The sequence below is a fragment of the Rhodobacter xanthinilyticus genome, assembly GCF_001856665.1.
Taxonomy (GTDB): Bacteria; Pseudomonadota; Alphaproteobacteria; order Rhodobacterales; family Rhodobacteraceae; genus Rhodobacter; species Rhodobacter xanthinilyticus.
This window is the reverse complement of sequence record NZ_CP017781.1, coordinates 1332111-1388189: the sequence shown is the minus strand read 5'-3', so window position 1 is coordinate 1388189 and position 56079 is coordinate 1332111. Positions and strand designations below refer to the sequence as shown.

At 68.6% G+C, this 56079-nt stretch carries 50 protein-coding genes and 1 tRNA gene (1 of these 51 cut by a window edge); 25 read left to right on the top strand and 26 right to left on the bottom strand.

Annotated elements, in window-relative coordinates:
* Positions 1-94: 94 nt before the first annotated feature.
* The 6 genes from LPB142_RS06855 to purC all read right to left on the bottom strand — a co-directional run bounded on the left by LPB142_RS06855 (position 95) and on the right by purC (position 8411).
* Positions 95-2869 (bottom strand): Rne/Rng family ribonuclease, encoded by a 2775-nt coding sequence (locus LPB142_RS06855; protein WP_071165909.1) that lies wholly within the window; start codon positions 2867-2869, stop codon positions 95-97.
* Between the two features lie 586 nt (positions 2870-3455).
* Positions 3456-4787, bottom strand: coding sequence for a sigma-54-dependent transcriptional regulator (locus LPB142_RS06850; RefSeq protein WP_068767277.1), 1332 nt, complete (start codon positions 4785-4787; stop codon positions 3456-3458).
* Positions 4788-4790: 3 nt separating this feature from the next.
* Positions 4791-6587, bottom strand: coding sequence for a sensor histidine kinase (locus LPB142_RS06845; RefSeq protein ID WP_071165908.1), 1797 nt, complete (start codon positions 6585-6587; stop codon positions 4791-4793).
* Between the two features lie 45 nt (positions 6588-6632).
* On the bottom strand, positions 6633-7301 hold the full coding sequence (gene purQ / locus LPB142_RS06840; protein WP_068767279.1) for a phosphoribosylformylglycinamidine synthase subunit PurQ: 669 nt from the start codon (positions 7299-7301) through the stop codon (positions 6633-6635).
* 83 nt (positions 7302-7384) lie between these two features.
* The gene (gene purS, locus LPB142_RS06835; protein ID WP_068767280.1) at positions 7385-7624 is read right to left on the bottom strand and encodes a phosphoribosylformylglycinamidine synthase subunit PurS; all 240 of its coding nucleotides are present in this window, start codon (positions 7622-7624) and stop codon (positions 7385-7387) included.
* A gap of 25 nt (positions 7625-7649) precedes the next feature.
* Positions 7650-8411, bottom strand: coding sequence for a phosphoribosylaminoimidazolesuccinocarboxamide synthase (gene purC, locus LPB142_RS06830; protein ID WP_068767281.1), 762 nt, complete (start codon positions 8409-8411; stop codon positions 7650-7652).
* A gap of 211 nt (positions 8412-8622) precedes the next feature.
* Between purC and LPB142_RS06825 the strand changes: the two genes are divergently transcribed.
* The 3 genes from LPB142_RS06825 (at position 8623) to bmt (ending at position 12361) form a co-directional block, all read left to right on the top strand.
* Complete coding sequence (locus tag LPB142_RS06825; RefSeq protein WP_068767282.1) at positions 8623-8925, top strand: DUF1476 domain-containing protein; 303 nt, start codon at positions 8623-8625, stop codon at positions 8923-8925.
* Positions 8926-9078: 153 nt separating this feature from the next.
* Positions 9079-11244 carry a phosphatidylglycerol lysyltransferase domain-containing protein gene (locus LPB142_RS06820; RefSeq protein WP_156506912.1) on the top strand — a complete coding sequence of 722 codons (2166 nt, stop codon included), beginning with the start codon at positions 9079-9081 and terminating at the stop codon, positions 11242-11244.
* Positions 11245-11350: 106 nt separating this feature from the next.
* Positions 11351-12361, top strand: a complete 1011-nt coding sequence (gene bmt / locus LPB142_RS06815) for a betaine--homocysteine S-methyltransferase (protein ID WP_071165907.1) — start codon at positions 11351-11353, stop codon at positions 12359-12361.
* Positions 12362-12467: 106 nt separating this feature from the next.
* Here the strand turns inward: bmt and LPB142_RS06810 are convergent, their stop codons facing one another.
* Positions 12468-13565, bottom strand: coding sequence for a PA0069 family radical SAM protein (locus LPB142_RS06810; RefSeq protein ID WP_232230988.1), 1098 nt, complete (start codon positions 13563-13565; stop codon positions 12468-12470).
* Between the two features lie 172 nt (positions 13566-13737).
* Between LPB142_RS06810 and LPB142_RS06805 the strand changes: the two genes are divergently transcribed.
* The 4 genes from LPB142_RS06805 (at position 13738) to LPB142_RS06795 (ending at position 16626) form a co-directional block, all read left to right on the top strand.
* Positions 13738-14433, top strand: coding sequence for a corrinoid protein (locus LPB142_RS06805; protein ID WP_071165905.1), 696 nt, complete (start codon positions 13738-13740; stop codon positions 14431-14433).
* A 107-nt stretch (positions 14434-14540) separates the two neighbouring features.
* Positions 14541-14699, top strand: a complete 159-nt coding sequence (locus LPB142_RS19355; RefSeq protein ID WP_197474260.1) for a hypothetical protein — start codon at positions 14541-14543, stop codon at positions 14697-14699.
* Positions 14696-15325: a DUF1638 domain-containing protein gene (locus LPB142_RS06800; protein ID WP_068767287.1), complete on the top strand. Its 630-nt coding sequence runs from the start codon at positions 14696-14698 to the stop codon at positions 15323-15325. The genes LPB142_RS19355 and LPB142_RS06800 overlap by 4 nt, the downstream gene beginning before the upstream one ends.
* Positions 15326-15327: 2 nt before the next feature.
* Positions 15328-16626, top strand: a complete 1299-nt coding sequence (locus LPB142_RS06795; RefSeq protein ID WP_197474261.1) for a DUF2254 domain-containing protein — start codon at positions 15328-15330, stop codon at positions 16624-16626.
* Here the strand turns inward: LPB142_RS06795 and LPB142_RS06790 are convergent.
* The 3 genes from LPB142_RS06790 to LPB142_RS06780 all read right to left on the bottom strand — a co-directional run bounded on the left by LPB142_RS06790 (position 16599) and on the right by LPB142_RS06780 (position 18657).
* Positions 16599-17198 (bottom strand): HNH endonuclease, encoded by a 600-nt coding sequence (locus LPB142_RS06790; protein ID WP_068767288.1) that lies wholly within the window; start codon positions 17196-17198, stop codon positions 16599-16601. The genes LPB142_RS06795 and LPB142_RS06790 overlap by 28 nt on opposite strands.
* 167 nt (positions 17199-17365) lie before the next feature.
* Positions 17366-18028, bottom strand: a complete 663-nt coding sequence (locus LPB142_RS06785; RefSeq protein ID WP_068767289.1) for an alpha/beta hydrolase — start codon at positions 18026-18028, stop codon at positions 17366-17368.
* Positions 18025-18657: a DNA-3-methyladenine glycosylase family protein gene (locus LPB142_RS06780; protein ID WP_068767290.1), complete on the bottom strand. Its 633-nt coding sequence runs from the start codon at positions 18655-18657 to the stop codon at positions 18025-18027. The genes LPB142_RS06785 and LPB142_RS06780 overlap by 4 nt, the downstream gene beginning before the upstream one ends.
* A gap of 64 nt (positions 18658-18721) precedes the next feature.
* Here LPB142_RS06780 and LPB142_RS06775 point away from each other — a divergent pair, with 64 nt between their 5' ends.
* A complete protein-coding gene (locus LPB142_RS06775; RefSeq protein ID WP_068767291.1) occupies positions 18722-19942 on the top strand; it encodes an MFS transporter in 1221 nt (406 codons plus the stop codon).
* Between the two features lie 46 nt (positions 19943-19988).
* Here LPB142_RS06775 and pgi read toward each other — a convergent pair whose 3' ends face one another.
* From pgi to LPB142_RS06740, 7 genes are all read right to left on the bottom strand, one after another.
* A complete protein-coding gene (pgi, locus tag LPB142_RS06770; RefSeq protein ID WP_068767292.1) occupies positions 19989-21599 on the bottom strand; it encodes a glucose-6-phosphate isomerase in 1611 nt (536 codons plus the stop codon).
* Positions 21599-22270 (bottom strand): 6-phosphogluconolactonase, encoded by a 672-nt coding sequence (pgl, locus tag LPB142_RS06765; protein WP_068767293.1) that lies wholly within the window; start codon positions 22268-22270, stop codon positions 21599-21601. Before pgl ends, pgi begins: the two co-directional genes overlap by 1 nt.
* Positions 22267-23745: a glucose-6-phosphate dehydrogenase gene (gene zwf / locus LPB142_RS06760; RefSeq protein ID WP_071165904.1), complete on the bottom strand. Its 1479-nt coding sequence runs from the start codon at positions 23743-23745 to the stop codon at positions 22267-22269. The genes pgl and zwf overlap by 4 nt, the downstream gene beginning before the upstream one ends.
* Before the next feature lie 160 nt (positions 23746-23905).
* On the bottom strand, positions 23906-24409 hold the full coding sequence (locus LPB142_RS06755; RefSeq protein WP_071165903.1) for a DUF2478 domain-containing protein: 504 nt from the start codon (positions 24407-24409) through the stop codon (positions 23906-23908).
* Positions 24406-24948 carry an RSP_2648 family PIN domain-containing protein gene (locus tag LPB142_RS06750; protein ID WP_071165902.1) on the bottom strand — a complete coding sequence of 181 codons (543 nt, stop codon included), beginning with the start codon at positions 24946-24948 and terminating at the stop codon, positions 24406-24408. The genes LPB142_RS06755 and LPB142_RS06750 overlap by 4 nt, the downstream gene beginning before the upstream one ends.
* A complete protein-coding gene (locus LPB142_RS06745; protein ID WP_071165901.1) occupies positions 24948-26147 on the bottom strand; it encodes an RSP_2647 family RNA methyltransferase in 1200 nt (399 codons plus the stop codon). Before LPB142_RS06745 ends, LPB142_RS06750 begins: the two co-directional genes overlap by 1 nt.
* Positions 26148-26216: 69 nt before the next feature.
* Positions 26217-26858 (bottom strand): DUF6778 family protein, encoded by a 642-nt coding sequence (locus LPB142_RS06740; protein WP_068767298.1) that lies wholly within the window; start codon positions 26856-26858, stop codon positions 26217-26219.
* Positions 26859-27088: 230 nt separating this feature from the next.
* On the opposite strand from LPB142_RS06740, the gene edd reads away from it, so the two are divergent.
* Together edd and eda are read left to right on the top strand one after the other, a co-directional pair.
* Complete coding sequence (gene edd / locus LPB142_RS06735) at positions 27089-28906, top strand: phosphogluconate dehydratase (protein WP_071165900.1); 1818 nt, start codon at positions 27089-27091, stop codon at positions 28904-28906.
* A 109-nt stretch (positions 28907-29015) separates the two neighbouring features.
* On the top strand, positions 29016-29657 hold the full coding sequence (gene eda, locus LPB142_RS06730) for a bifunctional 4-hydroxy-2-oxoglutarate aldolase/2-dehydro-3-deoxy-phosphogluconate aldolase (RefSeq protein ID WP_071165899.1): 642 nt from the start codon (positions 29016-29018) through the stop codon (positions 29655-29657).
* Here the strand turns inward: eda and LPB142_RS06725 are convergent.
* Entirely contained in the window at positions 29647-29916 is a 270-nt protein-coding gene (locus tag LPB142_RS06725; protein WP_083392752.1) for a hypothetical protein, read from the bottom strand. The two genes, eda and LPB142_RS06725, sit on opposite strands and share 11 nt — an antisense overlap.
* A 15-nt stretch (positions 29917-29931) precedes the next feature.
* Positions 29932-32703, bottom strand: a complete 2772-nt coding sequence (locus LPB142_RS06720; protein ID WP_071165897.1) for a [protein-PII] uridylyltransferase family protein — start codon at positions 32701-32703, stop codon at positions 29932-29934.
* Between the two features lie 89 nt (positions 32704-32792).
* Between LPB142_RS06720 and LPB142_RS06715 the strand changes: the two genes are divergently transcribed.
* From LPB142_RS06715 to LPB142_RS06690, 6 genes are all read left to right on the top strand, one after another.
* Complete coding sequence (locus LPB142_RS06715; protein WP_071165896.1) at positions 32793-33260, top strand: YbaK/EbsC family protein; 468 nt, start codon at positions 32793-32795, stop codon at positions 33258-33260.
* A 108-nt stretch (positions 33261-33368) separates the two neighbouring features.
* Complete coding sequence (locus LPB142_RS06710; protein WP_071165895.1) at positions 33369-33827, top strand: DUF2852 domain-containing protein; 459 nt, start codon at positions 33369-33371, stop codon at positions 33825-33827.
* Positions 33828-34040: 213 nt separating this feature from the next.
* Positions 34041-34868, top strand: a complete 828-nt coding sequence (locus LPB142_RS06705) for an arginyltransferase (protein ID WP_071165894.1) — start codon at positions 34041-34043, stop codon at positions 34866-34868.
* A gap of 190 nt (positions 34869-35058) precedes the next feature.
* Complete coding sequence (locus LPB142_RS06700) at positions 35059-36156, top strand: TRAP transporter substrate-binding protein (protein WP_068767306.1); 1098 nt, start codon at positions 35059-35061, stop codon at positions 36154-36156.
* Positions 36157-36347: 191 nt separating this feature from the next.
* Entirely contained in the window at positions 36348-37451 is a 1104-nt protein-coding gene (locus tag LPB142_RS06695; RefSeq protein ID WP_068767307.1) for a TRAP transporter substrate-binding protein, read from the top strand.
* A gap of 89 nt (positions 37452-37540) precedes the next feature.
* A complete protein-coding gene (locus LPB142_RS06690) occupies positions 37541-39499 on the top strand; it encodes a methyl-accepting chemotaxis protein (protein WP_071165893.1) in 1959 nt (652 codons plus the stop codon).
* Positions 39500-39700: 201 nt separating this feature from the next.
* On the opposite strand, the gene LPB142_RS06685 is transcribed toward LPB142_RS06690, so the two are convergent.
* From LPB142_RS06685 to pdxH, 6 genes are all read right to left on the bottom strand, one after another.
* Entirely contained in the window at positions 39701-39949 is a 249-nt protein-coding gene (locus tag LPB142_RS06685) for a hypothetical protein (protein ID WP_068767309.1), read from the bottom strand.
* Positions 39950-40022: 73 nt separating this feature from the next.
* Positions 40023-43706 (bottom strand): vitamin B12-dependent ribonucleotide reductase, encoded by a 3684-nt coding sequence (locus tag LPB142_RS06680; protein ID WP_071165891.1) that lies wholly within the window; start codon positions 43704-43706, stop codon positions 40023-40025.
* 683 nt (positions 43707-44389) lie between these two features.
* Positions 44390-44466: transfer RNA gene (locus tag LPB142_RS06675), tRNA-Pro, on the bottom strand.
* 52 nt (positions 44467-44518) lie between these two features.
* On the bottom strand, positions 44519-45010 hold the full coding sequence (locus LPB142_RS06670) for a DUF192 domain-containing protein (RefSeq protein WP_068767311.1): 492 nt from the start codon (positions 45008-45010) through the stop codon (positions 44519-44521).
* Entirely contained in the window at positions 44980-45516 is a 537-nt protein-coding gene (locus tag LPB142_RS06665; protein WP_068767312.1) for a cold-shock protein, read from the bottom strand. The genes LPB142_RS06670 and LPB142_RS06665 overlap by 31 nt, the downstream gene beginning before the upstream one ends.
* 140 nt (positions 45517-45656) lie before the next feature.
* Entirely contained in the window at positions 45657-46280 is a 624-nt protein-coding gene (gene pdxH, locus LPB142_RS06660; protein ID WP_071165890.1) for a pyridoxamine 5'-phosphate oxidase, read from the bottom strand.
* A 132-nt stretch (positions 46281-46412) separates the two neighbouring features.
* Between pdxH and fabI the strand changes: the two genes are divergently transcribed.
* From fabI to trpE, 7 genes are all read left to right on the top strand, one after another.
* Positions 46413-47234 (top strand): enoyl-ACP reductase FabI, encoded by an 822-nt coding sequence (gene fabI / locus LPB142_RS06655; protein WP_071165889.1) that lies wholly within the window; start codon positions 46413-46415, stop codon positions 47232-47234.
* Between the two features lie 2 nt (positions 47235-47236).
* Positions 47237-47854, top strand: coding sequence for a LysE family translocator (locus LPB142_RS06650; RefSeq protein ID WP_071165888.1), 618 nt, complete (start codon positions 47237-47239; stop codon positions 47852-47854).
* Between the two features lie 15 nt (positions 47855-47869).
* Positions 47870-48373 carry a xanthine phosphoribosyltransferase gene (gene gpt / locus LPB142_RS06645; protein WP_068767316.1) on the top strand — a complete coding sequence of 168 codons (504 nt, stop codon included), beginning with the start codon at positions 47870-47872 and terminating at the stop codon, positions 48371-48373.
* Positions 48345-48848, top strand: a complete 504-nt coding sequence (locus tag LPB142_RS06640) for a DUF2127 domain-containing protein (RefSeq protein WP_082873017.1) — start codon at positions 48345-48347, stop codon at positions 48846-48848. Before gpt ends, LPB142_RS06640 begins: the two co-directional genes overlap by 29 nt.
* Before the next feature lie 94 nt (positions 48849-48942).
* Positions 48943-50130 carry an aminotransferase gene (locus tag LPB142_RS06635; protein ID WP_071165887.1) on the top strand — a complete coding sequence of 396 codons (1188 nt, stop codon included), beginning with the start codon at positions 48943-48945 and terminating at the stop codon, positions 50128-50130.
* A 36-nt stretch (positions 50131-50166) separates the two neighbouring features.
* Positions 50167-52014 (top strand): peptidylprolyl isomerase, encoded by a 1848-nt coding sequence (locus LPB142_RS06630; protein ID WP_071165886.1) that lies wholly within the window; start codon positions 50167-50169, stop codon positions 52012-52014.
* A gap of 10 nt (positions 52015-52024) precedes the next feature.
* Positions 52025-53533, top strand: a complete 1509-nt coding sequence (trpE, locus tag LPB142_RS06625; RefSeq protein WP_071165885.1) for an anthranilate synthase component I — start codon at positions 52025-52027, stop codon at positions 53531-53533.
* A gap of 31 nt (positions 53534-53564) precedes the next feature.
* On the opposite strand, the gene LPB142_RS19780 is transcribed toward trpE, so the two are convergent.
* The gene (locus LPB142_RS19780) at positions 53565-55061 is read right to left on the bottom strand and encodes a divergent polysaccharide deacetylase family protein (RefSeq protein WP_071165884.1); all 1497 of its coding nucleotides are present in this window, start codon (positions 55059-55061) and stop codon (positions 53565-53567) included.
* A gap of 157 nt (positions 55062-55218) precedes the next feature.
* Here LPB142_RS19780 and LPB142_RS06615 point away from each other — a divergent pair, with 157 nt between their 5' ends.
* Both LPB142_RS06615 and trpD read left to right on the top strand, forming a co-directional pair.
* Positions 55219-55806 (top strand): anthranilate synthase component II, encoded by a 588-nt coding sequence (locus LPB142_RS06615; RefSeq protein ID WP_068767322.1) that lies wholly within the window; start codon positions 55219-55221, stop codon positions 55804-55806.
* A protein-coding gene (trpD, locus tag LPB142_RS06610) for an anthranilate phosphoribosyltransferase (RefSeq protein ID WP_071165883.1) crosses the window boundary here: on the top strand, positions 55803-56079 show its beginning. Its footprint extends 743 nt past the window's final position; only the first 277 of its 1020 coding nucleotides appear in the window; the start codon lies at positions 55803-55805; the stop codon falls past the right edge of the window. Before LPB142_RS06615 ends, trpD begins: the two co-directional genes overlap by 4 nt.

The following is a 56079-nucleotide window of genomic DNA, read 5'->3' as shown; positions in this document are numbered from 1 at the left end:
CTTCAACGATGCCCGAAATATCCCGGGGTCCGGGGCGGCGCCCCGGGGTGCCCAAATGAAAACCGCCGGGCACAAGGCCCGGCGGGTTCAACTCTCAGCGCGACCACCAACCGGTGCGCTTGGGCTTCGGCGGGCCATCCTCGCCCACCGGCTCCGGCGCGGGTTGCGGCGCGGGCTCGGCAACCGGCTCGGCGACAGGCTCGGCCACAGGCTCGGGGGCCACCTCGCTCACCGGCGCGGGCGCGACCTCAGGCTCGGGCGCAGGCGCCGCTTCCACAACCGGCTCCGCCGCAGGCAGATCCGCAGGCGCGGCCGCATCCGCCTCGGCCTTCTTGCGCGAGCGGCTCGGCTTCTTCACCGGCGCCTCGCCCTCGACCGCCTCGGCGGGCGCGGCTTTCTTGCGCGAACGGCTCGGCTTCTTCACCGGCTCCTCGCCCTCGGCCGCCGCAACCGGCGCCTCGGCGCCCTCCGCGGGTTCGGCCTTCTTGCGCGAGCGCGAGCGCGTGGGTTTCTTCGGCGCAGGCGCCTCTTCCGGGGCCGCCTCGGCCGCGGGTTCCGCCGCCGCCGCGCCCTCATCCGGGCTCATCGCCGCAAGCTCGGCCGCCGCCGCCGCGCGCGCCGCATCCTCGGCCGCCTCGTCGTCATCGCCCTCACCCTCGGCGCCCTCGTCCGCACCGTCCTCGTCGTCCGACGCCTCCTCGGCGCCCTCGGCATCGAGCGCCCCCGGGCCTTTCTTCTTGCGACGCCGCCGACGACGCTTCTTCTTCGGCTGCTCATCGCCCGAAGCCGCCGCCTCAGCCACCGCCTCGACCGCCTCGGCGACCTCTTCGGCCTCCGCCTCCTCGACGATCTCCTCCTCCTCGAGCAGATCCGCCTCGTCGATCTCCGCCATCAGCTCGGCCGTGGCATGCACCGCCGCCGACATCGGATCGGGCACGATCCGGGTCGCGGTCTTGAACTTCTCGATCGAGAAATCCGGGCTCACGAGGCTCGGATCGGCCTCGAGCCGCACCGACATGCCATAGCGCGCCTCGATCGAGGCGATATGCTCGCGCTTGGCGTTCATCAGATAGTTCGCAACCGCCACGGGGCAGCGCACCAGAACCTCGCGGCTGCGCTTGCGCGTGCCCTCTTCCTCGATCGCGCGCAGCACCTGCAGCGCGAGGCTGTCGTCGGAGCGGATCAGCCCGGTGCCATGGCAATGCGGGCAGGGCTGGGTGGTGCTCTCGAGCATCCCCGGACGCAGCCGCTGACGGCTCATTTCCAACAGACCGAAGCCCGAGATCCGCCCGACCTGGATCCGCGCACGGTCGGTCTTGAGCTTCTCTTTCAGGCGTTTCTCGACGGCGGAGTTGTTCTTGCGCTCCTCCATGTCGATGAAGTCGATCACGATCAGCCCGGCGAGGTCGCGCAGCCGCAGCTGACGCGCCACCTCATCGGCGGCCTCGAGGTTGGTCTTGAGCGCGGTTTCCTCGATCGAGCCCTCTTTCGTGGCCCGGCCCGAGTTCACGTCGATCGCGACCAGCGCCTCGGTCACCCCGATGACGATATAGCCGCCCGATTTGAGCTGCACGACCGGGTTGAACATCGAGGAGAGATAGCTCTCGACCTGATAGCGCGCGAAGAGCGGCAGTTGTTCCTGATAATGCACGACCTGCTTGGCATGGGTCGGCATGATCATCTTCATGAAATCCTTGGCGACGCGGTAGCCGCGATCGCCCTCGACCAGAACCTCGTCGATCTCCTTGGAGTAGAGGTCGCGGATCGAGCGCTTGATCAGATCGCCCTCTTCATAGATCGGCGCGGGAGCGATCGATTTGAGCGTGAGCTCGCGGATCTGCTCCCACAGCCGCATCAGATATTCATAATCGCGGCGGATCTCGGTCTTGGTGCGCTGCGCGCCCGCGGTGCGGATGATCAGCCCGGCGCCCTGCGGCACCTCCATCTCGCCCGCGATCTCCTTGAGCTTCTTGCGGTCGGCGGCGTTGGTGATCTTGCGCGAGATGCCGCCGCCCCGGGCGGTGTTCGGCATCAAGACGCAGTACCGGCCGGCGAGCGAGAGATAGGTGGTCAGCGCCGCGCCCTTGTTGCCACGCTCTTCCTTGACGACCTGCACCAGCATGATCTGGCGCACCTTGATCACTTCCTGGATCTTGTAGCGGCGCGCGCGCGGCTTGCGGGGCGCGCGGATCTCTTCCTGCACGTCCTCGTCGGCGACCGATTCGATCTCGTCATCGACCGGGTGGTCGTGGTGGTCGTGATCGTGCTCGGCCTCCTCGGCCTCGCCCTCGGCTTCCGCCGCGAGCTCCTCGGCGCCGGCCTGCGCGGCCTCGGCCATCTCTTCGGCCACGGCCTCGGTGGCGACCGCCTCGGCGATCACCTCGGCCACCGCCTCGATATCGTCGCCCGGCTCATCGGCCTCGAGATCGACCACGGCCATGCCGGGGATCTCCTCGGAGCGGATCACCGCATCCTCTTGCTGCGCCTTCTCGGCGCGCGCGTCCCCGCCCTTGCCACCGCGCGAACGCGAGCGCGACCGGCGCGAGCGCGACCGGCTCTCCTCGGCCTCCTCGGCCTCCGCCGCGAGCCGCTCTTCCTCGAGCAGCGCCTGACGGTCGGCCACCGGGATCTGGTAATAATCCGGGTGGATCTCGGCGAAAGCCAGGAACCCGTGGCGGTTGCCACCGTAATCGACAAAAGCGGCCTGGAGCGAAGGCTCCACCCGCGTCACTTTTGCCAGATAGATGTTCCCGGCGAGCTGCCGTTTGTTGATGGTCTCAAAGTCGAACTCTTCGACCTTGTTGCCGTCCACCACCACAACGCGGGTTTCCTCCGCGTGGGTGGCATCGATAAGCATTTTCTTTGCCATTAATCCATGTTCCCCATGCCGATCGGCGCCTTCCCCTCTCGGGCAAGACGCGCGCGACATGGTTTTTCGTTGAGGCGGGCGCCTCGGGAGACATGCCGGGGGAGCCGGCGAAACCGCCGCTCCTCCTCACCTGACTTGCCTCTCCACGCGCCATCGCGGTTCGTCCCAAGCGCCGGAATATCCGGCGCCCATCTGAAAACCTGAGACTTTTCAAAGCCTTCAGGCATAACTACGGCCTTCCGGCCAATCGGATGACCCAGACCTGCCCCGCCATCGCGAGGCAACAAAGTCCGGAAATCAGCGAATTCCGTGGGCGCGCTGCGGGGATTTGACCGCAGGCCGCCGACATCAGAGCAACAATAGCAACGCCGCCCCGGCAAAGACAATCGCTTTTTCGTCAGGATTTGGTTAACGCGCCCGATCCCCTGGCCCGGCCGCGCAGGGGGCGCCGCCCCCTCTGCCTTCGGCATTCACCCCCGGGATATTTGGACATCGTTGAAAAGCAGCCCCCGCCCTCCCCTTCAACGATGCGGAAATATCCTGGGGGGAGGCGAAGCCGGGGGGCAGCGCCCCCCTCGCCGGCCGATCAGATATAATCCGACCGGCTCAGGCCGTATTTCGCCATCTTCTCGTTGAGGGTGCGGCGCGGCAGGCAAAGCTCTTCCATCACCGCCGAGATCGAGCCCTTGTGGCGCTTCATCGTATTGTCGATCAGCATCTTCTCGAAGCTCTCGACATATTCCTTCAGCGGCTTGCCCTCGGTGGTCATCGCCGGGCCCGCGTCTTCGCTTTCGGCCATCAAGAGCGAGGTGATCGAGCCCGAGCCGCGGCGGTTTTGCAAGACCGCGCGTTCGGCGACGTTGATCAGCTGGCGCACATTGCCGGGCCAGGGCGCCTGCAGCAGCTGGGCGGCCTCCTGCGCGGCGATCTCGGGCGCCTCGCAGCCATATTCCTCGGCGAATTGCTCCGACATCCGGGTGAAGAGCGTCAGGATATCCTCGCCGCGCGCGCGCAAGGGCGGCAGGGTGATCTTCAGCGCCGCGAGCCGGAAGAAGAGATCGGGGCGCAGCGCGTCTTCGAGGGTGCGGCCCTCGCCATGGGCGTTGCAGATCGCGATGATCCGGGTTTCGGCCGGAGTGCCCTGATCGTTGATGAACTGCAAGAGCCGCGCCTGCAGCGCCGAGGACAGCGCCTCGACATCCTCGAGCACCAGCGTGCCGCCGCGCGCCTCCTCGACGAGCGGCAGCGAGCCGCCCTCCTCGACCGGCCCGAAGAGCCGCGCCGCGAGCGCCTCGTCGGTGAAGGCCGCGCAGCTCACCACCACGAATTTCTTGCCCGCCCGCGGCCCGGTGGCATGGAGCGCATGCGCCACCAGCGTCTTGCCGGTGCCGGTTTCGCCGTCGATCAGCACATGGCCGTCGGCCTGGCCGAGATCGAGAATATCCTCGCGCAGCCGCTCCATCGGCGCCGAGGTGCCGATCAGCTTGCCCATCACCTGCTCGCCCTCGGCAAGGTCGCGGCGCAGCGCGCGGCTGTCGAGCGTCATCCGCCGCGCTTGCGTCGCGCGTTTGGCCAGCTCGGTCATCCGGTCCGGGTCGAACGGCTTTTCCATGAAATCCATCGCGCCGAGGCGCATCGCCTCGACCGCCATCGGCACATCGCCATGGCCGGTGATCATGATCACCGGCAGCCCGCTGTCGATCCCCATCAGCCGCTTGAGAAAGGCCATCCCGTCCATCCCCGGCATCCGGATATCGGAGATCACCACGCCCGGCCAATCCGCGCCGATCACCTTCAGCGCCTCCTCGGCGCTCGGATAGGTCTCGGTGTCAAAGCCCGAGAGCGCAAGCCATTGGCTCACCGACTGGCGCATATCCTCTTCGTCATCGACGATCGCCACTTTCATCATCCGGCTCATCGCTTACTCCGCTGCTCTGCCGCTTGGCGCGGCCTTGTTGCCTTGCTCCGACATCAGCGGCAGCTGCATCTCGAAGACCGCCCCGCCTGCTTCGGCATTATGCGCGGTCAGCCGACCGCCCAGATCGCTCACGATCGAGGAGGAGATCGCGAGGCCCAGGCCCGTCCCCTCCCCCGGTTTCTTGGTGGTCCAGAACGGCTCGAAGAGCTTCTCGAGATCGGTGATCCCGGGGCCGTTGTCGCGCACCGCGAGCACCGCCGTCTCGCCCTGCGCCAGAATCAGCTCGATCTGCGGATCGGCCACGCCCTTGGTCGCGTCGAGCGCGTTGCGCAACAGGTTGATGATCACCTGCTCGAGGCGGATCCGGTCGGCCATCACCATCACCGGCTCGCGCGTCATCGCGCGGGTGATGCGCACCGTGCGCGCCTTGAGCTGCGGCTCCATCATGGCGAGCGCCGAGCTCACCGCGGCGCGCAGATCGACCGGCTCGAACGCCTCGCCGCCCTTGCGCGCATAGCTCTTGAGCTGGCGGGTGATCGCGCCCATCCGCTCGATCAGATCGTCGATGCGCTGGAAGGAGGACAGCGCCTCCTCGGGCCGGGCGCGCTGCAACAAGAGCCGCGCGCCGGCGAGATAGGTCTTCATCGCCGCGAGCGGCTGGTTCAGCTCATGGCTGACCGCCGCCGACATCTCGCCCAGCGCGGCGAGCTTCGAGCTCTGCGCGAGCGTCTGCTCGGCCACCGCGAGATCCTTCTGCACCCGTTCGCGCTCGGCGATCTCGCGGGTGAGCCGCGCGTTGAGCGCGCGCAGCTCGGCCGATTCGCGCCGGTAGAGCGCCGATTGCACCCGCGCGCGCCGCGAGAGCACATAAAACGCCGCCGCCAGCAGGATCGCAAAACCCATGATCTCGAGCGCGAGCACGGCGTTCACCTTCTCGCGCACCGAATCATAGCTCGTGAAGGCGATCATCCGCCAGCCGCGGAACGGGATCCGCGTCTCGGTGCGCATCACCGCCTGCCCCTTGAGATAGGCGTCGGGCGGGTCATTGGCCCAATCGGCCGTGGCCTGCAGCGCGCGCTGGATCGCGGTCGGCGCGTCGCGCGCGGCCAAAGCCTCCGCCATCGTCAGCCCGCGCCATTTCGGCTCGGTGGTCAGAATGATCCGCCCCTCGCTGTCGGTCACCGCCACCGCATCCGAGATCCCCGCCCAGGCGCGCTCGAATTTCGACAGCTCCGCCTCGACGACGATCACCCCCATCACCCGTCCGTCAACCACCACCGCGCGGGAATAGTTGAACTCCGTCCCGGCGCTCTCGCGCGGGGTGGCGGTGAAGATCGTCTCGCGCGAGCGCTGCGCCTCGACGAAATAGGGCGCGGTGGCGTAGGAGGTGCCGATCAGATTGCGGTTGGTGGCCGCCACCGTCCGCCCGGTCATGTCGAGAAGCCGGATCGAAGCCGCGGCGATATCTTCCTTGGCGGTGATCAGCGTCGCCGAGGTCTTCGAGAAATCCCCGCTGTCGAGCGCATTGGCAAGCTGCGGGTCGCGCACCAGCAACAGAGGCACCACCGAGGTGCGCTGCAACTCGGACATGATATTGCCCGAGTAGAGCGCCAGCCGCAGCTCGGTGCGCACCCGGGTGGTTTCGGAAAACCGGTCGGAGAGCCAGGCGTTCGTGCCCCAGAACGCCGCGAGCCCGAGCCCGAAGATCAGCGCCACCGCGATCCGCGTGATCAGCCGCCCGCGACGGCGGGCGGGCTCGCTTCGGGAGCCGGAATCGGGGGGGCGCACAGGCTGTCGCATGGCGGGAATTTAGGCGCCCGCCCCCGCCCCGGCAAGCGCCGAGGGTCAGGCCGTGGCCAGAACCCCGTTCAACGCGCGGAAAAGCGCCGCCCCGTCGGCGCCGCCCTGCACGCCCTCGACCACCCGCTCGGGGTGCGGCATCATGCCGAGCACCCGCCGATTGGCCGACAACACGCCCGCGATATCATCGACCGAGCCATTCGGGTTCTCGGCATAGCGGAACGCCACCCGGTCCTCCGCCAAAAGCGCCTTCAGCCCCTCGGCGTCGATCGTGTAATTGCCGTCATGATGCGCCACCGGCACCACGATCTCCGCCTCGCGGCCATAGCCCGCGGTGAAGGCGCTGTCCTCGGTCGCCACCTTCAGCGTGACCGGCCGGCACACGAACTTGAGCGAGGCATTGCGCATCAGCGCCCCCGGCAGAAGCCCCATCTCGGTCAGCACCTGAAAGCCGTTGCAAATGCCGAGCACATAGCCGCCCTTGGCCGCAAATTCCGCCACCGCCTGCCCGATCGGCGAACGCGAGGCGATCGCACCGCAACGCAGGTAATCGCCATAGGAAAACCCGCCCGGCACACCGATCACATCGACCCCGGCCGGCAGCGCGGTATCCTTGTGCCAGACCCGCACCACCTCGGCGCCCGCCTTGGCAAAGGCATCGGCAAGGTCACGGTCGCAATTCGACCCGGGGAAAGTGATGATCGCGGCTTTCATCGCATGCGCTCCTGCTTCATCTTGCCAAAAATATCCCGGGGGTCCGGGGGCGGCGCCCCCGGGCTCTGCCCCGGGCGACCCCCTCAGGCGATCTCGATCGTGTATTTCTCGATCACGGTATTGGCGAGCAGCTTCTCGCACATCTGCTTGACCTCGGCCTCGGCCGCGGCAGCATCGGTCGCGGCCAGATCGAGCTCGATCACCTTGCCCATCCGCACGCCGCCCACCCCGGCAAAGCCGAGATGCCCGAGCGCGTGACGCACCGCCTCGCCCTGCGGGTCGAGAACCCCATCCTTCAGCATCACATGAACGCGCGCTTTCATCGCAAAGGTCCTTTCGTCGATCGTGTCAGTTGATCAGCGTGGGCTTGATCGGTTCAGGGTTGGTGGGCATGACACCCAGACGCTTGGCCACCTCGGTATAGGCATCGGTCAGCGAGCCCAGATCGCGGCGGAACACGTCCTTGTCGAGATGCGCCCCGGTCTTCACATCCCACAGCCGGCAGCTGTCGGGCGAGATCTCGTCGGCGACGATCAGGCGCATGTAATCGCCGTCCCAGACCCGGCCGATCTCGATCTTGAAATCGACGAGCTTGATGCCGACGCCATAGAAGATCCCCGAGAGGAAATCGTTCACCCGCAGCGCGAGGCTGACGATATCGTCGAGATCTTGCTGATTGGCCCAGCCGAAGGCGATGATATATTCCTCGGGCACGAGCGGGTCGCCGAGCGCATCGTTCTTGTAGCTGTATTCCACGATCGGGCGCGGCAGCGCGGTGCCTTCCTCGAGCCCGAGACGCTTCGAGATCGAGCCGGCGGCGAAATTGCGCACGATCACCTCGAGCGGCACGATCTCGACCTGACGGATCAGCTGCTCACGCATGTTCAGCCGGCGGATGAAATGGTTCGGGATGCCGACATTGGTCAGCCCCTGCATGAAGAACTCGCTCAGGCGGTTGTTGAGAACCCCCTTGCCCTCGATCGTCGCCTTCTTCTGGGCGTTGAACGCGGTCGCGTCATCCTTGAAATACTGCACAAGCGTCCCCGGCTCCGGGCCTTCATAGAGGATCTTCGCCTTGCCTTCGTAAATCTTCTTGCGACGCGGTGCCATGGGCTCTCCGTTCCGATCTGGCCTGCGGGCTTGCCGCGCGGGCTCGTGGGCGGGCCGAAGGCCCTTTGGGCCCCTATAGGACAAGGCCGCGCGCCCCGCAAGACAAAGGGCCGCGGGCGCGCAAGTTAAACTTCCGTGAATGGGCCCTTGAAGCCGCGCCGTTCCGGCTGCATATGTTAAATACGGAATACCTTGTAACGAGGGGGGAAAAATGACCACGTTCGACGATCGCGAACATGCCTATGAGAACAAGTTCGCCCACGACGCGAACACCCAATTCAAGGCCGAGGCCCGCTGCAACAAGCTGCTGGCCAAATGGGCCGGCGCCCTTCTCGAAAAGGATGTCGAAGCCTATGCCGCGGAGCTGATCGCGGCCGATTTCGAGGAGGCGGGGCGCGAAGACGTCCTGCGCAAGCTCGTCGCAGATCTCGCCGGCAAAGCCGATGAAGCGACGATCCGGGCCAAAATGGCCGAATGCATGGCGGAAGCCAAGCGCCAGCTCGAACTCGGCTGAGCGCACCGCCCGGCCCGAAAAGACCCCCGCAACCCCGGTTGTGGGGGTTTTCATTTACCCAGATCACAGTCTTCCCCGCCCCGCGGGCGGCTGTAAACCGGATGTGAACGCATCTCCTCTAAACCGGGCCGCGGTGGTTATGGGGAGGATGAGATGTCTCGAGGCGCAGCTTCTGCCGGGGGGGCGCGCGCAGCGGTGCGGCGGCTCTACCATCCGCAACCGCGCAGCGCGCAGGCCCGGATCGCCGCCGAGCTCAGCCTCGCGCAAGCCGCGCTGGCCGAGGCGGGCCCGCAGCTCGACCCCGATCCCACGCCCGCCGAGATCCGCGCCGCGCAAGTGAGCGCGCGCGCCGCCGCGCAGGGCGATGCGCGGCCGAGCTGGCTGCGCGTGGCCAAACGTCAGGCGATCGCGCTCGGGCTCGTGGTGCTCTTCGCGGGGCTCCTGCACAAGAAACTCGCCGCCCTCGACACCGAGGCGATTCTCACCGCCCTCGGCGCGGTCAGCCTCGGGCAATGGGCGCTGGCGGGGCTGGCCACGCTCGGCTCCTTCCTCGCGCTCGCGCAATATGATGCGCTGATCCATCGCGCGCTGGCCACCCGCGTTGCGCCCGAGCGCGCGCGCCGCGCCGGCTGGACCGCGATTGCGATCTCGCAGACGGTGGGCTTCGGGCTCGTCTCCGGGGCGCTGGTGCGCTGGCGGATGCTGCCGGGGCTGAGCCTCGTCGAGGCCTCGAAACTCGCCGCGACGGTGGCCGCGACCTTCCTCGCCGGCTGGGCGGTGCTCAGCGCCGGCGCGCTGATCGTGCTGCCCCAAGCGGTGCCCGCGCTCGCGCCCGCGCAGGTGCAGGGGCTCGCGCTCGCCGCGCTTGGCGGGCTCGGCGCGCTTGCGCTCGCGGGGCTCTGGGCGCCGGGGCTGCGGCTCGGGCGCGTCGTGCTGCGCCTACCCTCGCTGCCGGTGATGGCGAGGATCCTGTGGCTGACCGTGCTCGACACCGCTTTTGCCGCCGCCGCGCTCTGGGTGCTCTTGCCGGCGGGCGATGCGATGCCCTTCACCACCCTCTTCCCGGCCTTCCTGCTCGCGCTCGGGGCGGGGTTCGTCTCCGGCACGCCGGGCGGCGTCGGGCCGTTCGAGGTGGCGCTGCTCACGCTGCTGCCCGGCACCGAGGGGCCGTCGGTGCTCGCCGCGATCCTGGCCTGGCGGGCGGTCTATTACGGCGCCCCCGCGGCGCTCGCGATCGCGGTCGTGGCCTTCGCCCGCCCGGGCACCGACGCGCCGGCCGAGCGCCGCCTCGTCGCCCCCGCGCCGCGCCTCACACCGCGCCTGACGGCGCTGATCGTGGCCGACCGGCAGGCGGAACTCGGCCTGATGTGGCAAGGCGAACATGGCGCGCTGCTCTCGAGCGACCTGCACGGCGGCTGGATGATCGGGCGCACGCCGCAAGCGCTCGTCGGGCTGCTCGACCCGTTCGGCACGGCCGAGGCCGCCACGCTCCTGCCCGATCTGCGCCGCGCGGCGCGGGCCGAGGGGCGGATCGGCTGCCTTTACAAGATCGACGCGCGCACGGCGGTGGCGGCGCGGCGCGCGGGCTGGGTGGTGGCGCCCGTCGCGCTGGAATGTCAGATCGACCCGCGCGCCTTCTCGCTCGAGACCCCGGCGCGGGCGGGGCTGCGGCGGAAATTGCGCAAGGCCGCCAAGACCGGGCTCGTGACCGAGCTCGCCTGCGGCCCGCTGCCGCTGGCCGAGCTCGGCGCGGTGGCGGCGGCCTGGGCGCAGGCGCGCGGCGGCGAGCGCGGCTTCTCGATGGGCCGGTTCACCCCCGATTACATCGCGCATCAGGAGGTGGTGATCGCGCGCCTCGGCGGCCGGATCGTCGGCTTCGCCTCCTTCCACGCGACGCGCGCGAGCTGGGTGCTCGATCTGATGCGCCCCGCCCCCGACGCGCCCGATGGCACCATGCAGGCGCTGATCCATACCGCGATCGAGGCCGCGCGCAGCGCCGGCGTGGCGAAGTTCTCGCTCGCCGCGCTGCCGCCCGAGGCCACGCGGGTCGAGGGCCCGGGCGCGCTGATCTGGCGGCGCGCCGAGGCGCAGGCCGGGGCGACGGGGCTGCGCCAGTTCAAGATGAGCTTCGCCCCGAGCCTCGCGCCGCGCTACATCGCCGCGCCCTCGCGCGCCGCGCTCGCCCTCGCCGCGGCCGATATCGCCCGTGCGATCCACCGCCCCGCCCCGCTCGCACAGAGCCCCGCCCCGCGCGAGAGCCGCCCCACCCCGCCGCTGCGCGCGCGCTGGCGCGAACTTGCAGCGCGCTCACGATCTTGATGAAGAATACGGGTTTGCCAAAGCCGCCCGCGCGTGGCAGGAGAGGCAAAACGCGCCCCCGGCCGCGCCCGCCCGGCGCGGCCACGCCAACCGGAAAGGCCCGAGAATGACCAATACCCTGAGCCGCCTGCTTGAAACCCGCGACTGGCTGCTGGCCGATGGCGCGACGGGCACCAACCTGTTCAACATGGGGCTGAGCTCGGGCGAACCGCCGGAGCTGTGGAACGTCGATCACCCCGACCGGATCGCCACGCTCTACCGCAACGCGGTCGAGGCGGGCTCGGATCTCTTCCTGACCAATACCTTCGGCGGCAATGCCTCGCGGCTGAAACTCCACAACGCCCAGAGCCGGGTGCGCGAGCTGAACCGCCTCGGCGCCGAGATCGGCCGAGAAATCGCCGATAAGGCCGACCGCCCGGTCGCGGTCTGCGGCTCGATCGGGCCGACGGGCGATATCTTCGCGCCGATGGGCACGCTCACCCATGAGCTCGCCGTCGAGATGTTCCACGAACAGGCCGAGGGGCTGAAAGAGGGCGGCGCCGATGTGCTCTGGGTCGAGACGATCTCGGCGCCCGAGGAATTCAAGGCCGCAGCCGAGGCCGCGCGGCTCGCGGGCATGGAGTGGTGCGGCACGATGAGCTTCGACACCGCCGGGCGCACGATGATGGGCGTGACCTCGGCGCAGCTCGCGGCGCTGGTCGAGAAACTGCCGAACCCGCCGCTCGCCTTCGGCGCCAATTGCGGCGTCGGCGCGGCCGATCTGATGCGCACGATCCTCGGCTTCGTCGCCGCCGGCACCGAGCGCCCGGTGATCGCCAAGGGCAATGCCGGGATCCCGAAATATCACGACGGCCATATCCATTACGACGGCACGCCGGAGCTGATGGGCGATTATGCCTGCCTCGCGCGCGATGCGGGCGCGACGATCATCGGCGGCTGCTGCGGCACGATGCCCGCCCACCTCAAAGCGATGCGCGCCGCGTTGGAGACGCGCCCGCGCGGCCCGCGCCCCTCGCTCGAAGAAATCTCGGCCAAGCTCGGCGCCTTCTCCTCGGCCTCGGACGGCACCGATGACGAAGGCCCCGGCCGCGAGCGCCGGTCGCGCCGCCGCGGCTGACCCGACCGCCGAATTTGCGTATTTGGACCAAGAAGAAACAGTGGGCTTCTTCTTGGATCAAATACGCATATCCTGCCCCGACCAAAGGCGCGCCATGTCCCTCTGTTCAGAACAGCTCCAACTGATCGCCCGCCCGCGGCGGCGGGGCGAAGCGGGCGGTGTCGAGCGCACCAAGCTCGCGCGCGAAGCCGAGCCGGCGGCAGGAGACCGCGAAACGTTGCGCGAGCAGGTCGGCCTCGACGCCCTCGCCCGTCATCCGGGTCTTGAAGCGCGGGTCGTTGAGCTCACCACCGCGCAGCGCGGCGATGGCGTTCAAGACCCGCTCGGCGCGGGCGGGCATCTCGCGTTCGAGCCAATCCTGAAAGAGCGGCGCGACCTCGTTGGGCAGGCGCAGCAGCAACATCGCCGCCGCGCGGGCGCCGGCGCGGCGCGCCTCGGTGAGGATCCGCTCGAGCTCATGATCGGTCAGCCCCGGGATCACCGGCGCCGCCATCACCCGCACCGGCACCCCCGCGCGGGCGAGCTCGCGGATCATCTTGATCCGCGTCGCGGGGCTCGGCGCGCGCGGGTCCATCTTGCGCGAGAGCGCCTCGTCGAGGGTCGGCACGCTGATGCCGACATGGACGAGTTTGCGCGCCGCCAGATCGGCCAGAATGTCGAGATCGCGCAGGATCAGCGCGCCGCGGGTGGTGATGGTGACCGGGTGGTTGAAGGCGCTCAGCACCTCGAGAATGCCACGCATCACCGCGTATTTCGCCTCGATCGGCTGATAGGGGTCGGTGTTCGTGCCGATCGCGAGCGGCGCCGGCGCATAGCCCGCGCGGCCGAGCTCGCGCGCGAGCACCTCGGGCGCCTCGGGGCGCGCCACCAGGCGCGTTTCGAAATCGAGCCCCGCCGAGAGGCCGAGATAGCCATGCGAGGGGCGCGCGAAACAATAGATGCAGCCATGTTCGCAGCCGCGATAGGGGTTGATCGAGCGGTCGAAGGGGATATCGGGCGAGCTGTTGCGGGTGATCACCGAGCGCGGGCGCTCGATCGTCACCTCGGTGCGCAGCAGCGCCTCTTCCTCGGCGATCTCCCAGCCGTCATCCTCGACGAGCCGGGCATAGGGTTCGAACCGCCCGACGGGGTTGCGGGCGGCGCCGCGCGCCTTCAGGCGCTGGCGGGGGTCGATCGGGGGCAGGTCGAGCGGCAGCATGGACATGATGCGGCAAAATTAGAACGAAATGAGAACTCACGCCAGAGGATTCGCGCGCCTTTTCGCCCCCTCGCCCCCCCGCGTGTCGGAGCCGACGTTGCGCATGTCGGATTTTGCCTAGCCTTTCGGGCCCTTTGCCCGCATTACCAACGTAAGACAGCGATCAGGAGACCGCAGCATGGCCGGTGACGACGATATCATCCTCTCGGAACTCGACGACGAGGAACTCACGCTCCAGATGATGGACGACCTCTATGACGGTCTCAAGGAAGAGATCGAAGAGGCGGTCAGAATCTTGCTCGAGCGCGGCTGGACGCCCTATGACATCCTGACCAAGGCGCTCGTCGCCGGGATGACCATCGTCGGCGCCGACTTCCGCGACGGGATCCTGTTCGTGCCGGAAGTGCTGCTCGCCGCGAATGCGATGAAGGGCGGCATGGCGATCCTCAAGCCGCTTCTGGCGGAAACCGGCGCGCCGCGGATGGGCAAGATGGTGATCGGCACCGTCAAGGGCGACATCCACGATATCGGCAAGAACCTCGTCGCGATGATGATGGAGGGCGCGGGCTTCGAGATCGTCGATCTGGGGATCAACAACCCGGTCGAGAATTACATCGAGACCGCCGAGAAAGAGGGCGCGGATATCATCGGGATGTCGGCGCTTCTGACCACGACGATGCCCTATATGAAGGTCGTCATCGACACGCTGAAGGAACAGGGCCTGCGCGACAAATATCTCGTGCTGGTCGGCGGCGCGCCGCTGAACGAGGAGTTCGGCCGGGCGATCGGCGCCGATGCCTATTGCCGCGATGCGGCGGTGGCGGTCGAGACCGCGAAACAGATGATCGCGCGGCGCCACAACCAGATGGGCTGAGCGGCGCAAGCCCGCGAATGTGATCGCTAATTTGGCCCCGATCGCGCATCGGGGCCTTTTTATTCCGCGCCAGCCGTCCCATATTGAGGCGAGAGGGAGGACGACCGATGCCGCTGCCGCATTTTCTCGCGCTGATCTGTATCACCATTCTCGCCGCCGGGCTGACGCTGTGGTTTGCGGCCTCGGTGGGGGTGTCGCTTGCGATGCTGGGGATGGTGGCGCTGATCGCGGCCGGGGTGGCGCGGCTCGCCGCGCGGGTCGAATGATTTCCGACGCCGATCTGAGCGAGAGCGGGCTGGCGCCCGCGGGCGCGGGGCGGGTTCTGCTTCTGGCCTGCGGGGCGCTCGCCCATGAGATCCTCGCGCTCAAACGCGCCAATGGCTGGGATCATCTCGATCTGACCTGCCTGCCGGCAAATCTGCATCTCTATCCCGAGAAGATCCCCGCGGCGGTGGCCGAGGCGGTGGCGCGCTACCGTGCCGAATACGCGCGCATCTTCGTCGTCTATGCCGATTGCGGCACCGGCGGGCAATTGTTGGAAAAGTGCAAGGAACTCGGCGTCGAAATGGTCGAGGGCCCGCATTGTTATTCGTTTTTTGAAGGGAACGAGGCTTTCGCCGCCCATGCCGAAAGCGAAATCACCGCCTTTTACCTGACCGATTTCCTGACCCGGCAGTTCGACGCTTTCGTCTGGAAGGCGATGGGCTTTGACCGCTACCCCGAGCTCGTGCCGGTGATGTTCGGCAATTACGAAAAGCTCGTCTATCTCGCACAGACCGACGACCCCGCGCTCGACGCCAAGGCCGAAGAGGCCGCGCGGCGGCTTGGCCTCGGCTATGAGCGGCGCTTCACCGGCTATGGCGATCTCGCCGCCGCGCTCGCCGGGGCCTGAGGATGGCGGCGGCCGACATGCCGCGCTGGCGGTGGCGGCTCGCACAGCTCCTGCGCAAACTCTGGGTGCGGGCCGCGTTTTTCGCGGCTCTGGGCGGGGCGAGCGCGCTCGCCGCGGTGGGGGCGGAGCGATTCCTGCCCTTCGAGCCGCCCGATCTGATCTCGGCCGAGGCGATCAGCAGCCTGCTCGACATCATCGCCTCGAGCATGCTCGCGGTCACCACCTTCTCGCTCTCGACGATGACCGCGGCCTATGCGGCGGCCACGAGCAACGTCACCCCCCGCACCACCCGGCTCCTGATCGAGGACCGGATCTCGCAAAATGTGCTCTCGACCTTCCTCGGCTCGTTCCTGTTCTCGATCGTCAGCCTGATCGTGCTGAAAACCGGCGCCTATGGGCCGAGCGGGCGGCTCGTGCTCTTTGCGGTGACGGTGGGGGTCGTGGTGCTGCTGGTGGGGATGCTGGTGCGCTGGATCGATTACCTGACCAAGCTCGGCCGGGTGGGCGAGACCACGCGGCGCGTCGAGGCGGTGGCGCGCGCCGCGATCGAGGCGCGGGTGGCCGAGCCCTGGCTTGGCGGCGTGGCGCTCGGCGCGGTGCAAAAGGCGCCGCCCGCGGGCGCGCATCTGATCCGTGCGGGCGCGGTGGGATACCTGCAACATATTGATATGCCGTCTCTTTCCGCCTGCGCCGATGCCGCAGGGCAAGAGGTTTTCATCCTCCACAACCCCGGCGCCTTCCTCGCCGAGGATGACCTTCTCGCCTGGCTGCCCGCCGGCGTGGAGGAGGGGCTCGCCCGGGAGATCCGCGCGGCCTTCAGCCTCGGCGATCTGCGCAATTTCGACCAGGATCCGCGCTTTGGCCTCGCCGTGCTCAGCGAGATCGCCTCGCGCGCGCTCTCGCCGGCGGTGAATGACATGGGCACCGCGATCGACGTGATCGGGCGCGGTGCGCGGCTGATGGCGCTTTGGGGGGCGGGGCAGGCGCGCGCCGAGGCCCCTGCCCCGTGTTATCCGCGGCTGCATGTGCCCGCGCTCTGCGATGCCGACCTGCTCGAGGACGCGTTCATGCTGATCGCGCGCGACGGGGCGGGGATGATCGAGGTGCAACTGCGGCTGCAAAAGGTGCTCGCGGGGCTCGCCCGGCTCGGGCCGGCGGGCTTCCGCGCGGCGGCGCAGGCGCAGGCCGCGCTCGCCGCGGCGCGCGCTGAGGCGGCGCTGCCGATCGCGGCAGATCGGGCGCGGCTCGCGGCCGAAATCGAGAGCCTCGGCGCTCAGGCCTCGAGCTCGGCATCCCAATAGAGAAAGTCGATCCAGCTTTCATGCAGGTGCCCCGGCGGGAAGCGGCGCCCGGCCTGATGCATCTCCTCCGGGCTCGGCGCGGCGGGCGCGCGGCGCAGCCGCAGCCCCGAGGCCTTGAGCGGCTTGTTGGCCTTTTTCAGGTTGCACGGCGCGCAGGCGGCCACGACATTTTCCCAGCTCGTCACCCCGCCGCGCGAGCGCGGGACCACGTGATCAAAGGTCAGATCGCTCTTCGAGCCGCAATATTGGCAACAAAATCCGTCCCTTAGAAAAAGATTGAAGCGCGTGAAGGCCACGCGCTTCTGGGGTCGGACAAATTCCTTGAGCACCACGACGGAGGGGATCCGTATCGCCTCCTTCTGCGAGCGCACCACCTCGTCATATTCGGCGAGGATCGTGACCCGGTCGAGGCAGACCGCCTTGATCGCCTCCTGCCAGGGCCAAAGTGAGAGCGGATAGTAGCTCAGCGGCCGGTAATCAGCGTTGAGCACCAAGGCCGGAAAGCGCCTGAGCGCCAATGGCTCGCGCACGAACTGCGTTCGAAACTCGTCCCTGTCGCCGTGGTCCAGCATGGTGACTCCATCCTCGCCCTGTCGCCCGTCCGGTCGCCAAGGGCGGGGAACCGCCCCTGCCGATAGATCAACTATATATGGCGTTTCGCATCTGGCAAGCCTCGCCATCTGCGAAATTTCTGCCCTGCAGCATGGATCGCACAGGCAGGTGACAGGGGCGTGACGGATCAGCCGGGGAGCTTGTCCTTGAGGAAGGAGAGCGCGACCGAGAGCCCGTCAGGCGCGATGCCATGGCCGGTACCGGGCATCACATGGGCATAGGTCTCGAACCCCGCCGCAACGAGCGCATCGCCCGCGAGGCCCATGTCGGCGAAGGGCACGACCGGGTCGGCATCGCCATGGACGAGGAGCACCGGCGGCTTCGAGACCGCCTCGGCCGCCAGCGCCTCGGGGCGCAGCAACCGGCCCGAGAACGCCACCACCCCGGCCACCGGCGCGGCCCGGCGCGGCGCCACGTGGAGCGACATCATCGTCCCTTGCGAGAACCCGAAAAGCGCGATCTGCGAAGGGGTTAGCCCCTCATCTTCAAGCAGTTTGTCGAGGAAGGCGTCAAGATCGGCCGCCGAGGCCGCAAGCCCCGCCGCCGCCGCCTCCTCGCTCGAGCCGTCGAGCCACGGGATCGGGAACCACTGCCGCCCGAAGGGCGTGCCGACGCAGCGCTCGGGCGCATCGGGGGCCAGAAACAGCGTATCGGGCAGATGCGGCGCGAGCGGCTCGGCCAGCCCCAGCAGATCGGCCCCGTCGGCGCCATAGCCATGAAGGAACACCACCGCCGATTTCACCCGGCCCGATTTCGGCGCCGCGCGCCCGGTCTTCAATTCGCGCGTCATGGCGCCACTCCCTCGCGTTGCTTGCAATAGGCGTAATAGGCCCAAAGTCCGCGCGCCGCAACCGCCCGCCAGGGCGACCACTCGGCAGACAAGGCGTTGAATTCACGTCGTTTTGGCCGCGCCTCAAGGCCCAGAAGCAACCGCGCCCCTTCGGCGAGCGCCAGATCATCCACCGCAAAGACATCGGCCCGGCCGAGCGCGAAGATCAGATACATCTCGACCGTCCAGCGCCCGATACCCGGCAGCGGCAGAAGCTGCGCGATCACCGCCTCATCGGAGAGGCCCCGCAGCCCGTCGAAATCCACCCCCGAACGCGCAAGCGCCTGAAGATATTTGACCTTTTGCCGCGAGAGGCCGCAGGCGCGCAGCTCCTCCTCGCCCGCCTCGGCCAAGGCCGCGGCCGCACCGAAGCCCGCGCCCAGAACCCGCCCGCGGATCGCAGTCGCCGCCGCGACCGAGACCTGCTGGCCGATGATCGCATCGCGCAGCGCCTCGAACCCATCCGCGCGCCGGCGCAGCGGCCAAGGCCCCGTCGCCTCCATCGCGCGCACAAACGCCGGCTCACGCGCCGCGAGCCAGGCCGCGCCCTCGGCGATATCGTCCTCAGAGGTGATGATCCGTCCAACCATGCGCCCACCCTGCCCCAAGCCGCGCCCTCTTGCCAGCCCCCCCGCCGCCCGCTACGCCTTTGCGATGACCACGCCCCTCCTCCCCCCCGCCAATCAATGGCGCAACGTTTCGGTGCTTGTGCTGGCGCAAGCGCTTCTCGGCGCGCAGATGTCGATGATCTTCACCGTGGGGGGGCTCGCGGGGCAATCTCTCGCGCCGAACCCCTGCTGGTCGACACTGCCGCTCTCGCTGATCGTGCTGGGCTCGGTGCTCTCGGCGCAGCCAATGTCGGAATTCATGGCCGCCTACGGGCGCCGCGCGGGCTTCATCCTCGCCACCTTTGCCGGCGCGACCGGCGCCGCGATCGCGGCGCGCGCGCTCTATATCGGGTCGTTTCCGCTCTTCATGGCGGGCTCGTTCCTGACCGGTATCTATATGTCCGCGCAGGGTTTTTACCGCTTTGCCGCGACCGATGGCGTGGGCGCCGAGTTTCAGCCCAAGGCGATCTCCTATGTGATGGCGGGCGGGCTGGCCGCGGCGATCATCGGCCCGCAACTCGTCAAACTGACCGCGCAGGCGATGGTGGTGCCGTTCATGGCGACCTACCTCGCGATCGTCGGGATCAACCTTCTGGGGCCGCTCCTCTTTGCCTTCCTCAAGATCCCCGCGCCGGGGCGGCGCGCGAAAGGCGCGGCGCATCCGGGCCGCTCGCGCCGCGCGCTCCTGAAAGACCCGGTGATCGCGGTCGCGATGATCTGCGGCATGGTCTCCTACGCGCTGATGAACCTGGTGATGACCTCGACGCCGCTCGCGGTGGTGGGCTGCGGCTTCGAGGCGGGCGATGCGGCCAATATCGTCTCGGCTCACGTTCTGGCGATGTATCTGCCCTCGTTCTTCACCGGCCACCTGATCGCGCGATTCGGCCGTGAGGTGATCGTGGGCCTCGGGCTCGTGATCCTCGCCGCCTCGGGCGCGGTGGCGATGACCGGGGTCGAACTCGAGAAATTCTACCTCGCGCTGGTGCTTCTCGGCCTTGGCTGGAACTTCGGCTTCATCGGCTCGACCGCGATGCTCGCTTCGGCGCATAGCCCCGAGGAGCGCGGCCATGTGCAGGGGATGAACGATTTCGTCGTCTTCGGCGGCGTGTTTCTGGCCTCGCTCAGCTCCGGCAGCCTGATGAATTGCGCGACCGCAGGCGACCCGCAGGCCGGCTGGCAGGCGGTCAACCTCGCGATGCTACCGTTCCTGACGCTGGCGGGCGGGGCGCTCGTCTGGCTGGTGCTGCGCCCGAAAGAGACGCGCTGAGCCCCTGAGACGCGCCGGGGGTCCGGGGGCAGCGCCCCCTTCGCGCTCAGATCCCGCGCAGCATCCGGATCCGCGCGGCCAAGGCACGGGTCGAGCCATCCTTGCCTTCGCCCTGTGCCGTGCCCTCGAGCACCGGGGCGAGCGCAAGCGCGAGCTCCTTGCCGAGCTCCACCCCCCATTGGTCGAAGCTGTTGATCCCGAGGATCACGCCTTCGACAAACACGCGATGCTCGTAAAGGGCGATGATCGCGCCGAGCGTTTCAGGCGTCAGCATCGGGTAGAGGAGCGTGGTCGAGGGCCGATTTCCGGGGAACACGCGGTGGCGTGCCTGACGTTCGAGCTCAGGCCCGGTGAGGCCCTTTTTGCGCAGGATTTCCGTGGCTTCCTCGAGCGAGCGGCCGCGCAGGAGCGCCTCCGACTGCGCGAGGCAATTGGCGACGAGCAGCAGGTGTTGATGCGCGAGATCGCCCTCATGGCCGCGCGCGGCGACCAGGAATTCGCACGGGATCACCCGCGTGCCTTGGTGGATCAGCTGGTAGAAGGCGTGCTGGCCGTTGGTGCCGGGCTCGCCCCAGACGACCGGGCCGGAATTATACCCAAGCTCCGTGCCGTCCATGCTCACCCGCTTGCCGTTGCTCTCCATCTCGAGCTGTTGCAGATAGGCCGGAAGCCGCGCAAGCCGTTGATCATAGGGCAAAACCGCCCGCGTCGCATGGCCGAGGATCTGGTTGTGCCAGATGCCCACGAGGGCGAGCAGAACCGGCAGGTTCTCGGCAAACGGCGTCTCGCGGAAATGCGCGTCCATCGCGGCGGCGCCCGCGTGGAAGGCGTCGAACCGCTCGGCGCCGATCGCGAGCATCAGGCTCAGCCCGATCGGCGACCAGACCGAATAGCGTCCGCCGACCCAATCCTCGAAGCCGAAGACCCGGCTCGCGTCGATCCCGAAGGCCGCCGTCTTGTCCACCGCCGAGGAGATCGCGGCGAATTGCGCGGCCGGGTCGGCAACCTCGCGCGCCATCCAGGCCCGCGCGGTCTCGGCATTGGTCATCGTCTCGATCGTGGTGAAGGTCTTCGAGGCGACGATCACCAGCGTCGTTTGCGGGTTCAGCCCCTTCAGCGTGTCGTGGATATGCGCGCCATCGACGTTCGAGACGAAATGGCAGCGCGGCCCGTCGTGATAGGGCGCCATCGCGAGCGTGGCCATCGCCGGCCCGAGATCGGAGCCACCGATGCCGATATTGACCACATCAGTGATCGCCCCGCCCTGGCCGGTATAGCGCCCCGCGCGCACCGCTTCGGCAAAGACCCGCATCCGCGCGAGCGTGGCGCGCAGCGCGGGCATCACATCCTCGCCATCGACCACGACGGTCTCGCCCGGGTTGCGCCAGGCGGTGTGCAAGACCGCGCGCCCCTCGGTCTCGTTGATCTTCGCGCCGCCGAACATCGCCTCGCGTTTTGCCGCCACACCGGCGCTTTCGGCGAGCGCGACGAGCCGCCGCAGCGCCTCGGCGTCGATATTGGTCTTGGAGAAATCGAACAAAATCTCGCCGCAGCTCGCGCTGAACTCGGCGGGGCGCTTGTCATTTTCGAACAATCGCAAAATCGGCCGCGATTTGACGGTCTCGGCATAGGCAAGCAGGTCGGAAAAGCGGTTCATCACGGGGCCCAATGGATGGTGGCGGTCTTCAGCACGACCGAAACAGGTGCCTCTGCCTCGGACAGTTTCGCGGCGCGGTCAAGGGCGGCGCGCTTGGCCGCACCGGTGATCAGGATGTGGCAATGCATCGCGTCGCGCAAAACCGGCGCGGTGAGGGTGATGCGCGGCTCGCCGGCGGCCTCGGCGCGCAGCGCCATCAACGGCGGCGCCTCGGGGGCGAGCGCCTCGGCGAGCCGGTCGGCGCCCGGGAAAAGCGAGGCGGTGTGCATGTCCTCGCCCATGCCAAGGAGCAGGACGCGGATCGGCAGCACGGCGCGCACCCCTTCGGCAAGCGCGCCGAGCGCCGCCTCGGGCGCCTCGGTCGGCGCATGGAGCGGCACCAGATGCGCCGCCGCCGCCGGGCCTTGCAAAAGCCGCGCGCGCACGAGCGCGGTGTTCGAGCGCGGGCTCGTCTCGGGCACCCAGCGCTCGTCGTTGAGCAGCACATCGACCCGCGCCCAGTCGAGCTCGACCCCCGAGAGGATATCGAAGACCGGCCCGGGCGTCGTGCCCCCCGGCACCGAGAGCGTGACCCGCCCCTCGCCCTCCAGCGCCTGACGCAGCTCGCCCGCGATGCGGTCGGCCAGCGCCAGCATCATCATCTCACGATCTGCGTAAGCGACGAAATTCATTCGCGAATTTCCCTCCAGCGACGGCCATCGCGATGCATCAGCATGAGCGCATCCTCAGGCCCCGAGCTGCCCGCATCATAGGGCTGGGGCTTGTCGCCGCGCGCCTCGAACCCGGCGATGATCGGGTCGGTCCAGGCCCAGGCCGCCTCGACCTCGTCGCCGCGCATGAACAGCGTCTGGTTGCCCCGGATCACATCCATGATCAGCCGCTCATAGGCGTCGGGGATGTCGGTGCCCTCCTCGCCCAGCGCCTCGGCGAAGGACATGTCGAGCGGCACCTGCACGAGGCGCATCCCCCCCGGGCCCGGCTCCTTGATCATCATCTTGAGGTTCATGCCCTCGTTCGGCTGCAGCCGGATGACGAGCACATTCTCGCGCCAGCTCTCATCGGCCTCGTCGAAGATCGAATGCGGCGGCTCCTTGAAGGTGATCGCGATTTCCGAGGTCCGCGCGCGCAGCCGCTTGCCGGTGCGCAGATAAAACGGCGTGCCCTTCCAGCGCCAGTTCGCCACATAGGCCTTCAGCGCGACATAGCTCTCGGTGCGCGACTCCGCGTCGCCGACATCCTCGAGATAGCCCGGCTGATCGGTGTCGCAGGCCCCCTTGGCGCGCTGCCCGAGATATTGGCCGCGCACGATATCCGTCTGAGGAACGGGTTGCAGCGCCCTGATAACCTTGAGCTTTTCATCACGCACGGCATCGGGGTCGAAGTGATAGGGCGGCTCCATCGCGATCAGACACAAAAGCTGCATCAGGTGGTTTTGCACCATGTCGCGCATCGCGCCCGAGCGGTCATAATAGGCGCCGCGCCCGCCCACGCCCACGGTTTCGGCCACGGTGATCTGCACATGGTCGACGAATTGCGCGTTCCAGAGCGGCTCGAAGAGGATATTGGCAAAGCGCACCGCCATCAGGTTCTGGACGGTTTCCTTGCCCAGATAATGGTCGATCCGGTAGATCTGGGCCTCGTCGAAATGTGCGGCGAGCGTGGCGTTGAGCGCGCGCGCCGAGGCCAGATCGCGGCCGAAGGGTTTCTCGACGACGATTCGCGCCTCGGGCGTGGCGATGCCATGGGCATGGAGCCGCGTCGCGAGCGCGCCAAAGAGCGCGGGCCCCACCGAGAAGTAGAAGGCGCGGATCGCCTCGGGGCGCAGTTTCAGCCGCAGCTCCTCCCAGCCCGCCTCGCCCATCGCGTCGATCGGCACATAATCGAGGATATCGAGGAAGGCCGCGATCTGCGCGGGGTCGTGTTTCGTCGCGCCGACATGTTCGTCGATCTGTTTGCGGGCGAAGTCGAGAAAGGCCGGGCGGTCCATCTCGGTGCGCGCCGCGCCGATGATCCGCGCGCCCTCGGGGATCTGGCCGGCAAACCAACGCCGATAGAGGCCGGGCAGGATCTTGCGGCTGGCGAGGTCGCCAGTGGCGCCGAACACCACGAGATCGAAAGGGTCCACAGGGATGACGCGCGAGACCATTGGAACTCCATTGACTCCAGAACGGGGCCGCGCGGGGAGGCGCGGGAGGGACGCGGCCAACGGCAACCGTTAGCGCTAACGGTCGCCTTCTAGCGGGCATTCGCCGAAAAGTCTAGCGCGACGCGCGCGGGGGGGGAAGCGCCGAAGCCGCCGGGCGGGCTCAGGCGCGCAAGAAATCGTCAAGCGCCGCGATTTCGGGCGGAAGTTCCGCGCCGAGCCCCTCGGCAAAGGCCTCGAAGGCCGCGCGGGTTTCGGGCGGCACCGAGAGCAGGACCGCCCGCCCCTCGGCCAGCGCCGCGCCGATCAGCGGGCGCAGGCCGTGGCCGCCGGCCTCTTGCTTGCCGAATTTGTTGAGGATCAGCGGCGCGCCGGCGGGGGCGCGGGCGAGCGCGGTCTCGGCGGCGGCGGCGGCAAGCTCGAGCGCGCCGGCATCGAGCGCGCAGGCATTGGCGCCCGGGCCGAGGTCCTGGGAGATCGGGTAGATCTGGCCGCCGGGCCAGAGTTCGAGCGCCATCTCGCAGGGCCGCGCCGGGTCCAGCGCCTCTGGCGCCGCGCGCACCAGCGCCACGCAGGGGCGGCCCGCCGCCGCCCAGCGCCGCGCGAGCTCGGCCAGCAGCTGATCCGCCGCGCCGCGGGTGGGGAGGCTGACAAACCCGAGCCTCATGCGCCCAAAGCCTTGCCAAGGCGCGGCAGTTTCGCCCGTTTGAGGAGCGCGCGCAGGGGCTGCGCCTCGCCCGAGAGGCGCTCGGCCTCGGCGCGCACCGCCTCGACCACCTCGGCCACCGGCGCGGGGTCGCCCGACCAGAGCTCCCACAAAAGCCCATCCGGGTCGCGCCGCGCAAGCCCCTCGCCCGCCAGCACGCCGCGCGGAAAATCGGCCGCGTTGAAGGTCACGATCGCCTCGGCGTTGCCCGCGATCGCGGCGGCGAGGACGTGGATGTCGTTGGCATCGGGCAGATGCAGGCGTGCCTCGAGGCCCGGGCGCGCGGCCACCTCGGCGCGGGGAAATTCGGCGCGCAAAAGCGCGATCTGGCCGCGCGCGAGCGCCTCTTGCGCGGGGCCGAAGCGGGCCGCCGCGCGCGCCCATTCCTCCAGGATCCGCGCCGACCAGAGCGGCTCATAAAGCCCGCGCCGCGCGACCCCGATCAGGATCTCGCGCAGCACGGTCGGCACCAGCACACAGGCGTCGAGCAAGAGCCGCATCAATCGAGCCGGAAGACCAGCGATTTGAGATAGCCCGATTCGGCGAGCTGCGGCAGCATCGGGTGATCGGGGCCGGCGTAGCCGGTGTGCAGAAGCTGCCCGCGCCGCCCGGCCTTGCCGATGCCGCGCGCCGAGGCCGCGCGGAACTGCGCCAGATCGGCCGCATGCGAGCACGAGCAGAGCCCGAGATAGCCGCCGGGCGCGACGAGCGGCGCGGCGAGCCGCGCGATCCGCTCATAGGCGCGCAAGCCCGCCTGAAGCGCCGATTTCGCCGGCGCGAAGGCGGGCGGGTCGCAGATCACCAGATCGAACTGCGCGCCCTCGGCGGCCAGCGCCTCGAGCGTGGCGAAAGCATCGCCCTGACGGGTGGCAAAGCGCGCCCCCGCCCCCATCGCCTCGGCGCCCTGCGTGGCCAGCCCGAGCGCCGCGGCCGAGGCATCGACCGCGAGCGCGCTCTCGGCGCCGCCCGCCAGACAGGCGAGCGCAAAGCCGCCGACATGCGAGAAGACATCGAGCACCCGCGCGCCGCGCGCGAGCCGCGCGGCAAAGGCATGGTTCGGGCGCTGATCGTAGAAGAGGCCGGTCTTCTGCCCGCCCATCACATCGGCCATGTAGAGCGCGCCGTTCATCGGCACCTCGATCGGCCCGGCGACCGCGCCCTTCAGCACGACCATCTCCTCGGCCAGCCCCTCGAGCCCGCGCGCGCGCCCCGAGCCGTTCTTGACGATGGTGGTGACGCCGGTGACCTCGGCCAGCGCGGCGGCGAGCGCCTCGATATGGGCCTCGGCCCAGGCGGCATTGGGCTGGATCACCGCGGTGTCGCCGAAGCGGTCGATGATCACGCCGGGCAGGCCATCGGCCTCGGCATGGACGAGCCGGTAGAAGGGCGCATCAAAGAGCCGCTCGCGCAGCGCCTGGGCATGGGCGAGGCGCGCGGTGAGCCAGGCTTGCGTGATCTCGGCGCCCGGGTCGCGGTCGAGCACGCGCGCGATGATCTTCGAGGCGGTGTTGACGGTGACGGTGGCAAGCGGGCGCCGCTCGGCATCTTCGAGCGTCGCGATCGCGCCGGGGGCGAGGTTCGAGGTGCGCCGGTCGGTCACCAGCTCATCGGCATAGACCCAAGGGAACCCATGGCGGATGGCGCGGGCCTCGGCCTTGGGGCGCAGCCGCACGACCGGGCGGGAAATCTGTTCATTCATCTGGAAACCGCATGAGAAAGGGGGCGTTCCCGCCCCCTCTAACGCGTTTTGGCCGCCGAGAGAAGCCGCTCACTGGGCCGAGGCGATCGCCTCGCCCTGCGCGGAGACGGGCCGCGCAAGCTCGGCCGCGATCGCCTTGGAGAGGAAATCGGTGACCACGACCTTCTGGGTCAGCCCGCGCGCCTCTTCATCGATCGCCTTCTGCCCGCCCGAGGCCGGATGCGAGGCATCGACAAAGCGCGGCGCGCCGATCTCTTCGCCGGTCTGCGCATCATGCAGCGTGACGAGGAATTTCATGCTGTAGGTGCCGCCGAAGGTGTAGCGCACCTTCTCGGTGACCGCGTGAAAGCGCGTGACCTCGATATCGACGGTGACCGGGCGGCCCTTGTGCATCCCCTCGGTGGCGCGCGTCGCGGCATCGGTGAAGATGGCGCGCACCTGCGCGCGCCGGTCGCCGCGGGCCTCGCCGCGCCAGACGATATCGGCGATCGGGTAGTAGAGGTTCGCCTCCGAAACATGCAGGCTTTGCGGCACATCGACGCTCACGCCGACCACATTCCACAGCGGCGCAACGGCCGGCGCGCTCACCTGCGGCAGATCCGAGGCCGCGCTCAGGCTGCGCGTGGCGGGCTCGCCCCCCCCACAGGCCGCAAGCAGCGCGAGAACGCCCAGCGCGCCCACGAGACGGATCGGTTTCAGCAGCGGTTTCATGGCTTTGCCTCCGGTTCGACCATTCTGGCTCGGCTTGCATGCTGCGCGCGCATTGTGGCAAAAAATGGTTCATTCTCGCACGATTTCGCGGAATCGCCCTTGCCCTAGGGTCAAGGCGCCCGGTCAACTGGCGACTGGGGTGGAGAGTTGATTTGTTAGCGCTAACGCATTAGATAGAGCCCAACCGCCGCGGCGCCCCGCCCCGGCCCAAGACCGATCGAGAGAGCTCCATGCCCGATTTTCCGCCGCTCAACGCCACCCTCGCCCGCGTGACCGACAAGATCCGCGCGCGCTCGGAGGTCCCGCGCGCGGCCTATCTCGCCCGGATCCGCGCCGCCGCCGCCGCGGGGCCCGCGCGCGCGCATCTGAGCTGCGGCAACCAGGCCCATGCCTATGCCGCGATGGGCGCCGACAAACCCGCGCTGGCGGCCGGGCGCGCGCCCAATATCGGGATCGTGACGGCCTATAACGACATGCTCTCGGCCCATCAGCCCTATGAGAGCTACCCCGCGCAGATCCGCGCGGCGCTGCGCGAGATCGGCGCGACGGCGCAGGTGGCAGGCGGGGTGCCGGCGATGTGCGATGGCGTGACGCAGGGCCAGCCGGGGATGGAGCTGTCGCTCTTCTCGCGCGATGTGATTGCGCTGGCGGCCGGGGTGGCGCTCTCGCACAACACCTTCGACGCGGCGCTTTATCTTGGCGTGTGCGACAAGATCGTGCCGGGGCTGATCATGGCGGCGGCGACGTTTGGCCATATCCCGGCGGTCTTCGTGCCCGCGGGGCCGATGGTCTCGGGCCTGCCCAACGATGAAAAAGCCAAGGTGCGCCAACAGTTTGCCACCGGCGAAGTGGGCCGCGAGCGGCTCATGGAGGCGGAGATGGCGAGCTATCACGGCCCGGGCACCTGCACCTTCTACGGCACCGCCAACACCAACCAGATGCTGATGGAGGTGATGGGCCTGCACCTGCCGGGCGCGAGTTTCGTCAACCCCGGCACGCCGCTGCGCGACGCGCTGACCGTCGCCGCCGCGCGCCGCGCCGCCGAGATCACCGCGCTCGGCAACGAGTTCCGCCCCGCCGGCGAGATCCTCGACGAGCGCGCCTTCGTCAACGGCATCGTCGGGCTGATGGCAACGGGGGGCTCGACGAACCTCGTGCTGCACCTGCCCGCGATGGCGCGCGCGGCCGGCATCGAGATCGACCTCGAGGATTTCGACGCGCTCTCCGCGGTGGTGCCACTGATGGCCAAGGTCTACCCCAACGGGCTGGCCGATGTGAACCATTTCCACGCCGCGGGCGGGCTGCAATTCCTGATCCGCGAGCTCCTGGGCGCGGGGCTTTTGCACCCGGATGCAAAGACCGTCGCGGGCGACGGGCTCGCCGCCTATCTGACCGAGCCGCGCCTCGGGCCCGAGGGGCTCGCTTGGGTCGAGGGCCCGCGCGAGAGCCTCAACGACAAGATCCTGCGCCCCGCCGCCAGCCCCTTCCAGCCACAGGGCGGGCTCAAGGAGCTCAAGGGCAATCTCGGCCGCGGGGTGATCAAGGTCTCGGCCGTGGCGCCCGAACACCGCCTCGTCGAGGCGCCCGCGCGCGTCTTCCAGGATCAGGAGGCGGTGAAAGAGGCCTTCAAACGGGGCGAATTCACCACCGACACCGTGGTCGTGGTGCGCTTTCAGGGCCCGCGCGCGAATGGCATGCCCGAGCTCCATTCGCTCACCCCGACGCTCTCGGTCCTGCAAGGGCGCGGGCTCAAGGTCGCGCTGGTCACCGATGGGCGGATGTCGGGCGCCTCGGGCAAGGTGCCCGCCGCAATCCATGTCAGCCCCGAGGCGAGCTCGGCCGGCCCGCTCGCGCGCCTCATCGACGGCGATCTGATCCGGCTCGACGCGGAGGCAGGCGAGCTTACCTGCCTGACCCCGGGCTTCGAGACCCGCGCCCCCGCGACCCCCGATCTGAGCGCCAATGACCACGGCCTCGGGCGCGAACTCTTCGCCGCCTTCCGCCGCAATGTCGGCCCCGCCACCTCCGGCGCCAGCGTGGTGGTTTGATGAAACCCGTGGAATTTTGCGTATTTGGGCCAAGAAGAAGACCCTGCGTTTCTTCTTGGCATAAATACGCTCTTCTGCCCTCTCCGCCATCGCGACGAAAGGACCTTGCATGACCCCCGCCGAACAATCCGCCGCCGCGCGCGCGCTTTGCGGCCTCGCGCCGATCATCCCGGTTCTGGTGGTCAAGGACGCCGCACTCGCGCAGCCTCTGGCCCGGGCGCTCGTCGCGGGGGGGCTGCCGGCGCTCGAGGTGACGCTGCGCACCCCCGCCGCGCTCGATGTGATCCGGGCGATGGCCGAGGTCGAGGGCGGGGTGGTGGGCGCGGGCACACTGCTCACACCCGCCGATGTGAAGGCCGCGAAGGCCGCGGGCGCGCGGTTTGGCGTCTCGCCGGGGCTCACCGAGCGGCTGGTGCGCGCCGCCGAGGAGGAGGGGCTCGCGCTCCTGCCCGGCGCGGTCACCGCCTCGGAGGTGATGCAGGCGCTCGACTGGGGCTATGACATGCTGAAATTCTTCCCCGCCGCGACCTCGGGGGGTGCGGGCGCGCTCAAGGCGCTCGGCGGGCCGCTGCCGCAGGTCAGCTTCTGCCCGACCGGCGGGATCACGCTGGCCTCGGCGCCCGACTATCTTGCGCTGCCCAATGTGATCTGCGCGGGGGGCTCGTGGCTCGCGCCCGAGGCATTGCTGGCCCGGGGCGATTGGGCCGGGATCGAGGCGCTCGCGCGGGAGGCGGCGGGGCTCAGCCGCTGACGCGCCCTGCCCGCCCGCCGCGCCGGCCACCGCCGCCGGCGGGTTTCGTCAGCCCCTCGGTCAGCACCCCGGTCATCGGATGCGCGGGCTCCGCCCCATAAGCCGCGATCAGCGCGCGCATCGCCTCCTGCGGGTCGGTCTGCGCGGCGATGCTCAGCGCCCAATCGAGGAAGATCGAGCGACATTCCTCGACGGTGATCCCCTCGATCCGATAGCTCTCGCGGATCAACCCCTTCGGGTCAGCGTCACGCAACTCCATGATTTTCCTCGCCATTCACACCAAGGCCGCATCGACGATCGCGGCCACCTCCGTGGTCGTTTCCTCCAGCCGCGCGGCAAGCGCCGCGAGGCTCTCGGCATCGGTCTCGCGCAACAGGAACGCCCTCCCGCCCTCGCCGATCGCCTCCATATCGAGCGGCCGGTCAGTGAGCAACCGCCCCCCCGCCTGCAACCGCCACAGGAACCGATAGGCCGCCGCCAGCGCCTCGCCCTCGGCCTTGCCGATCAGCCCCGCGCGCGGCCCCAGCCGCAGCTGCGCCTCCACCCGCCGGGCCGGATCGCCCGCTCGGAGCGCAAAACTTTGTGCAAGCAGTTCAATATCTTGCAGCCGCCCGGGGCCGATCTTGGCCTCCCAGGCGCCATCGGAGGCCTTGGCGGCAAAAATCCGCGCGCGCATCTCGGCCAAGTCCGGCATCACCCGCGCCTCGCGCCCCTTCGCGCCCAGAACCGCGCGCCGCACCGTCTCGATATCGGCGCCAAGGCTCGCCTCCCCCGCGATCACCCGCGCCCGCGTCAGCGCCAGATGCTCCCAGGTCCAGGCCTCGCCCATCTGGTAGCTCTCGAAACTCTCGAGCGAGACCGCCACCGGCCCCTGCCGCCCCGAGGGCCGCAGCCGCATATCGACCTCGTAAAGCCGCCCCTCGGGCATCGGCGCGGTCAGCGCGGTGATCAGCGCCTGCGTCAGGCGCGCGAAATAAGCGCGCGTGGCCAAGGGCTTGCGGCCCTCGGATTGCTCGACGCCCTGCGCGTCATAGATCACGATCAGGTCGAGATCCGAGGAGGCATTGAGCCGCTCGGCGCCGAGCGAGCCCATCGCCACCACCGCCGCGCCGCGCCCCGGCGCAGGCCCGTGTTTGGCGGCGAACTCGGCCAGAACCTGCGGCCAGAGCCCCGCCACCGCCGCCCCGGCGATCTCGGCATATTGGCGCGCGACCTCGGCCGCGTCGCTCAGGCCGCGCAGGTGATGCACCCCCACGCGGAACTTGAACTCCTTGGCCCAACGCCTTGCCGCATCGAGCTTTTTCTCATAATCGGGCGCGGCCTCGAGCGCCGCGGCGAAACTCTCGGCGAGCCCCGCGGGCCCCGGCCAGGGCGCAAAGAACGACCCGCCGATCACCGCATCGAGCACGCCCGAATTGCGCGACAGATGGGCCGCGAGCGCGGGCGCCGTGGCGCAGATATCGACGATCAGGTCGATCAGCTGCGGGTTCGCGTCAAACAGCGAAAAGAGTTGAACTCCGGCCGGCAAGCCTTTGAGAAAGCCATCGAATTGCCGCAGCGCCTCATCGGGGTTGGCGCTCCGCGTCAGCCGCTTGAGGATCTCGGGCTCGATCCGGCCGAAGATCGCGCAGGCCCGCTCCGAACGCAGGCAGGGATAGCTGCGCCAGCCCTCCACCGTCGCCGCCGCCTCGGGCGAGAGATCGGGCCGGTCCTCGGCCTCGCCGGGGGCGAAAAACGCCCCGGTCAGCGCCTCGACCCGCGCCAGCCGCGCGCCAAGCCGCGCGGTCCAGGCCCCCGCATCGCCCTCGCCCATCATCGCCGCGATCCGCGCCACGCCCTCGGGCGAGGCCGGCAGAAGCTGGGTCTGGGCGTCGTTCACCATCTGGATGCGGTGCTCGATATCGCGGTGCTCGCGGTAATGGCGGGTCAGCTCCTCGGCGACATCGGCGGGCACCCAGCCCTGCGCGGCAAGCGCGCGCAGCCCCCCCACGGTCGTCGGGTCGCGCAGGCTCGCATCGCGCCCGCCGGCGATCAGCTGGCGGGTCTGGGTGAAGAATTCGATCTCGCGGATGCCGCCCTGGCCGAGCTTGATATTATGGCCCGGCACCGAGATCGGGCCGTTCAGGCCCTTGTGGTCGCGGATCCGCAGGCGCATGTGGTGGGCATCCTGAATCGCTGCGAAATCAAGGTGTTTGCGCCAGACGAACGGGGTGAGCGTGCGCAAAAACCGCGCCCCCGCGGCCAGATCGCCCGCACAGGGGCGCGCCTTGATATAGGCCGCGCGCTCCCAGGTGCGGCCCTCGGCCTCGTAATAGAGCTCGGCCGAGGCCATCGAAATGCAGACCGGCGTCACCGAGGCATCGGGGCGCAGCCGCAGATCGGTGCGGAAGACATAGCCGCCCGCGGTGATATCGGAGAGCATCGCCGCCATCTTGCGGGTGACGCGGATGAAGGCGGCGCGCGCGTCCATCACGTCATCCGGGTCGAAGCGGCTTTGATCGAAGAGGCAGATCAGGTCGATATCGGAGGAATAATTGAGCTCATGCGCGCCCATCTTGCCCATCGCGATCGCGACCATCCCGGCGGCGGTCCGGGCGTCTTCGGGCTGCGCGCCGGGGATCTTGCCGCGGCGGATCTCCTCGGCGGTCAGGCGGGTGAGCGCGCAGCCGGTCGCGCGGTCCGCCAGCCGGGTGAGCGCGCCGGTGACCTCCTCGAGCGACCAGACCCCGCCGAGATCGGCGAGCCCCGCAAGCAGCGCGATGCGGCGCTTGGCGCGGCGAAGCTCCTCGGCGAGATCGTCGAGCGCCACCGCGTCGAGCCGGCCAAGCTCCTCGGCCTCGGCCGCCTCCGGCCCCGCCGCGAGCGCCGCGCGCAGCCACTCGGCCTCGCGCGTCATCAGCCCCGCGAGATAGGGCGAACAGCCCGCCGTGCCGCGGATCAGCGCGACGATCTCGGGGGCGAGGTCGGAAAAATCGGCCGCCAGATCGGCGCCACGGTCGGGCTCGAACGGCAGGGGGCAGCGGGTCAGGCGCGATGCAAAGTTCATGGCGCCAGACTACCGCGCGCCCCGGCGCGGTCAATGGGGCTTCCCTCGCGGCCCGGGGCGGCCTAGCAAGGGGCAATCGGAGGACGAGAATGAGCAAATCTCTCAAACGGGTGGCCGAGGCACTGGCGGCGGCGGGGCTTTCGAGCGAGATCCGCGAAGTGGGCGCGGCGCGCACCGCCGAGGAGGCGGCGGCGGCGGTGGGCTGCGGGCTCGACCAGATCGTCAAGTCGATCATCTTCCGCGGCGAGACGAGCGGGCATGTCGTGCTGTTCCTGACGGCGGGCGGCAACCGGGTCAGCGCCGAAAAGGCCAGCGCCGTCGCCGGTCAGGCGCTCGGCAAGGCCGATGCCGGGCTGATCCGCGCCGAGACCGGCTTTGCGATCGGCGGGGTCGCGCCGCTCGGGCATCTGGCGCCGGTGCGCAGCTATCTCGACCCGCGGCTGTGCGCGTTTGATCGGGTCTTCGCCGCCGCCGGCACGCCGCGGCATCTCTTCGACATCGCGCCGGCGGATCTTTTGCGCGTGACCGGCGCCGAGATCGCCGATTTCACCGAATGAGCGCGGCCCGGGCGCGATGTAAAAAACATTCACATCCCTCTTGATCGGCGCGGCGGCCTGCCCATATGATCCAATGTGAAGACGGTTCACATTGTCTTGGAGGTTCCCATGTCCGCCTACGCCTATACCCCTGCCGACGCCCGCCCGGGCCCTCTTCGGCGCGCGCTCGACTGGCTCGACGCCCGCGGCCCGATCTCGTGGATCGTGGTCATGGTCGGCTCGTTCATCTTCGCGGGGCCGCTCGGCCTCGTGGTGCTGGGCTTCATCCTGATCACCGGCCGTTTCGGGAAGGGCTGCAAACGCGGGCGGATGGCCTGCGGCCCGCAGACGGGCTTCACCGTGCTACGCCCGACCGGCAACAGCGCCTTCGAGGCCTACAAGGCCGAGACCCTGGCCCGGCTCGAGCGCGAACAGGGCGATTTCGAAGCCTTCCTGCAGCGCCTGCGCGAGGCCCGCGACAAGGCCGAGTTCGACCAATACATGGATGAACGCGCCCGCGCCGCCGCCGCCCCGCCCGCCATGCCCGAGCAGGCGACCGACGCCGACGGCCAGGCCCCGCGCGCCTGAGCCCTCTCCGCGCCCCTCGCGCCCTTTTCGCCGTCCGCGCCCCCGCGCGGGCGGCATTTTTCTGAAAACCCGCCTCAAATAGCGCGAAAATGCCGCCTTTGGTGCCGCTTGAACGCCGCGCCCGCGCGCCTAGATTAGCCGCAGAGCAAAAGACTTGGCGCGGCGCGGGCTTCTTGATAGCCTCAACCGGCCGACCCTCACGAAGCCCGTTTCATGCGTCATTCCCTCCCGCTGGCCCCACAGTTCTACGTGACCGCGCCGCAAGCCTGCCCCTATCTCGAGGGCCGGGCGGAGCGCAAATTGTTCACGGCGCTGCAGGGCGACGGGGCGGACAAGCTCAACAACGCGCTCTCGCGCCAGGGCTTCCGGCGCTCGCAAAACGTGCTCTACCGGCCGTCCTGCGCCGATTGCATGGCCTGCCTCTCGGCGCGGATCCGGGTCGCCGATTTCACCCCCTCGCGCACCCAGCGCCGGGTCCTGCGCCGCAACGCGGACCTCGCGCGCACCGCCACCAGCCCCTGGGCCACCGAGGAACAATTCGCGCTCTTCCGCCGCTATCTCGACCACCGCCACGCTGATGGCGGCATGGCCGACATGGATATCTTCGAATTCGCCGCGATGATCGAGGAGACCCCGGTCAAGACCCGCGTCGTCGAATATCGCGAGACCGAGGCGAGCCCGGGCAACACCCGCGCGCTCACCGCTGTCTGCCTGACCGATGTGCTCGATGACGGGCTGAGCATGGTCTACAGCTTCTATGAGCCCGACCGGATCGACGACAGCCTCGGCACCTATCTCGTGCTCGACCATGTCGAGATCGCGCGGCGCGCGGGCCTGCCTTACGTCTATCTCGGCTATTGGGTGCCGGGCTCGCGCAAGATGGGCTACAAGGCGAAATTCGGCGCGCTCGAGATCTTCAAGAACGGCCGCTGGCAGGATCTGGGGCGCCCCGAGGACCATTCGGGCGAGACCCATCCGCTCTCGGTCGACCCGATCGCCGAACAGGTCGCGCGCATCGCCTTGCCCGACAGCCGCGGCTGAGCCCCCTCCCCCGCCCCGCCCCCCCTACGGCGACTGCGCACAGCCCGCCCCGCACGACCGTTTATTGCGCAGATATCGCGAGATTTGCACGGATCGGTCTGGACACCGCCCGCGCGCGGTGAGAGGGTTGCGGCGCCCGGCGGACCTCCCGTTTCCCGCCGGCATCCACTGAATAAAGAGAGGATCCCCGATGGATCGCCGTTCCTTCCTGACCAAAGCCGCGCTCGGCAGCGCCGCCGCGACCACGCTGGCCGCCCCTGCGCTCGCGCAATCGGCCCCGAAAATCACCTGGCGGATGACCTCGTCCTTCCCGAAATCGCTCGACACGCTCTGGGGCAACACCGAAGCGCTGTGCAAGCGCGTCTCGGAAGCGACCGATGGCGCGTTCCAGATCCAGCCCTTCGCGGCGGGCGAGATCGTCCCCGGCCTGCAGGCGGCCGATGCGGTCAGCAACGGCACCGTCGAGATGGCCCACACCGTCGGCTATTATTACTGGGGCAAGGATCCGGCCTGGGCGATCGCCTCCGCCGTGCCCTTCGGGCTCTCGGCGCGCGGGCAAAACGCCTGGCATTACTTCGGCGGCGGCATCGAGCTTTACAATGAATTCCTCGCCAAACAGGGGCTGATCGGCTTCCCGGGCGGCAATACCGGCGTGCAGATGGGCGGCTGGTTCCGCAAGGAAATCAACACGCTCGAAGACCTCAAGGGGCTGAAATTCCGGGTCGGCGGCTTTGCCGGCAAGGTGCTCGAGCGCCTCGGCGTGGTGCCCCAGCAGCTCGCGGGCGGCGATATCTACCCGGCGCTCGAGAAGGGCACCATCGACGCGACCGAATTCGTCGGCCCCTATGACGACGAAAAGCTCGGCTTCGTGAAGGTCGCGCCCTACTACTACTACCCCGGCTGGTGGGAAGGCGGCCCGACCGTCCACTTCATGATGAACCTCGACAAGTGGAACGAGCTGCCGGCCTCCTATCAATCGCTGCTGCGCACCGCCTCGCAGGCGATCGATGCGAACATGCTCCAGCAATATGATTACGGCAACCCGATCGCGCTGAAGAAGCTGATCGCCGAGGGCGCGCAGCTGCGCCCCTTCTCGCCCGAGATCCTGCAGGCCTGTTTCGACACCGCCAACGAGGTCTATGCCGAGATCGAGGCCACCAACCCCGATTTCGCCAAGCTCTGGGCCTCGGTGAAGAGCTTCCGCGCCGAGCACTATCTCTGGACGCAGGTCGCCGAATACAACTACGACACCTTCATGATGATGCAACAGCGCGCCGGCCGGCTCTGAGCCGCCCCGCCTTGCAGATGCCTTCCGGCCGGGCCCGAGCGCCCGGCCGGTTGCTTTTTACGCCCGCGCACGCAACTTTCTTGCGCAAACGCTCTGGACAGGCGTTTCCGGTCAGGTAAATTGACCACCGAAGCCGCCCCCGGGGGGAGGACCCATCAGGAGGGCGGCCCGATCGATCATGGGAGGAATCAATGGATCGTCGCTCGTTCATTCGTAAGGGCGCGCTTGGCGGCGCCGCCGCTGCGGCCGCTTCGCTCGCCACCCCGGCACTCGCCGAGGATCTGCCCGAGGTCACCTGGCGCCTCACCTCGTCCTTCCCGAAATCGCTCGACACGATCTTCGGCGGCGCCGAGACCTTCGCCGATTACGTCTCGAAGATGACCGGCGGCAAATTCAAGATCCAGGTCTTCTCGGCGGGCGAGATCGTCCCCGGCCTGCAGGCGATGGACGCGGTCTCGAACGGCACGGTCGAGGCCTGCCACACCTGCTCCTATTACTTCTGGGGCAAGGACGCGACCTTCGCGCTCGGCACCGCGGTGCCCTTCGGCCTCAACGCGCGCCAGCAGAACGCCTGGTTCTACTATGGCGGCGGCAATGATCTGATGAACGAATTCTACGCCGGCCACGGCATTGTCGCCTATCCTTGCGGCAATACCGGCGCGCAGATGGGCGGCTGGTTCCGCAAGGAAATCAGCTCGGTGGACGACCTCAAGGGCCTCAAGATGCGGCTCGGCGGCTTCGCGGGCAAGGTGATGGAACGCCTCGGCGTGGTGCCCCAGCAGATCGCCGGCGGCGACATCTACCCGGCGCTCGAGAAGGGCACCATCGACGCCACCGAATGGGTCGGCCCCTATGACGACGAGAAGCTCGGCTTCTACAAGGTCGCGCCCTATTACTACTACCCCGGCTGGTGGGAAGGCGGCGCGGCGCTGCACACGATGATCAACAAGGAGAAATTCGAGGCGCTGCCCGAGGCCTACAAGGAGGTGATCATGGTCGCCGCCCAGGCCGCCAACAGCGACATGCTGGCCTCCTATGACCAGAAGAACCCGACCGCGCTGAAGATGCTGCTGGCCAATGGCGCGCAGCTGCGCCCGTTCTCGGCCGAGATCCTGCAAGCCTGCTACAAGGCCTCGATGGAGGTCTATGACGAGCTGCTCGCCTCGAACGAATCGTTCAAGAAGATCTACGAGAGCCAGCTCGCCTATAAACGCGACGCCTATGTCTGGGCGCAGCTCGCCGAATACAACTACGACACCTTCATGATGATCCAGAGCCGCAACGGCGCCCTCTGAAACATCCGAATTTCAAGATGTTACCCCGGCCAGCCCCGCGCTGGCCGGTTTTTTCATTCCAGAAACCTTTGTTTCATCCCTTGGATTTAGTGTCGAAGCTGAACGAAAAGGGAATACCGATAAGGCTGTCGAAACTCTACCGGATTCCTGCCCGGATCTACGCCATCGTCCTCATCGCCGCGCTCGCGCTCGCCGGCCTGTCCGAGGGGCTTCTGAAACTCGCGGTGAGCAACGCCTATGACATGCGCGAGACCCATCTGAGCGATGTCACCGATACCGCGATCAGCGCGCTCGCGCATCTGCAAGACGAGGTCGATAGCGGGACGATAACGCTCGAACAGGCGCAGGCCGAGGCGCGGTTGCAACTCACCGCGATGACCTTCGCCGACAGCGGCTATTTCTATGCCCTCGATACCAAGGGCGTCATGCTCGTCCACCCGACGCAGCCCGATTGGGTCAACACCAACAAGCTAGATTATGTCGATGCCAAGGGCACGCCGATTTTCGTCGAGATGCTGAAGCTGGTCGAGGCCAAGGGCAGCGGCATGTTGCGCTATTACTTCACCAAACCCGGCTCGACCGAGACCGAGATGAAGCTCGGCTTCGTGCGGATCTATGAGCCCTGGGGCTGGGTCGTGGGCACCGGCTCCTATGTCTCCGATATCGAGGCCGCACTGGCCCATCTGCGCAAGATCTCGCTCGGGGCGCTGGCGGGGGCGGTGGCGGTGCTGATGCTGATCTCGACGCTGCTGGCGCGCAGCGTGACGATCCCGCTCGAGGCGATCATCCGCCGCATGGGCTCGATGACCGCGGGCGATGCGGCGAGCGCGGTGCCCTTCACCAGCGCGCGCAGCGATATCGGCGACATGGCGCGCGCGATCGACACGTTCCGCGCGGCGCTGATCGAGAAGCAGGCGCTGGAGGAAAGCCGGCGCGAGAAGGATGAAGAGATGCGCCGCGCTGAACAGGCCGCCCAGGCGCGCGAGGAAGAGCTGCGCCAGCGCGAGGCCGCCGCCCAGGAGGACCGCCGCCGGCAAGAGGCCGAGGCACTGCGCGACCGCGAAGCGGCCCGCGCCGCCGCCGAGGTCGAGCGCGAGGCGCAGATGCGCGAGCAAGAACGCGTGGTCACCACCCTTGCGGCAAATCTCAAGGCGATGTCCGAGGGCGATCTGACCGTTGCGATCGTCGAGAGCTTCCCGCCGGGCTATGAACAGCTGCGCGTCGATTTCAACGCCGCCGTGACCCGCTTTGCCGAACTCGCCGGCGCGATCATCGAGACCGGCGACGAGATCCAGTCGGAAGCCGCCAGCCTGAACAACGCCTCGACCGAGCTTGGCCGGCGCACCGAGACCCAGGCCGCCTCGCTCGAGGAAACCGCCGCCGCGATGAACGAGATCGCCGCCTCGGTCGACAGCTCGGCCGACGGCGCGCGCAATGCCGCCCGCGCGGTGGGCAAGACCCGCGACAAGACCGCGCTCGGGCGCGATGTCGTGAAACAGACCCTGACCGCGATGAACGACATCGCCCACAGCTCGGAAAAGATCTCGCGGATCACCAGCGTGATCGACGATATCGCCTTCCAGACCAACCTCCTTGCGCTCAACGCCGGGGTGGAGGCCGCGCGGGCGGGCGAATCCGGCCGCGGCTTCGCGGTCGTCGCCTCCGAGGTCCGCGCGCTGGCGCAACGCTCCTCCGAGGCCGCGCGCGAAATCGCCGAGCTGATCAGCACCTCCGAAGCGCAGGTCAAATCGGGCGTGACGCTGGCGAGCCAATCCGATGACGCGCTCGGCGCAATCGGCGATCTGGTCTCGGAACTCGACAGCGTCATCAAGACCATCGCCGCCTCCGCCGCCGAGCAATCGGTGGGCATCTCGGAGGTCACGACGGCGGTGAACCAGCTCGATCAGGTCACCCAGCAAAACGCCGCGATGTTCGAGGAAAACTCCGCCGCCGTTCAGGCCCTGCTGGCCCAGGCCCGCGCCCTCAAACAGCTCAGCGCGGTCTTCACGATCGACGCCGAGGCCCGCGCCATGCGCCTCGCGTCCTGACCGCGCCCCCCCCCGCGCACGCGCCACGGGCCCCGCATCCGGGCGCGCGTGCCAAACGGCCAGCGCCCCGCCAAACCGAAATCGGCCCCCTCCGTTGCCGAAGGGGGCCAGTCTCGTCGATCAGGCTCATTCCTTGACCGCCCGAGCCGTTTGTTGCCTGGGCCTTCTCGACGTCTGGGGCGAGCGCACCCGCCCCGGATCTCAATGCAGCGCCTGACGCCCGCCGCTGAGCAGCGTGACGGTGGTCGAGGCCCCCGCCATACGGATATCGGTCACGTCGAGCGCATGGTGATCGAGATCGCCGCCGATCACCTCGATCGAGGCGCCGCCACGAAAGGTCGCATCGAGCACCGAGGTCAGCGCCTCGCCCACCAACTGCGCCTCGATCCCGCCGGGGATCCGCCGCAGCGCCTGAACCGTGACACGTTTATTTCCGACGATCAGCTCCACCGAGCCCTCCGTTAGCCACCCGCGCGAGCCCCCCCGCGCGGAAAGTTTCATTGATTTCCGACCCTTGCGCGGATCAGCTACAGCCGCTCGTGCCGCCGCAGGTGTTGCACTTCATGCAGGTTCCGTTGCGCACGAGCGTATAGTTGCCGCATTCGCCGCAGGCCTCGCCCTCATAGCCCTGCATCTTCGCCTTGGCGCGCGCATCCATCGCCACCACGCCCGAGGCGATCGAAGTGCTCGCGGTGACCGAAACCGTCGTCGCCGTCTCCGGCACGAGCGTGTTCAGCGCCGCGATCGGATCGCCGCCCGCGAGCGCGGTCGCAGCCCCCCCTTGCAGCACCACCAGCTCCTGCGGCAGGCGCTTGCGCAGATAGCCCGTCGAGGAGATCTGGCGCAGCACTTCGAGCGATTTCGACGCCGCGGTTTCCTCCACCGGCTTGATGTTGCGCTTGCCCTCGTCCTTGCCACCGCCGAGCTCGTCAAAGCTCGCGCCTTGCGGTTTGACATGGGCCAGATCGGTGCGGTCGAGATAGCTCACCGCCAGCTCGCGGAACACATAATCGAGGATCGAGGTCGCGTTCTTGATCGAGTCATTGCCCTGCACCATGCCCGCGGGCTCGAATTTGGTGAAGGTGAAGGCGTCGACGAATTCCTCGAGCGGCACGCCATATTGCAGCCCGACCGACACCGCGATGGCGAAATTGTTCATCATCGCGCGGAAGCCCGCGCCTTCCTTGTGCATGTCGATGAAGATCTCGCCGAGCGAGCCATCGTCATATTCGCCGGTGCGCAGATAGACCTTGTGGCCGCCGACCACCGCCTTCTGGGTATAGCCCTTGCGCCGCGCGGGCAGCTTCTCGCGATGCGAGCGGACGATTTCCTTGACGATGATCTTCTCGACGATCTTCTCGGCCAAGGTCGCGGCCTTCTCGGCCTGCGAGCCCGAGGCGAGGATCTCCTCGGCCTCCTCGTCATCCTCGACCAGCGCGGAGGCGAGCGGCTGGCTGAGCTTCGAGCCGTCGCGGTAGAGCGCATTGGCCTTGATGCCGAGCGACCAGCTCAGCTCATAGGCCGCCAGCGTCTCCTCGATCGAGGCGGAGTTCGGCATGTTGATCGTCTTCGAGATCGCGCCCGAGATGAAGCTCTGCGCGGCGGCCATCATGCGGATATGGCTCTCGACCGAGAGATAGCGGCGCCCCTTCTTGCCGCAGGCATTGGCGCAGTCGAAGACGACGTAATGCTCGGGCTTGAGGAAGGGCGCGCCCTCGAGGGTCATCGTGCCGCAGACATGGTCGTTGGCGGCATCGACCTGGGCCTTGGTGAAGCCGAGGTGGCGCAAGAGATCGAAGGTCGGGTCGGCGAGCTTCTCGACCGGGATGCCGAGCGTTTTGGCGCAGAATTCCTCGCCGAGCGTCCATTGATTGAAGACGAAGCGCACGTCGAAAGCCGAGGGCAGCGCCGCTTCGATCTTCTCGATCTCGCGCGGGCCGAAGCCGTGGCCGATCAGCGCGGTGTGGTTGATCCCCGGGCAATTGCCAAGCGAGCCATGGCCCACCGCATAGGCGATGATTTCCTCGATCTGGCTCGAGGGATAGCCCAGCGCCTCGAGGGCGGCCGGCACCGAACGGTTGATGATCTTGAAATAGCCGCCGCCCGCGAGTTTCTTGAACTTCACCAGCGCGAAATCGGGCTCGATGCCGGTGGTGTCGCAATCCATCACGAGGCCGATCGTGCCGGTCGGCGCGATCACCGAGACCTGCGCGTTGCGGAAGCCGTGTTGCATGCCGAGCTCGAGCGCCTCGTCCCAGGCGTGGCGCGCGAGTTCGGTCAGCGTCGGGTCGGGGCAATTGCCCAGATCGAGCGGCACGGGTTTCACCTCGAGCCCCTCATAGCCGTTCGATTTGCCATGCGCCGCGGTGCGGTGGTTGCGGATCACCCGCAGCATATGCTCGCGGTTCTTCGCATAGCCCGGGAAGGGCCCGAGCTCGCCCGCCATCTCGGCCGAGGTGGCGTAGCTCACGCCGGTCATCACCGCGGTGAGCGCGCCGCAGAGCGCCCGGCCCTCGTCGCTGTCATAGCCAAGGCCCATGGTCATCAAAAGCCCGCCGATATTGGCGTAGCCGAGCCCCAGCGTGCGGAAATCATAGCTGCGCTGCGCGATCTCGCGGCTGGGGAATTGCGCCATCGTGACCGAGATCTCGAGCGTCACCGTCCAGAGCCGGGTGGCATGGACATAGGCATCGGCGTCGAATTTGCCACCCTTGTAGAAGGTCAGCAGGTTCATCGAGGCCAGGTTGCAGGCCGTGTCGTCGAGGAACATGTATTCCGAGCAGGGGTTCGAGCCGCGGATCGGCCCGTCCTCGGGGCAGGTATGCCACTCGTTCACCGTGTCGTGGAACTGGATCCCCGGGTCGGCGCAGGCCCAGGCGGCATGGCCGACCTGATCCCACAGATCGCGCGCCTTGACGGTCTTGGCGACCTTGCCGTCGGTGCGGCGGATCAGCTCCCAATCGGCATCGTCCTTCACCGCCTTGAGAAACGCGTTGGTGACGCGCACCGAGTTGTTCGAATTCTGGCCCGAGACCGAGATATAGGCCTCGCTGTCCCAATCGGTGTCATAGGTGGGGAATTCGATCGAGCTGTAGCCCTGACGGGCATATTGCAGCACGCGGTTGATATAGGTCTCGGGGATCATCGCGCGCTTGGCCGAGCGGATCGCGGCTTTCAGCCCCTCGTTCACCGCCGGGTCGGTCGCGCCCGCCTCCGAGCCATCGAACGCCCGGATCGCGTCGAAGATCTTGTTGAGCTCGCGCTCATGCATCTTCGAGCCCGCGACGAGGCTGGCCACCTTCTGCTCCTCGATCACCTTCCAGTTCACGAAGGCCTCGATATCGGGGTGATCCATGTCGCAGATCACCATCTTGGCCGCGCGCCGCGTGGTGCCGCCCGATTTGATCGCCCCCGCCGCGCGGTCGCCGATCTTCAGAAAGCCCATCAGCCCCGAGGATTTGCCGCCCCCCGAGAGCCGCTCGCCCTCGGCGCGCAGGCTGGAGAAGTTGGTGCCGGTGCCCGAGCCGTATTTGAAGAGCCGCGCCTCGCGCACCCAGAGGTCCATGATCCCGCCCTCGCCGACGAGATCGTCCTTCACCGATTGGATGAAGCAGGCATGGGGCTGCGGGTGTTCATAGGCCGAGGCCGATTTGGTCAGCGCGCCGGTCTTGAAATCGACGTAGTAATGGCCCTGGCTCGGGCCGTCGATGCCATAGGCCCAATGCAGGCCGGTGTTGAACCATTGCGGCGAGTTCGGCGCGGCCATCTGTTCGGCCAGCATGAAGCGCATCTCGTCATAATAGGCGCGGGCATCCGCCTCGGACGAGAAATAGCCGCCCTTCCAGCCCCAATAGGCCCAGGCGCCGGCGAGCCGGTCGAAGACCTGCTTGGCCGAGGTCTCGCCGATGAAGCGCGCCTCTTCGGGCAGGGCGGCGAGCGCCTCTTCATCGGGGATCGAGCGCCACAGGAACTCGGGCACGCCCTGTTCGGCGACGCGTTTGCGCGCGGCCGGCACGCCCGCCTTGCGGAAATATTTCTGCGCGAGAACGTCGGAGGCGACCTGGCTCCAGCCCTCGGGCACCTCGACCTGATCGTTGCGGAACACGATCTTGCCATCGGGGTTGCGGATCTCCGAGGTGGTCGTGGTGAAAGCGATCTCACCATAGGCGCCGGTGTCGGCCTGCGTGAACTTGCGTTCGATCTTCATCTGCCCTGTCCCTACGTTCTCAAAGACTGTGCGGCTGCCCGCTCGGGACAAATTTTCCCCGCCTCTTTCAGCGGCGCCGAAAGAGTGGCCCGACCCTGAGGGATCGACCTGAGAGGAAGACTGTCCCGCCGCGACCCCACTATATGTGGTAGTTTTCTGGCCCGCCCCCACAAACTGGCGAGGTTCGCGCAGAGGGTCAATAAAACTTTCTCGGCTTGGAGTGGGTTTTTTCGTTTGACGGGCAAAAGCGCAAGAGCCTGGAAATTAACCTTTTGATTCATCCACAAGGGCCCCCGGGGGCGCCGCAGCGCGGCAAGTGCCGCAAATTCCTTGATTCATTCGCCTCGGCTGGCCGCGCGCAGGGGCGGGAAAATTTCCATCCACATGGTGCGGATTTCTGTGGATGGATCGCGGCGCCCCGCCAAAGCCCTGCGGCGCAGGACCGCAGCCCGCCCGCGCAGCCGGTTTTGCCCAAATTCTGCGCAGCGAGTCCCGGGAATCGGATGGGGAGATTCGCCCCGAGCCGCCCCAAGATGCGGGCCCCGCCCCCAGATCTTGGGGCGCGCGGGCCGGGCTCTACCATTTGAGACAGTCTCGCCGCAGGGCCGCGCGAGACACCTGCGGCGGCGGCGCCGTGACGGGAGGGGAGGGGATGTCGGGGATGTCGATGGGAGGGGAGGAACTGGTCGGGGCGAGAAGATTCGAACTTCCGACCTACGGTACCCAAAACCGTCGCGCTACCAGGCTGCGCTACGCCCCGACCCCGCCTTCCTATCCGGCCTCGGCGCCGAGGGGAAGCCCCGATGCGCCGCTCAGCGGCAGGGCCAGGCCGCGCTGGCCGGCGCGATCGCGGGATGGGCGAGAACCGCGCCCGGCGCGAGGCCTTGCGCCGCCGCCTGCCCGCCCGCGATCTCGAGCACGAAGCGCACCGGCGCGCCCGAGGGGATCGGGGTTTCGTCGAAAGGCACCGCGCGCGGGTGCACGCGCACCACCTGCCCCGCGGCATTGATGAACAGCATGTCGAGCGGCGCGGGCGTGTCCTTCATCCAGAAGGCGACGGGCCGCTCGGTCTCGTAGACGAAGAGCATCCCGGCGCCGGGCGCGAGCGGGGCGCGCCCCATCAGCCCGCGCGCGCGCTCGGCCGGGTCATCGGCCAGCTCGATGTGAAACACCCGCTCCTCGCCATCGGCGCGCTTGATCCGGGCCAGATCGCTCTCGCAGGCGGGCGCCGCCGCCGCGGCCTGTGCCGCGAGGATCAGCGCCGCGGCGGCACTCAGGCGCCGCTGCGCGCTGCGGCTTCCCAAGACACCACCTGCGCCGCCATCCGGCCGCGTTTGCCCTCGATCACCCGCAGGCACACCGCCTCGCCCGGGCCGAGATCGGCAAAGCCCGACCGGCGCAGCACCTCGATATGCACGAAGACATCCTCGGAGCGGCCGAACACATTGGCAAAGCCGAAGCCCTTGACCTTGTCGAACCATTTGACCCGCGCGGGCTCGAGCGGCATCGCCGCGATCACGTCGGGGTCGGCATCGCCCAGATCCTCGATCGGCGCGATCCGGCCCTCGCCCTCGGGCGGCTCGATCTCCAACACCTCGACCGCCTGCGCGCCGCGCGGGGTCGATTGCACGAGCACGACGATCCCGGCATTGTCGGCCACCGAGCCCTGCCCGAAGTTGCGCAGCACATTCGCGTGGAGCAAGATATCGGGCCCGCCCGCCCCGTCGATGATGAAGCCGAACCCCTTGCCCGGGTCGAACCATTTGACCCGCCCGCGGACCTCCCGCATTTGCATCGGCGCCTGTTCCATCCTCAAGTTCCTGTCGCGTTCCCCGGGCCCTACACCCGTCAAAGCCCCCCCGGCTGCGAGTCAGTCTCACAGGAAGCTCGGCGGATTCAAGCAGAAAAAGTATGGTTTTCATTACCGCAGCATTTCACGAAGCGTGAAATTCAGGGGTTCAGGCGGGTCACCGCCCAATCTGACGCTGGGTCAGCGCGGCGCCAGCGGAAGCGGTCATGCAGCCGGAAGGCGCCATCGGCCCAGAATTCGATCTCGAGCGGCGTGATCCGGTAGCCGCCCCAGAACGGCGGGCGTTTCGGGCTCGGGCCATGAGCGGCGGTGACGCGCGCCACCTCGGTCATCAATGCCGTGCGGGACGCCAGCGGCTGGCTCTGATGCGAGGCCCAGGCGCCGAGCCGCGATTTCAGCGAGCGCGAGGCATAATAGGCATCCGCCTGCGGCCCCTCCTCGCGCGTCACGATCCCGCGCACCCGGATCTGCCGGCGCAGGCTCTTCCAATGCATCACGAAAGCGGCCTTGCCGGCGCCCTCGATCTCCTGCGCCTTGGCGGAATGATAGTTGGTATAGAAGACGAAGGCCCCGCCCGAGGGCGTCTCGCGGCCCTCGATTTCCTTGAGCAGCACCATCCGCACATTGGGCAGCCCCTCGGCATCGACCGTCGCGATCGCCATCGCGTTCGGGTCGTTCAGCTCGGTCTTCTCGGCCTCCTCGAGCCACCGCATCGCAATGGCAAAGGGGTCATCGCCCGCGAAAATCCCGGTTCTGTCGCTCATCGCCTGGCTCCTCTGTGCGCCGCTTCCCCGGCGTCAATTCCATACCACAGCCGCACCCGGGCGGCCTTGATGCGCCTCAAGCTTTGTCCTAATGCTGGGCCACTTACCAGAGGGAAGCGTGAGGTAATTCAGATGGCGAACACCCTTATGGCCGGCAAACGCGGGCTGATCATGGGTCTGGCGAACGACAAGTCGATCGCCTGGGGGATCGCGAAAGCGCTCGGCAATGCCGGGGCGGAGCTTGCGTTCTCCTATCAGGGCGAGGCGCTGAAAAAGCGCGTCGAACCGCTCGCGGCCCAGCTTGGCAGCGATATCCTGGTCGAATGCGATGTCGCCGATCAGGGCTCGCTCGATAGGCTCTTCGAGACGCTGAAAGAGAAATGGGGCACGCTCGATTTCGTCGTCCATGCGATCGGGTTCTCGGACAAGAACGAGCTGCGCGGCCGCTATGTCGATACCTCGCCCGCGAATTTCGCGATGACGATGGATATTTCGGTCTACAGCTTCACCGCGGTGTGCAAACGCGCCGCCGAGATGATGCCGAATGGCGGCTCGCTCCTGACGCTGACCTATTACGGCGCCGAGCAGGTGATGCCGCATTACAACGTGATGGGGGTGGCCAAGGCCGCGCTCGAGGCGTCGGTGAAATATATCGCCGAGGATCTGGGCAAGCTCGGCATCCGCTGCAACGCGATCTCGGCGGGCCCGATCAAGACGCTCGCGGCCTCGGGCATCGGCGATTTCCGCTATATCATGAAGTGGAACGAGCTGAACTCGCCCTTGCGCCGCAATGTGACGCAAGAAGAGGTCGGCAAGGCCGCGCTCTATCTGTGCTCGGATCTGGGCTCGGGCACCACCGGCGAGAACCTGCATGTCGATGCGGGCTATCATGTCGTCGGCATGAAGGCGGTGGATGCGCCCGATATCGACGTGGTCACCGGCCGGAAGGACTGATCATGACGCTCGCCGCATTTGTTGCGATCTATCTCGTGCATCTCGCGGCGGCGATCTCGCCCGGGCCGGCGGTCTTGCTGGCGGCCCGGACCGGGCTGCGCGAGGGCTTTGCGCGGGGCAGCTGGCTTGCCGTCGGCATCGGCCTTGGCGCCTGCGCTTGGGCGGTGGCGGCGCTCTTCGGGCTCGCCGTGCTCTTCCGCGTGGCGCCCGCGCTGCTCACCGTGCTGAAATTCGCGGGCGCGGCCTATCTCATCTATCTGGCCTACAAGATGTGGCGCCACGCGCCCGAGCCGCTCGACGACCGCCTGCCCGAGGAAACCTCGGCGCGCGGGCCCCTGGGCCTCGTCTGGCAGGGCATCGCGACCCAGCTTGCCAACCCCAAACCCGCGGTCTTCTTCGGCACGATCTTTCTCACCTTCGTGCCCCCCCACGCCCCCGCCTGGGCCTATGGCGTGATCCTCGCGATCATTTTCATCAACGACGCCGGCTGGAACGTGATCGTCGCGCGGATCTTCTCGCTCGAGCGCACCCGGCGCGGCTATCTTGCGCTGAAAACCACGATCGACCGCATTTTCGGCGGGCTTCTCGCCCTTCTCGGGCTGAAACTCGCGCTGACCTGACCCTGAGAGGACGCCATGACCGACCGTCTGCCCCATGAAAAAGGCTTCCATGTGAGCTGGGATCAGCTCCACCGCGATGCGCGCGCGCTGGCCTGGCGGCTCGATGGCAAGGGCCCCGATGCCGGCGCCTGGCGCGCGATCGTGGGGATCACCCGCGGCGGCCTCGTCCCCGCCGCGATCGTCGCGCGCGAGCTCAACATCCGCGTGGTCGATTCGATCTCGGTGAAGGGCTACAGCCACCAGACGCAAAGCCCGCCGAAGGTGATCAAGGCCCCGCAGGCCGAGCTGATGGGCGACGGCACCGGGATCTTGATCGTCGATGACCTCGTCGACAGCGGCAAGACGCTCGAGCTTGTCCGCTCGCTCTACCCGAAGGCGCATTTCGCCACCGTCTACGCCAAGCCCAAGGGCCGCGAACAGGTCGACAGCTTCATCACCGAGGTCAGCCAGGATACCTGGATCTTCTTCCCCTGGGATATGGCGCTGCAATATGTCCAGCCCTACCGCGGCACCGATTGAGATGCGCGCGCGGCTCGCGCGGGCGGCGCATTGGGCCTTCGAGGCGAGCCTTGCCGCCAAGGGCGCGCTCGCGGCGGCCGAGGCGGCCTCGGGGCTCGTGCTCCTCGCCCTGCCCGGCGGCGCGCTTGCGCATCTCGCGCAGCGGCTGACCGCGCATGAGCTCTCCGAAGACCCGCGCGATCATCTCGCAAATGCGCTCCTGCACGGCGCCGAGGCGCTCTCGGTCGATGCGCGCGGCTTCTACGCGGCCTATTTCCTCTCGCATGGCCTTCTGAAACTCGCCGTCGTGGCGCTTCTGGCGCGCGGGGTGCTCTGGGCCTATCCGGCGGCGGTGGCGCTGCTCTCGGCCTTCATCCTCTACCAACTCCACCGCTACGCGCTCGCCCCCGATCCCGCGATGCTCTGGCTCTCCGCCCTCGATCTCGTCGTGATCGCGCTGACCGTGCAGGAATGGCGCCGCCGCCACGCGGGCTGACCGCCCCCCTTCTTCTTGGCCAAAATACGCAAATCCCGCCCTTGCGCCCGGGCGCGGGCGGTGCTGATCTGGGCGCGACCAAAAGGATCCGCCCATGCCCCTCACGCCGCTCAACCCCGCTTTCGCCGCCACCTTCGCGCCGCCCGTGATGGAGGCCCGCCGCTGGCTCGAGGGGGTCGCCTTCCCGCCCGAACGCCCGCTGATCAACGTCTCCCAGGCCGCCCCCGTCGACCCGCCGCCCGAGGCGCTGCGCCGCGCCATCGCCGAGGCCGCGCTCGACACCCCCGCCGCCCATCTCTACGGGCCGGTGCTCGGCCTGCCCGAGCTGCGCGCCGAGCTCGCGCGGCAATGGTCGGCGGCCTATGGCGGCGAGATTTCCGCCCCCCAGGTCGCGATCACGCAAGGGTGCAACCAGGCGTTTTGCGCGGTGATGGCGACGCTTGCGGGCGCGGGCGATGAGGTGATCTTGCCGACGCCGTGGTATTTCAACCACAAGATGTGGCTCGATATGGCGGGCGTGCGCGCGGTGCCGCTCGCCACCGGCGCGGGGCTCCTGCCCGACCCGGAGGCCGCAGCCGCGCTGATCACGCCCGCGACACGCGCGATCGTTCTCGTCTCGCCCAACAACCCGGGCGGCGCCGAATACCCCGCCGAGCTCGTGCGCGCCTTTCTCGAGCTCGCCCGCGCGCGGGGCCTCGCGCTGATCCTCGATGAGACCTATCGCGATTTCGACAGCCGCACCGGCGCGCCCCATGATCTCTTCGCCGATCCGGACTGGCCCGATACTTTCATCCATCTTTACAGCTTTTCAAAGGCTTACCGCCTGACCGGCCACCGCGTCGGCGCGATTGTCGCGGCTGAGGCCCGCCTCGCCGAGGTCGAGAAATTCCTCGATACGGTGGCGATCTGCCCCAGCCAGCTCGGCCAGATCGCAGCACTTTGGGGGGTGCGCCACCTCGGCCAATGGGTCGCGGGCGAGCGCGCCGAGATCCTTGCGCGCCGCGCCGCGATGGAGGCGGGGCTTGCGCGGCTCGAGGGCTGGAAGATGCTCGGCTGCGGCGCCTATTTCGCCTATGTCGAACACCCCGACCCGCGCCCGGCGCCCGAGTTCGCCCGCGCGCTGGTGCGTGAGGCGGGGGTGCTCCTCCTCCCCGGCACGATGTTCATGCCCGAAACCGACCCGCGCGGCGCGCGGCAATTGCGCATCGCCTTTGCCAATGTCGATGCCGCGGGGATCGACGCGCTGATGGTGCGCCTTGCGGCGGCGGGGCCAAAGCCCTAAACACCCGCAAACGGCCTTGAAACGGGAGGGATCCGCATGTCGAACAAGCTGCGCAGCCATGGCAAGAGCATGGTCGTCTGGGTGCTCCTTGCAATGCTTGTGCTGGGGCTTGGCGGCTTTGGCATGTCGAACTTCTCCGGCCGGCTGAGCGCGATCGGCTCGGTGGGCGAAACCGAGGTCTCGGTGAACGACTACGCCCGCGCGCTGCGCGATGCGCTGACCAGCACCGGCCAGCAGATGGGCCGCCCGCTGACCATGGCCGAGGCGAGCCAGTTCGGGCTCGACCGCGAGGTCCAGGGCCAGCTCTTCGGTCAGGCGGCGGTCGCGGAAGCGGCGCGGGTGCTCGGCCTGTCGGTGGGCGATGTCGAGCTCAACCGCCAGATCACCGCCGCACAGGCCTTCCAGGGGCTCGACGGCAAGTTCGACCGCGAAACCTACCGCAGCATGTTGCGCCAGCAGGGCTATACCGAGAGCCAGTTCGAAGCCGATCTGCGCTCCGACATCGCGCGCGCGCTGCTCACCGAGGGGGTCTCGGGCGGCACCGTGGCGCCCGCCGGCACCGCCGCCGCGCTCGCCGCCTTCCTGACCGAAGAGCGCGCGATCTCCTTTGTCGAGATCACCGAGGCGGGCCTCGCCGCGCCGATCGCCGCGCCCGACGAGGCGACGCTCGAGGCGTGGTACAAGGACCACCCCGAGGAGTTCACCTCGCCCGAGATCCGCAAGTTCAGCTATGTCTGGCTCACCCCGGAGATGCTGATGGACAAGGTCACGCTCGATGACGACACGCTGCGCGCCGCCTATGAGGAGCGCCGCGACGAGTTCCAGCAACCCGAGAAACGCTCGGTCGACCGGCTCGTCTACCCCACCGCCGAAGAGGCCGCCGCCGCGCGCGCCAAGCTCGACGCGGGCGCGAGCTTTGGCGATCTGGCGACTGAACGCGGGCTTTCGCTCTCCGACACCGATCTGGGCGAGGTCACCGAGGCCGAGCTCGGCGCCGCCGGCGCGGCGGTTTTCGCGCTGAGCGAGCCGGGCGTCGTCGGCCCGCTCGAGACCGATCTCGGCCCCGCCCTCTTCGCGATGAACGGCATCTCGCCCGCGCAGAACACCTCCTTCGAGGAGGCCAAGGCCGATCTCGGCGCCGAGGCCAAGGCCGAGCGCGCGCGCCGGATGATCGGCGAGATGACCACCGATCTCGAGGATCGTCTGGCCGGCGGCGCGACGCTCGAACAGCTCGCCAGCGAGACCGACATGGAGCTCGGCACGATCGACATGGCGCCGGGCACCGATGACGGGATCGCGGGCTATGAGGCCTTCCGCGCCGCCGCCGGGAAGGCCACGCCCGAGGATTTCCCCGAGCTTGGCAATCTCGATGACGGCGGCGTCTTCGCGCTGCGCCTCGATGGCACGGTGGCGCCGGCGCTGATCCCCTTCGATGAGGCGCGCGAGGCGGTCGCCGAGAGCTGGCGCAAGGCCGAGCTCGCCACCCGCACCAAGGCCCGCGCCGAAGAGCTGAAGGCCGCGATCGACGCGGGCCAGACGCTTGCCGCCGCCGGGATGATCGTCGAGACGACCGCGAAACTGCGCCGCACCGGCTTCATCGAGGGCGTGCCCGCCGCGCTGATCGACGCGGCTTTCGACACCGAGCCCGGCAAGGGCGCGGTGGTGGCGGCCGAGGGGCGCAGCTTCGTCGTGCAGGTCGATGCCGTCGCCCCGGCCGACCCCGCGAGCGAGGAGGTCACCGCGCTGAAGGCCTCGATCGCCGATCAGCTCGCCAAATCGCTCACCGGCGACATGCTCGATCTCTACGCCCGCGCCGCCCAGGCCGAGGCCGGGATCACCCTCGACAGCGCCGCGATCAACGCGGTGCAGTCCCAGATGCAGTAAGGAGACCCCGATGGTCGCCCTCTCCCCCTCGTTCGAAGCCTTTGAACAGGCTTGGAAATCTGGCAAGAACCAGCTCGTCTACGCGCGCCTCGCGGCCGATCTCGACACGCCGGTCTCGCTGATGCTGAAGCTCGCCGATACGCAAGCCAACGCCTTCATGCTCGAATCGGTCACCGGCGGCGAGGTGCGCGGGCGCTATTCGATCGTGGGGATGAAGCCCGATGTGATCTGGGAATGCCGGGGCGAGACGGCGCGGATCAACCGTCAGGCGCGGTTCGAGGAGCGCTTCGACGAGCTCCCCGGCCACCCGTTCGAGAGCCTGCGCGCGCTGATCGCGGAGAGCCGGATCGAGATGCCCGAGGATCTGCCCGCCGCTGCGGCCGGCCTCTTCGGCTATCTCGGCTATGACACGATCCGCCTTGTCGAGCACCTGCCCAACATCAACCCCGACCCGATCGGCGTGCCCGATGCGGTGCTGTTGCGGCCCTCGCTCGTTGCGGTGCTCGACGGGGTGAAGGGCGATGTGATCCTCTGCGCGCCGGCGTTCCAGGGCTCGGGCCTCTCGGCGCGGGCGGCCTATGCGCAGGCGGCCGAGCGGGTGATGGATGCGCTGCGCGATCTCGACCGCACGCCCGCGCAGACCCGCGAGATGGGCGAGGTCGCGCAAGTGGGTCCGCTGCGCTCGAACTTCACCCCCGAGGGCTACAAGCAGGCCGTTGAAAAGGCGAAAGAATATATCCGCGCCGGCGATATCTTCCAGGTCGTGCCCGCGCAACGCTGGGCGGCGGATTTCCCGCTGCCGCCGTTCGCGCTCTACCGCTCGCTGCGCCGCACGAACCCCTCGCCCTTCATGTTCTACCTCAATTTCGGCGGTTTCCAGATCGTCGGCGCGAGCCCCGAGATCCTGGTGCGGCTGCGCGAGGGCGAGGTCACCATCCGCCCGATCGCCGGCACCCGCCCGCGCGGCACCACGCCCGCCGAGGATCGCGCGCTCGAGGAGGATCTGCTCGCCGACAAGAAGGAGCTCGCCGAGCACCTGATGCTGCTCGATCTGGGGCGCAATGATGTCGGCCGGGTCGCCAAGATCGGCACCGTCCACCCGACCGAGAAATTCGTGATCGAGCGCTACAGCCACGTCATGCATATCGTCTCGAATGTGGTGGGCGAATTGGCCGACGGCGAGGATGCGCTCTCAGCGCTCTTGGCGGGGCTGCCGGCGGGCACCGTCTCGGGCGCGCCGAAGGTCCGCGCGATGGAGATCATCGACGAGCTCGAGCCGGAAAAGCGCGGCATCTATGGCGGCGGCGTGGGCTATTTCGCGGCGAATGGCGAGATGGATATGTGCATCGCGCTGCGCACCGCGGTGGTGAAGGATCACACGCTTTACATCCAGGCCGGCGGCGGGGTCGTCTTCGACAGCGACCCGGAGGCCGAGTTCCAGGAAACCGTAAACAAATCCAAGGCCTTGCGAAAGGCTGCCGAGGATGCGGGGCGGTTCGTGGGCCCCTCGAACAGCTGAAGCGCGGCGGGCCCAGGGCCCGCCGTTTGCGTTATTCGCCCAGCATCTGCGCCGAGACCGGCGCGAGCGTGACCTCTTGCGCGCCCGCGGCCCAGGTCGTGAGGCCCGCGATCGATTCGGGCCAAGCCGAGAGCATCACGATCACCCGCCCGTCGCGCTGCGCCTCGAAGGCCGCGCGGGCGAGCGTGCGCTCGATCACCGCGCCGCGTTCGCGCGCGCCGTCGAGCACGCGCCAGACCTTCGCCGCCGGCAGGCCCGCCGCCACGGCGAGCTGGCCCTCGGCATCGAGGCCCTGGCTTTGGGTGACGACGCCGAGCCCGTCGGCGGCGAGCGCCTTGACGAGTTGCTGCGCGAGGGGGCGGTTGTTCTGGATCTTCGGGGTGGCGCTTTCGACCAACGCCATCGCCTCGGGGATCGTGTCGCGCCAAACCTCGAGCGCGACCTCGAGGTCGGCAGGCGTCGCGCCGGCGGGCAGATCCTGCGCGAGGATCGCCACCTCGAAGCCCGCCGCACGGTAATCCTCGGCGGCGGCGCGGGCGTCGGGGCGTTGCGGGTCGAGCGCGATCGTGATCGGAAGATCAAGTGTTTTCAACGTATTGGCATCGAGCCCGCCGGCCGCGGCACCGGGGTCGACGAGCAGGATCGAGAGCATCGGCTTGCCCGGCTCGGGCGTGTAGGGGCGCGCATAGCGGCGGGTGGCGCCCGCGGTGGCGGCCTCTGCGGTGGCCTCTGCGGCGGCCTCGGGCGTGGCGCCGATCTGCGGCAGCCGGCCGGTGCGCACCTGCGGCGCGTTGGTCAGGCTCGGCGCGGGGGTGCCGGGGGGCGCGGCCTCGCCGGCACGCTCGAGCGTGAAGACCCGCGGGCGCTCGGGGTTGGCGCCATCGGGCACCAGCACGATCTCGCTCTCGGGCGCGGGCTCGGCGGCGGGCGCTTCGGCGGGCGGTGCGGCCTCTTCGGCGGGGCGATGCACAGGCGGCAGATCCGCCGCCGGCTGATGGGCGGCCTCGGGCGAAGCGGCCTCGGGCTTTGCGGTTTCCGGCGCGGTTTCGGGCGCCGCAAGCTCGGGCGCGAGCGCCTCGCCGGGCGGCGGCACCGGCAGCGGCGTCTCCGCCTCGGGGGGCTCAGCGAGCGCGAGCGCGGGCGTTTCCGGCGCGGCCTGCGGCGCAGGGGCGGGCTCGGCGGCCTGCGGCGGCGCGCCCGGGTCGGTCGAGATCACCGGCGGCGCGGCATTTTCGGCCTCGGGCGCGAGGGCGAGCGGCGCGGCGGGCCCGGCCTGCGGCGTGCCTTGCGGGGCAGGCAGAACCGGGCTCGGCTCGCGCGCGGTGCGGGCAAATTCCGACCCCTCCGGGAGATCGGTCGCGGCGGGCGCCAGCGCCACCTGCGGCGCGGCCTCGGGCACGGGCTGCGCCGCGGGCGCCTCGGCGCGGTTCGCGCCGGGCGGCAGCGGCGCCATCAGCGAAGCCGCCCCGAGCCCCAGCCCCACCACCACGCCGCCGCTCATCAGCCCGCCAATCAGCCCACGCACCATTGCCTGCCCTCTCGCAATCTTTTGCCCTCGCGCCGGCCCCAAGGCCGGGCATTCTCGCCCCGCCACCCTTGACCCCGGCGCCCTGCTCTGAACATCTATAGCCCGACGAAACTCCCGGTTCACCCCCAGAATCCGGGCGGCTTACGGGAAATGCGCCATGCTCCTGCTTATCGATAACTACGACAGCTTCACCTATAACCTCGTGCATTATTTCGGCGAACTCGGCGCCGATGTGAAGGTGGTGCGCAACGACGCGCTCGATGTGCAGGCGGCGATGGGCATGGGGGCGGAGGCGATCGTGCTCTCGCCCGGGCCCTGCGACCCGGCCGCGGCGGGCATCTGCCTGCCGCTGACGCTGGCCGCCGCGGAAGCGGGCGTGCCGCTCTTGGGCGTCTGCCTCGGCCATCAGACGATCGGCGAGGCTTTCGGCGGGCGGGTCGTGCGCGCGGGCGAGATCGTGCATGGCAAGATGGGCACCATCCACCACGCGGGCAAAGGCGTCTTCCGCGGCCTGCCCTCGCCCTTCCAGGCCACCCGCTATCACTCGCTGATCGTCGAGCGCGAGACCCTGCCCGACTGCCTCGAGGTCACCGCCTGGCTCGAGGGCGGGATGATCATGGGCCTGCGCCACCGCGAGAAGCTGATCGAGGGGGTGCAGTTCCACCCCGAGTCGATCGCCTCCGAACACGGCCATCAGATGATCCGCAATTTCCTCGACGAAGCGAAAGTGAAGGTGCGCGCATGAGCGATGCTATGAAACCGCTGATCTTTGCGGCCTCCGAGGGGCCGCTGTCGCGCGCGCAGGCGGAGGCCGCGTTCGAGGAGCTTTTCGAGGGCACCGCGAGCCCTGCGCAGATGGCGGGGCTCCTCATGGCGATGCGCGCGCGCGGCGAGTCGGTCGCGGAATATGCGGCCGCCGCCGCGGTGATGCGCGCCAAATGCGTGCCGGTGCGCGCGCCCGAAGGCGCGATCGACATCGTCGGCACCGGCGGCGACGCGCTTGGCACGCTCAATATCT

Excerpts from the sequence above, each read along its gene's own strand:
- LPB142_RS06855 (WP_071165909.1), bottom strand. The coding sequence starts at position 2,869 with ATGGCAAAGAAAATGCTTATCGATGCCACCCACGCGGAGGAAACCCGC.
- LPB142_RS06850 (WP_068767277.1), bottom strand. The coding sequence starts at position 4,787 with ATGAGCCGGATGATGAAAGTGGCGATCGTCGATGACGAAGAGGATATG.
- LPB142_RS06845 (WP_071165908.1), bottom strand. The coding sequence starts at position 6,587 with ATGCGACAGCCTGTGCGCCCCCCCGATTCCGGCTCCCGAAGCGAGCCC.
- purQ (WP_068767279.1), bottom strand. The coding sequence starts at position 7,301 with ATGAAAGCCGCGATCATCACTTTCCCCGGGTCGAATTGCGACCGTGAC.
- purS (WP_068767280.1), bottom strand. The coding sequence starts at position 7,624 with ATGAAAGCGCGCGTTCATGTGATGCTGAAGGATGGGGTTCTCGACCCG.
- purC (WP_068767281.1), bottom strand. The coding sequence starts at position 8,411 with ATGGCACCGCGTCGCAAGAAGATTTACGAAGGCAAGGCGAAGATCCTC.
- LPB142_RS06825 (WP_068767282.1), top strand. The coding sequence starts at position 8,623 with ATGACCACGTTCGACGATCGCGAACATGCCTATGAGAACAAGTTCGCC.
- LPB142_RS06820 (WP_156506912.1), top strand. The coding sequence starts at position 9,079 with ATGTCTCGAGGCGCAGCTTCTGCCGGGGGGGCGCGCGCAGCGGTGCGG.
- bmt (WP_071165907.1), top strand. The coding sequence starts at position 11,351 with ATGACCAATACCCTGAGCCGCCTGCTTGAAACCCGCGACTGGCTGCTG.
- LPB142_RS06810 (WP_232230988.1), bottom strand. The coding sequence starts at position 13,565 with ATGTCCATGCTGCCGCTCGACCTGCCCCCGATCGACCCCCGCCAGCGC.
- LPB142_RS06805 (WP_071165905.1), top strand. The coding sequence starts at position 13,738 with ATGGCCGGTGACGACGATATCATCCTCTCGGAACTCGACGACGAGGAA.
- LPB142_RS19355 (WP_197474260.1), top strand. The coding sequence starts at position 14,541 with ATGCCGCTGCCGCATTTTCTCGCGCTGATCTGTATCACCATTCTCGCC.
- LPB142_RS06800 (WP_068767287.1), top strand. The coding sequence starts at position 14,696 with ATGATTTCCGACGCCGATCTGAGCGAGAGCGGGCTGGCGCCCGCGGGC.
- LPB142_RS06795 (WP_197474261.1), top strand. The coding sequence starts at position 15,328 with ATGGCGGCGGCCGACATGCCGCGCTGGCGGTGGCGGCTCGCACAGCTC.
- LPB142_RS06790 (WP_068767288.1), bottom strand. The coding sequence starts at position 17,198 with ATGCTGGACCACGGCGACAGGGACGAGTTTCGAACGCAGTTCGTGCGC.
- LPB142_RS06785 (WP_068767289.1), bottom strand. The coding sequence starts at position 18,028 with ATGACGCGCGAATTGAAGACCGGGCGCGCGGCGCCGAAATCGGGCCGG.
- LPB142_RS06780 (WP_068767290.1), bottom strand. The coding sequence starts at position 18,657 with ATGGTTGGACGGATCATCACCTCTGAGGACGATATCGCCGAGGGCGCG.
- LPB142_RS06775 (WP_068767291.1), top strand. The coding sequence starts at position 18,722 with ATGACCACGCCCCTCCTCCCCCCCGCCAATCAATGGCGCAACGTTTCG.
- pgi (WP_068767292.1), bottom strand. The coding sequence starts at position 21,599 with ATGAACCGCTTTTCCGACCTGCTTGCCTATGCCGAGACCGTCAAATCG.
- pgl (WP_068767293.1), bottom strand. The coding sequence starts at position 22,270 with ATGAATTTCGTCGCTTACGCAGATCGTGAGATGATGATGCTGGCGCTG.
- zwf (WP_071165904.1), bottom strand. The coding sequence starts at position 23,745 with ATGGTCTCGCGCGTCATCCCTGTGGACCCTTTCGATCTCGTGGTGTTC.
- LPB142_RS06755 (WP_071165903.1), bottom strand. The coding sequence starts at position 24,409 with ATGAGGCTCGGGTTTGTCAGCCTCCCCACCCGCGGCGCGGCGGATCAG.
- LPB142_RS06750 (WP_071165902.1), bottom strand. The coding sequence starts at position 24,948 with ATGCGGCTCTTGCTCGACGCCTGTGTGCTGGTGCCGACCGTGCTGCGC.
- LPB142_RS06745 (WP_071165901.1), bottom strand. The coding sequence starts at position 26,147 with ATGAATGAACAGATTTCCCGCCCGGTCGTGCGGCTGCGCCCCAAGGCC.
- LPB142_RS06740 (WP_068767298.1), bottom strand. The coding sequence starts at position 26,858 with ATGAAACCGCTGCTGAAACCGATCCGTCTCGTGGGCGCGCTGGGCGTT.
- edd (WP_071165900.1), top strand. The coding sequence starts at position 27,089 with ATGCCCGATTTTCCGCCGCTCAACGCCACCCTCGCCCGCGTGACCGAC.
- eda (WP_071165899.1), top strand. The coding sequence starts at position 29,016 with ATGACCCCCGCCGAACAATCCGCCGCCGCGCGCGCGCTTTGCGGCCTC.
- LPB142_RS06725 (WP_083392752.1), bottom strand. The coding sequence starts at position 29,916 with ATGGAGTTGCGTGACGCTGACCCGAAGGGGTTGATCCGCGAGAGCTAT.
- LPB142_RS06720 (WP_071165897.1), bottom strand. The coding sequence starts at position 32,703 with ATGAACTTTGCATCGCGCCTGACCCGCTGCCCCCTGCCGTTCGAGCCC.
- LPB142_RS06715 (WP_071165896.1), top strand. The coding sequence starts at position 32,793 with ATGAGCAAATCTCTCAAACGGGTGGCCGAGGCACTGGCGGCGGCGGGG.
- LPB142_RS06710 (WP_071165895.1), top strand. The coding sequence starts at position 33,369 with ATGTCCGCCTACGCCTATACCCCTGCCGACGCCCGCCCGGGCCCTCTT.
- LPB142_RS06705 (WP_071165894.1), top strand. The coding sequence starts at position 34,041 with ATGCGTCATTCCCTCCCGCTGGCCCCACAGTTCTACGTGACCGCGCCG.
- LPB142_RS06700 (WP_068767306.1), top strand. The coding sequence starts at position 35,059 with ATGGATCGCCGTTCCTTCCTGACCAAAGCCGCGCTCGGCAGCGCCGCC.
- LPB142_RS06695 (WP_068767307.1), top strand. The coding sequence starts at position 36,348 with ATGGATCGTCGCTCGTTCATTCGTAAGGGCGCGCTTGGCGGCGCCGCC.
- LPB142_RS06680 (WP_071165891.1), bottom strand. The coding sequence starts at position 43,706 with ATGAAGATCGAACGCAAGTTCACGCAGGCCGACACCGGCGCCTATGGT.
- LPB142_RS06665 (WP_068767312.1), bottom strand. The coding sequence starts at position 45,516 with ATGGAACAGGCGCCGATGCAAATGCGGGAGGTCCGCGGGCGGGTCAAA.
- pdxH (WP_071165890.1), bottom strand. The coding sequence starts at position 46,280 with ATGAGCGACAGAACCGGGATTTTCGCGGGCGATGACCCCTTTGCCATT.
- fabI (WP_071165889.1), top strand. The coding sequence starts at position 46,413 with ATGGCGAACACCCTTATGGCCGGCAAACGCGGGCTGATCATGGGTCTG.
- LPB142_RS06650 (WP_071165888.1), top strand. The coding sequence starts at position 47,237 with ATGACGCTCGCCGCATTTGTTGCGATCTATCTCGTGCATCTCGCGGCG.
- gpt (WP_068767316.1), top strand. The coding sequence starts at position 47,870 with ATGACCGACCGTCTGCCCCATGAAAAAGGCTTCCATGTGAGCTGGGAT.
- LPB142_RS06640 (WP_082873017.1), top strand. The coding sequence starts at position 48,345 with ATGTCCAGCCCTACCGCGGCACCGATTGAGATGCGCGCGCGGCTCGCG.
- LPB142_RS06635 (WP_071165887.1), top strand. The coding sequence starts at position 48,943 with ATGCCCCTCACGCCGCTCAACCCCGCTTTCGCCGCCACCTTCGCGCCG.
- LPB142_RS06630 (WP_071165886.1), top strand. The coding sequence starts at position 50,167 with ATGTCGAACAAGCTGCGCAGCCATGGCAAGAGCATGGTCGTCTGGGTG.
- trpE (WP_071165885.1), top strand. The coding sequence starts at position 52,025 with ATGGTCGCCCTCTCCCCCTCGTTCGAAGCCTTTGAACAGGCTTGGAAA.
- LPB142_RS19780 (WP_071165884.1), bottom strand. The coding sequence starts at position 55,061 with ATGGTGCGTGGGCTGATTGGCGGGCTGATGAGCGGCGGCGTGGTGGTG.
- LPB142_RS06615 (WP_068767322.1), top strand. The coding sequence starts at position 55,219 with ATGCTCCTGCTTATCGATAACTACGACAGCTTCACCTATAACCTCGTG.